Raw genomic sequence first — 57671 nt, 5'->3', positions numbered from 1 at the left:
TCTTTCTTTTTTACTTTCTTATCTTTTAGATGGAAGTATAGACCAACAGGAAGGATAATTGGTGCAAACAAGATAAGGATACCGTAAGAGATGATAGTTAAACCTCTTTCTGTATTCCCGATAGCAAAGAAAGTACCAATGGTAAATAAGAATACAAAGGCAATAAGTGCAAAGAAAAAACTAACCATTGCTATGAGTAATAGGACAGATAAAGCGGTAAGGGCAGTTAATTCGCTAACTAAACCAATCCTGTGCGCCATATCGACTAATCCCAGTTTTTGAAATACTGGATAAAACCACTCATCCCATTTCCAAACAATGAAAAAGAGACTTAAAAACCCCATTAATCCAGCCATACCTGCTGAGCGTTGCATATTGTATTGTTGTTTAGCACTTGCTAACCAAAGTAAATCCTGTAGCATAAATTCCACCTCAAATTCTATTTATTATAATGTAATATATTGATATTTTATATATGTTAATTATACAATATAAAGACACTGTAGTCAAAGGCTTTTCAGAGAATATTTTTAAATAATTAAGCACAAACAAATTTTAAAGATACAGTATCTTAGCCGATTATATTTATATGGAGGATTGGTTTAAGTTGAGACGTAAATATTTATTTATAGGTAGTCTGTCATTGGTTTTGATTTTGTGTTTTGGGTGGGTAGTATTTTTTTATGAAGAATACAGTAATTATAGTTATGGAAAACACGTTTATGAAAATTATCATCAGTATGGGGTAGAGTTTGGGCGAGATCTAGCGGAAGCATATGAATCTTTTGAAGAAGCAAATGGGTTTTGGGATTCAGAGGTTTACTTGGAGAAAATTGAAGAAGAAATGTATGCTTTTTTAAAAGAATTTAGAGAACAAGGAAAGTATCCTTATGATCAGTTTCCTTCTTACACTAGAATACTCATTAAAACTGAGCGGTTTGGTGATGAATCGTCCCTTTGGGTGTTGGAGCATGAAGCTATTGTAAAGGAAAATAACGAACAATTCGAAAATAATATCAAGCTAAAACCTCCATATGTAGGTATGGATGCGAGGTACATTTCGAAAACTTCTTGGGGTCCTCCTACTAGCACTGATTCAGATATTGTTACATATCAGACGCGAGGTTTAATTGCTTATCATTGGATTGAAGGTCAAACACATAGGGTAGCTTATGTTTCAGAGGGAGAAGTATTTAAAGTTAGTTACTGAAGTTTTATATAGTGAAATTTTTTATAGTGTTAGAATGTGACAGTGTCACCTTTAACAATGTACTTTTTGAATAAAGTAAAAAGAGCCCTTTCTCAGAAGGACTCTTTAATAACTAGCGATTCATCTGTTGATGAGTCGCTTTTTAATTTCATTATTCTTTCTGTTGTTTGGATTTATCCATTCGTTGTAATATCTCTCGTTGGTCACTTTGGGATAGGTTGGTATATAAAGCGGTTGTTTCGATTGTATTATGTCCTAATTGATCTCGCAATCCAATCATACTACCATCGTTCGCCATCCAACTATTCGCAAAGGAATGACGCAATTTATGGGGGCTAAGTTTCTTTCCTTCTAAATATGATTTGGAATATTTGCCGATAATCGTTTGTATCGTTTCTACAGCGATTGGGTTTGCTTTTCCGCCATACTTCGTTAGAAACACAAACTTGTTACTATCTTCGGGTTTATATTGTTCTTCTCTAACGTCTAAATAAGCTCGTAGGTCGTTGGAAGCGGTGGGGGTGATACTAACTGTATCTAACTTGTTACCCTTCCTTAAAACGCTTATATCATCATTTTTCAAGTCAATATCCGTTAATAGTAATCCTGCTAATTCATTTACTCGAATACCGCTCCCTATGAATAAACTGATTATCGCAATATCACGTAACTGGTCGCGTATAAATCGCTTTTGATGGCCAGGGGAAAGGGTGTGTATATAACTATGTTTAACGTAATCTACCAATCCATCCATTTGTTCTTGTGTAAGTATTGCGGAATTTATTCGTTTTGCCCGTCTTGCTGCAGACTCGGATTTTTTAGGAGTCTTTATCTTCGACATAACATTGCGATAGAAGTAACATTCGCCATCCTCATCTTCACTTTCCTCTGTTAAATAATTAAAAAGGGACTTTAATGATTGGATAAAGCGGGTTACACTAGCCTCTGTACGAGGGAGAAACACACCTTTTTGTTTTTCTATTTTTTCTTCGGTTAGCATTTCAATAAAAAACTCCATATTTTTCTTAGGTAACTTTTCTAACACTTCAATTTTAACATCTTTATTTGTAGTGGCATCGGAGAGATTTTCAGAACGCAACCAATCAAAGAATCGTTTATAGTCATGCAAATAACCACTGATAGTAGTGGGGGAGTTGCGATTACGTTTCTTGGCTCGAACAAAATCTGTTACATATTCAGGTAGGTCTACTAAAGCACGTTCAATATGTTGTTCTGCTAAAATTACTTTTCTTGTTGGAGCAGGCATGATTACACATCCTTTGAATAATTATAAATAAGTTTAAGCTTAATCTAATTTTAGTGTAATTATAGCAGATTAATAAAATGGTAGAAAGGGGAGGTTTATGTATTCAGAACCCCTTTCTACAAAGATTCATTCATTCATTCATTAATTTAAAATTCATGGTTTTAAAAATTGGTTCTTTATAATGAAAATCCACATGTTCAATATCAGAAAATAATATATTTTGTTCCCAGAAGATTAATTGCTTAATAATTTGTTCCTTTGAGTGTTCTGAATTTCCTGAAGCGTAATGAGATAAAAGATCGTCGAAATGATCTCTGGAAGCATAGTTACTATCAAATCCTACTTCTATTTTAATTTTTTCAACTATGTTGGTAGGCGTATCACGAGATAAATTATTCATTTCCAAAAACAAATCATATTCATCCTTGTAAAGATTACATTCTTCCATTATATATTCGGTAATTTTATCTTGAACTGACCAAAGATGTTCGGGATCTTCTTCTGTTTGCTCAAAGTAAACATTCCCCTGTAAATTAATCTGTTGTATTAAATCAAAAAGGTATAAAAAATGCTTATTAATTACTAAACTCTGATAAAGTTCATCCCTTGCGAAATCCTCTGTATTACTCAAATATGCACCTCTATTTCTAGTTTAAATTTCAGTCAATAAAATCTGATTCGGCAAATAGCACTTATATTGTTAATTCGATAGTTCACACGTATATATTTTTAAAACCCTCTGAATGACCAACCGACTAGACTTGTAAATTTAGGTGATAAACTATAATGCTCGTCATAACAAATATGATAACCATAGTGTTTGCATTGCCATTCGCATACTTCATAATTTTGATATTCGTTCACTTCTAGCCACTCTAACTTTACAAGCTCATTTAGTCCGTTCTCTGTGCCTTTATACAAATCATTAACATAACTACTTATACATCCCTGTGTTTTGTTATAGTCTGTACTACTGTTAAAAGAATGATAGGCAATGAACATCATAATAGCTTTTCCGGTAAAGGACACCTTTTTAGACATCAATAAAAATTGAATGGTCTTAGACAAAAACACGCTTTTTCTATACAGCCAATCTTCAATAATGTCGTCCCAACAATTGCAGCAGTCGTCAAAATCTTCAAGTGGTTCCCACTCATATACTTTAAGTTTATCTATCCAGCGAGAAACTTTGTCTGGCCGATCTTTCGAACATTTTCTTAGGTCGTTATCTTCCCCTAACACTTCCAGATGAATAAGCATCGATTTTTCGTACCAAGTATATGTGTCATCATGGAGAAGGTGATAGATTTTTTCTAATGTTCCTAACTCCATTTCCATTACCTCGTGCGAACCAATTTCATCTACAACAAAGCGCACATGGCTTTCCAGTTTAAAGATAACCATAAAAATGTTTTCATCAGCAGTTGTGAATATAAACTCTATCCCATTATAAATACTATTATATCTTATAGAGATCCAAGTGAAATTCTGTAGATTTATTTGAGTACATATATCGTATGAATATGCGTCATTGTCAAAGGGGACTAGATATAATATTTCCTTCTCTTCATCTAAATTCCATCGTAGATAATCTTTAGGATTACCTTTATAAAAACCTTTTATTTTAATTTTCTCCGTAATAGATTTAATCGGTAGTGTCTTAACTTTATCGAGGGCAGCATAAACTTCTTCATAAGTTTTGAAAAATGTATATTCCTCAACATCTGATGGTTGGAGCAATAAAAAATATTCATAAAACTGTAGAACCTGTATTGTTTTATTTGGCAAGTTCACCGAGGTCACATCTCCCTTAAAGAATATTTTTCTAATCCTAGTGTAATTTTAATACTGCTAAACAACAAGGATAAGAATGTCAGGAAATAATGAATTTAATATAGAGTAAGAAAAAATCCAATCCATCATAATTCCGGATTGAATCTTTTTTAGCTTTCTTTTCAATTACAAAATCCAAGAAGAGGAATGTTTCTTCATTTCTATCTCTTTCTCTTTTAAAAAATCTTTATATGCTTTATGAAATTGAGGTTTGCTTTCAATAAAATAAGCTATTGGTTTTTCATCGTTTTCATAATAACCTTCACAGGTAACGATACAAATTTCCCCATCTGGTTGATTAAGCATATGAAGAATACCTCTAATACTTTGGGTTGAAGGAGAAACCATGAGTTTCCATGCAGGAACGTAAGCTCGTACATACCAAGGAACTGAATCTCCATCTTGTAACACATCAAATCCGTATTGTCTTATTTCTTGAATAAGGTTCCATAAAGTTCCTACTATCAAGTTCTTTTCTCTTGAGTATTCCTTTAATCTCATAACTTCCCAACTTGGTCTCCGTTGTTCAGATTCTGATGGAAGGACAGTATTAATCTCAAATTTATGAATATCAAAGAATCCTCTCACAAAACATTCATCTAAAAAAAACATTTCGTACATAAAAGCTTTTTCTCTATTAGAATTATATAATTCTGCGATATTAAAATTATTGGGCAATGCTACTTCATTACAAAATAATTGTTTCCGTTTTTGATTAATATTAACGTTCATTAAATCATCCTCCATTACTACTTATTTATAACAAGTATTGGTATTTGCCAATGATTTTAAACTGTGTAATTAATTAATAGTTTTCCATTTGGGGATAATATAAAGTTTCTCATTAAAAGTTATATATAATGAAAAAAGACCATTCAAATTTATAGAAGGGTCTTTTTGTTTCAATTATTTCTTTTGCATCTTTATAACCTTGTTCAGATTGTTCGTCGTATCCAAATTACTATTCTTTACGAAATCCCTCACTATATCTACAATTGGAATCCCGCAGAATATAAAATCATTTCATCTAAAGATTTAAAAGTATTTCTGGTCCAAGGCTTTCCAGCACCGGTTAAAAAATCATTTGTATCTTGTGTTATGACTTTAACATCTTTACCATATTTAGCTCCTATAAGAATTATTTTCTTCACATTCTCTCTTCCTAAACGTTCAAAGTCTTCTCGTGATAATTCAATTCTTTGTTCAGTCTGATTGTTCAACCATTTTCTAACAGGTAGTACTCTCATATAAATTTCTCCTTTAGTCCTAATAAATCTTGGGGACTTTATTTTTTTTCAATTTCTTTATTTCTTGATTTTGTTTATTACTATCTAGTATTAATATATATAAAAATACAAGATTTTAAGGAATTTAATCACTAGGTATATTAATGTTTTTCAGAAATGCTTCTAATAGGCCTGTCTGTAAAGTAATGAATAACAAAATAAAAAATATAATTGTTACAGATAGCAGCTGCACCATCTTTTTGGCGTTACCAAAAGGGGAGTTAACAGCAAGCATAAACAATGAGCCGGTTTTATCTTTCTCGCTCCATACACTTTGATACCCATGCTTTCTTAATACATCTATTACAATAGGAACCTCATTTTCATCGAATAAATGACCATACACTTTTCCACTAATCTTTTGCCAACCAAGTTCGAGCGAATAAATTCGTCCTCGTGGATCTACAATACGAAACATTTTATTGTTTTTAGAAGAGTGTATAGCATTTTCGGCTAGTCTTTTGGTTATTTCTTCTTTGATTTCTTCCATATTAAAATCACTCCTTTCATTAGCGATATTCGGTATACAGATATACTCTACTTTTTATCTTTCGAAATTCTATCTAAAATTACAAAAGATAAGAGTATACCTACACCAATTAAGGTTGATTTATTAGAGATCTCGCTATTTTGCTTTATAACTTTCTTAACATCCTCTTTTATAATCTTCAAGTCATTGTTAGCTAGAGGAGTATCATTATTTTTTGGAACTATTTCATTGTTACTTCTTATAATAGTTTCATTCTTAATTTTGTTTTCGTGTTTGTCGGCAATATCCTTGTCTAAATTAGTAAGCAATTGTACAAAAAAACCTATAAAGAATGAAGCCAGAATTGATCCAATCGTTAGTACGAACGTAGATGTATTCTTACCATTATCTAATTCCCAAGCATACCAACATACAGCTAAACCGCTTAAAAATCCTGCAAGTGCTAGAGCTGTAGTAAACTGAGTAGATTTAGTCGAGTTCTTTGTATAAGTTTTATCTGCGAGTATAATTACGACTCTAATTACAAGGTAACAAAAAGAAACCAAAGTTATAAATACTAAAACCATTACTAAATTGGGATTAAGTTCATTAACATAGTCAAGAATTTTGTTTTTCAAGTTTATTACTCCTAAACATTTTATTATTTTTTGATGGGGCTATAGCATTTTCGTCTAGTCTTTTTGTTATTACCTCATGGATATCTTTCATATAAATGCTCCTTTAATATTCTCTCATAGTGAGGTAATTGACAGGTAATAAAATAGGGTAGTACATATCCCCAAAGTGAACCATATCATTAAACTATTTACGATGATTTTCTTCTTTTTTTCTTTAGGCATTGGTACGTTAGAAAATACTATATATAAAGCTGTTACAACCAATATAAAGAGTAAAATGAATCCTGTAATAATTGATAACATATTATTTGTTCGTCTCCTTATTAATTTTTTGGAGAATGGTTAAATTAACCTTCTCCGTATAAATTGGCAAACTGTACAGTTATTTCCTGTAGCATAGAAACTTCGTTATATATCTCAAAATCAACCCATTCTAATTCCTCTAATGTCAGTTGAGACAGAGAGAGGTCTTTTGTATTATCTAGTAATCTAATAATAGATAAATTATACCATTTAGTAAATCCTTCCTCCGGAAATTCACCGCCACGAATGGTTGAATAAATAAGGTTTCCTTGTTTTCTAAAGATGATAGTATCATTTGTAAAAGAATAGTCGGCAAGGATCTCATAAGACGTCCCATCTACCATATCTTTCACTCGTAACTGATTAGATGCTAACGGTTTTTCAATAACCTTTTCACATTGTCCAAAAAACAGCTTCTCAGCGTCTTGTTTTACGGAAGATGGGTATTATACTTGCTAAATGTCTATAATAGATTCCTAACGGCTTTCTGTTGTCTGTAGTGATAGTATCATTCATCTTTACATGGTAAGTTTTCATAAGTTTATTCCTCCAATTAAATAATAATAGTAAGCAAAAAAGGGAGTAGGTATGCTTGTCATAATACGCATACCTACAACCAATTTAATTCTCTCGGAATTTACATCAAACTAGCTGACCAATCGCATAATCTAACGGAAAATGGTTCTTCTCCAAATTCTAATAAATGCACTTTCCATTCTCCGTTTTCATATTGCTGTACGCTCTCGATTTCAGACGGTCCCCAAACGGTTTGTACCGTTTCACCGACCATTCCTAATATTTCTTTGATTAATTTTTGTTCTTGAACATTTTCCATTTCATTTCACTCCATTTTTTTCGTTTTTATTGGACTTCGGATAGTTCATCTTTAATGTAATGAGATAACTTTTCTACGGGTATAGTGAAATATACATCGGAATTTACAACGTGAACTTTTGCTTTCCCACCTGTAAGTTTACCGATAACAACTTTATGGATTTCTCCTTTATTTTTAAAATATCCACTGTTACCCTTTGTCCAAAATTCTGCTTTTATACTAGAATCACTACGTTTACTTCTCGCTTGTTCGAAGGGGATATCGCATGATTTAAAAATTGATGCAGAACCTTGTACAGAACGATTATTAGCAAAAGTAACATCAATTTTCACTTTATATTTAGCTGTTATGATTCCTACGTCTCCATCTTCAGACTCTACAGTCATTCCAGGCAATACTTTGTCAATGGTTAAACTATTTGATTCGTTGATTCTATAATTAATAAAAGGGAATTTCCCTATAGCTAACTGTTCTGCCATTGCTTTTTTTGCATTTTCTAATAGTTCCTCATTTGTATTTCCTTCAACTACAAAACTTGCACTTGCTAAAGTTAATGTTACTAATTTTGAATTTGTCATTAAAAAATTCCTCATTTCTTAAAGTTAGGTTTATATGAATATATATTTACACTAAATTAGTATTAAGCGTAAACTTAATTATTAAAGTTTTTTTTAAGTTCATAGAGTAGTAATTTCATCCCCTCTTGACTTACAAAGAATTCTGGTAGGAGTTCAATTAAATTTTCGGTTTTTTTTCCTGTTACTTCACAACTTGGTTTATAAGGTTGGATTACAATCATATCAGAGGATAGAAATATCTCAACCTGTGGGTTTTTTGTATCAATAGTATAATATCTTTTTAATATTTTCTTTGGAATACGTAATTTTCCGTCCTTACTTAATCTTAGAATCTTTCCAGTAAATTTCATGAAAATCTCCATTTCTTGTTCGTAGATTAAATAGCAACCCATCCTTCTTTAATCGCTAGTATGACAGCTTGTGTTCTGTCATTAACTTTCAACTTTACGAAGATATTAGACAAATGATTTTGAACTGTTTTTTCCGATATCGTTAAACTCTCTGCAATCTTTTTATTGTTACTTCCTAATACTAAGTTCTCTAATATCTCGCATTCCCTTTTGGTTAATATATTACGAGGTTCTCTTACTTTCCTCTTGGATGTTGTGAAATCGTCTAGGGTACGTAATTTAAAAAATTCTTGAATTACAATATTTGTTACAAATGGGTCGAAAAAATTGAAACCGTTATCTACTGTTCGTATTGCATGCAATAATGAATCAAAACCGGATGATTTTAACACTAATCCTTTGATACCTACACGTATTATTTCTTTTACATGGTAATCTTCTATTTCATTTGCAGTTACAATGATCTTTGCGAATGGATACTCATACATTAAGTACTCAATACTTTCTATGCTTTGTTGAAAGTTATTACCTATCCCTAATACGAACAAGTTAGGAAAATATTTTCTGTATAAACAACTTATCTCAGTTACAGGTATGTCCTCTGAAACAACAACTATCCCTTGCTCCGTTAAATTGGTACTTAGAAGATTTCTGTAAACAGTGTCTTGCTCTACAATAACTGTATTCAAACTACCACAACCCCTTCTTTAATTGTTTGCGATTAAGTCTTTTAAAATAGAAGTGTCAACCGCCAGATAACAAAAATAACGCTTAATAAACCAAGCACTCTAAAAACAATTGTCTTGAGAACGGAAAATACTTTCCAGGCTAGATATATACCAATGATATAGAAAACAATTGTTACCAAATCATTCAACACTTAATACCTCCCTAATATTTATTAACTAATATAATATAATGATATGTTATAAACGTTAATATGTCAAACAGTTAGTCCAAAACTATTTATTCTCTTATTTTTATGGTTAATTTGAAATTCGCTGTAGGATTCATCTAACCAATTTAACAGGACATCAGCTAGTGACTCTTTGGTTTTTGGAATACTATTTGTCAAACTGTTGTTAGGAATAACAACTTGGATAGCCGTATTTAGCTTTAATAGATTACTTTTACTGTCTGTATTTTGGTAAGTACCAATATACGGCTTAGCATGTCTCCAGAAATTTTCTTCAAATGCTATATGCAATGGAAATAGCAGCAATTTATCAGTCAAATAATTTAAAAATAGTGATTCACCTATGGAAATATAAACACTGACAACGTTGCATTGTTTAAGGTCTTCCTGTAGCTCTACATAATACATATCAAGATACCACGCTAACCTTTTTATAATTTACGACTGTACGGTCGTTATCTAGCGAGAGAAATAATTGGTCATATAAGGAGACCTCCACAACTACTGATTTTTCCAATACTGATATCACTAAGCCTTCAATTAATTTCCCTTTCCTCTCAAACGCCACTATGTTTCCAATAGCTGCTACTACCTGTATTTGTTTTTTCATCCCGTATCGACTCCCTTTTAAAAAATAAAAAAGCACCCAAATAGGGGTGGTACCAGCGAAGCTGTCACAACCCGCAATAAGGAAATATCAAGATTTTTAATACTACTAACACGTATACCCCCATCCTGTTTTGGATGGGGGTTAAATGATGTAGAAATTTTTATAAAGGGTACTTTACCTTTAGCTTATTTACTAACGCTCCCGTAAAACGTAGGGGGAATCTCCCTTTGTTTTTTCTTTACCTCCGTTCCTTATTAAAATTAACTTGCTATAAAAGCCTTCAAAGAATTCACATATCCGTTTAACAGTTCTTCTTTATTCTTTGCTGGGAGCTTATAATAAGGTACTTCCGAAGGGAAAGTTAGACTGCTGAGGAGAATGCCCCCTATTTGATTGGCAAGGAGACCTATGTCCGGTTTATCTTCAAGTCTAGCGAAGTGTATATCCAATCCTTTTTTAAGCCCGTTATAAATAATAATCGGAAAATTAATATCTTCAGCTAAATGGCCCATAAAACTTTCGGCTAGAAGTGTTTTGGCAAGCTTTCGATTTTTTGACAGAGCCGTAAGCCGATCATCAAGTATGCGCCTTAAAAAATCCTCTGTCTCCGGTTCTTCTGCAAACTTCATGACTTTTGTATGGAATTCATTCTCGAGTGCTTTTTTCACCACGGTCTCAAACAGGTTCTGCTTAGTGGAAAATTTGCGGTAAAGCGTCACCTCAGCCACATCTGCCTCCTTGGCGATTTCCTGTGTTGTGGTCTGGAGAAATCCTTTTTTGATGAATACTTTGATTGCCGCATTCAAAATCTGGTCTGTTTTATCTCTCATATCTATTTCACCCCATTACAGTTTCCGATCCGCTTTCCTTGTCGCCCTTTGTTTGCACAAATCTGTCAAGGAACATCAAGATTGCTGGCAGGACGATAATCGTGCTAATAAGAGCGAAGGAAATGTTCACTAATGTCATCATACCAAAATTGCTCAAGATCACGAAGTCGGAAACAAGCAAAGCACTGAAACCTCCGATTGTTGTAAAGGCTGAAGCAAAAATAGCCTTGCCGATCTTTTGGTTGGCTGTTATGATCGCTTCCCGTCTCTCTGACCCTTTTCGACGCTCCTCATAAAATCGTTCCATAATCAAGATAGTGAATTCCGTGCCTATACCGATAATAAGAGCACCAAGGGTTGCCGTGAGCGGTGTATAGTTGATGTCAAACAAGTACATCATTCCACCTGACCACCCGACGATGAACAAAATCGGTAGTAAAGGAATGAATGCCTTAACCGGGTGCCGGTAAATCAAAAGCAACGCTATAAATACAAGGCCCATCCCCAGCAACGTCATTTTGTATCGGCCTGTTGTCAGTGCGGTAACCATTTCCACATCTAGAACCGACTTACCGGTTACTATCGCATTGATGCCTTCCGGCTGGCTTTCTGAAACGTATGCTTCCATTCTTGCTATGAAATTTTGCAATTCTTCTGCCTCAAGATGCTTGATGCCGACATTCACGACAGCGCTGTCTCTATTTTCATTCACAAAAAGCTTCAACTGTTCTTCCGGCATATCCGCTAGAATGTCGGCTGTTTCTTCCTGATCCGGCATCTCTCCATCATTTGCTTGCTTTAATAGTGCAGGCAATGAATTTGTATCGACGACAACTGACGGGAACTCACGTTGAAGAGAAGCAGTCAGTTCCTCAGTCCATTCCAACGTTTCTTTATCAAGTACGTTGTCTGTACTGTACATGATAGAGACCTGGTCGGTGGTACCCAGGATGTCACGCAATCTGTGAATATCCTCCAGTTCCTGGGTATCCTGGGGCATAAAGGTTTCTACATCTGTTTCCACCCCAGTATTCATATCCCCCCAAATGCCGGCTGTGGCTGTGACAATGGCGATTAAAAGGATCAGCCATCTGAGTTTAATAATTAAGTTGGTGAGCATGCCAAAAGCCTTCTCCATTTTTGAATGCTCAGGCTTTGCTTTCTGATTCTCTGTCCTTGATCTTGTGAAAAAATGATCCCGGGTAAATAGGATCGGAATCAGGATAAACAATCCGACTATAAAGCTGACCACCATGCCAATTGTCAGCATTTTTCCGAAGTCTTGTATCATTGGGACCGGTGACGTATACAAGGATAAAAACCCTACGGCTGTAGCTAAAAGAGCTGTAAGGACAGCGGGTGTCATCTTGATTACGGTCTTTTTGGCACTTTCGGTGCTTTTGTTTTTCATCTTTATTGTTCCTCCCCTTTCATTTCTTCTGTATATCTGCTTTGGAATTGAATTGCATAGTCAATACCGAGACCAATTAAAATCGGGAATACCGCCATCGAAACCATCGTGATTGGCACACTGATCCACCCCATCAATCCAACTGTACCAATTACAGCAATCAAGATTATCACAAGCGGCAATATGCGCCATTTCACACGGAACACAATACCGAGAACCAGAATCATGAACAAGATGGAAAGACCCATCATTTTTTGCATGCTATTTTTCATCTCTGTTCGGATCGAATTATCCAGAACCGGTTTTCCCGACACCATAGTGTCTATCCCTTCAATCGGGTTCTTTTCCATATAATCCTTTACAAAAGCAACTGCTTTACTTTTATTGGTGTCTGTAGCATCACCCGTAAACTTAATCATGAATATCATGTATTTTCCGTCGATAATCATGTCATTAAATATGGTGCGCAATGATCCGTCATCTTCATAAATCATTTGGTCAAGTGTCTCCTGTTTTTCTGGGATAACAGGCGACATGCTGTCAGAATAGGTAATCATTTCACTGAGATTATCACTTACAGAAATGAGATTTTCCCCCATTTTCGTAAGTCCCTCTGCAAGCTTTTCCAAATCTTTTTGCTGCTGGGCCTGTTTTTCGCCCATTTCATCGAGTTGGCTTTGCTGCCCTTTCAGTCCTTTTTCCATTCCCTGCAAGCCATTGATGGTATTTCTGGATACATTAGGGAGTTGTGCGCTTTTCTCGGAGGCGCTAACCATCTGATCAGCCATTCCGCCAAGTTTCAGACCAACCTGTTTTAACTCTGCTGCCTGTTTCTGCTGTGCCGGTCTTCCTGCAGCGGTCTTTTCCATTTGTGCGGCGGATTGCTGGAGTTTCAGTGCAACGTCCTTGAGTTGACTACCCATACTGGAATAGCCGTTTACTAATCCCCCTGTACCCTGCTCCAGTTTTTTCTGTCCTTCGACCATCTTACCGATGCCCTTTTCCATTTCAGATATTTTCGATCCAAAATCCGGTAAGCCTGACTGGCTTGAAGTATTTTCTTCCATGTTTGTACTGATTTCTTTAAGTTTTTCTCCCATTTCCTCCAGACCGTCAGCCATTTCCGTCAGGCCTTCTTCATATTTCTCGGCTTTTTTTTCGGATATTTTTAGAACAGCTGTATGGGGGCCGACGATTGAATAGATGCCCTCTTGTACCCGCAACTGACTTTCGAGGTCTTTCATTTGCTTCAAAGTGTCAGGTTTCAGCAATTTGGATTCATTATCAGCTTCGTAAATCACGATTACCGATTCACCGCCAAATTCCTGTTCCAAGGTAAGGTTATTCTGATAGACCTTTGTGTCTTCCTCAATAAGTGTGTTGTTCCCTGTTGCCATTTCCACCTGCTGCGCCCCGATGGCAAACAGTAATATAGCAACTATAGTAATCGTTATTACTTTTATTGGATTCTTTACGATCCTGTTTGCAATTGTTTTCAGTACCCTCATTTGTTCCCCTCCATGTTTGTTAGTAATAACTTACATTATATTTATAAATGTTAGTAGTCACTTACAAACAATATATCCTTTTATATTTTTTTTGTCAAACTTAATTCTCTTGAAAAGGAAAGACCTCCAAAAAATGAGAATAGCATCTCTTTTCTAAATGGAATAGGAAAATTGCCAGGCAAACAAATTCCAAAAAAGGGAGATGCCATAAGGTTTATATAGTTCAAATACCGTTGAGAAATCCTACATCACGTCAAATAATAAATGAATTAGCACATAAAAAAGTCTAAAATTTGAAAAAACTTCTCAAACTTTTGATTTTAAGTACTGCTTCCGAAAAATCCATCAAGGTTGAAAACCGCCTAAAATATTTGAAGGAACATCCCTGTTAATCAAAGAAAAGGCCTACATATTACTCCTTGTTTTTAAAAATGCGATACAATATTTACCCTACTGCTAGTTGGTACTAAAAGTAAAATGAGAATTAAGGTACAAGGTATACCGAAACCTCCAAAGTTATGTTGTTTGGAGGTCTTTGGGAACTCTTTCATATCCATGGTGCTTAATGGTGAATGAAGCAATAATGCCAAAAGCGATAAATGCCATTGTACTTGATATTACAGTCCCTACTCCTGCCTCCCAAGGCAATGTAACCTTCCCTTGTGCAGCATTAAGAGGGATTACGATAGCCCACACAATCAGTCCCCAGATTGCACCAGTAACAAAAGTATTCAAACGTTGTATAGAAGTCACTTTCCTTATTATGAATAGCAGAATATATCCTCCGACTTGACCTGCAAGTATATGAGTGATTAGCTGCATAAAAGTTAACTTTGCCCCCATCTGAGATATTCCAATATTCTCTGCCAACATAACGATCCCTGCTTGAATTAAAGAACCAATCAAAAATCCTAATGAATACTTAATATACATTAGAGTACGCCTCCTTTTTTAGTTAATATTATCTATAGGTGCAGATTTATACCTTTTCTATATAAGAAGAGGTTAATTCTACAGTGTGCATACCTTTCAAATATAATGACGAAGAAAATCCAGATAGAAAACGAATTGCAGAATTTTTTACCGGAGTAGGTAGGTTGTAAGGTAAACGAACAATCTCTTGGAAATTGTATAAGAGACCTATTCTCACCCATCAGGAGATATGAAAAAATGGTCGGTTTTCCCTTCATAATGTTATATAGGTCCTTACTTTAATTTTTGGAAATGGAAGTTAAAGAAGGAGAACTCTCACAAATAATCCTTAATTAGAGTTTTTTTTACAATCTCACCCGTTTTCGGAATAAGAGTAACTAGAGATCTAATTTTATTTTTTTAAAGTAGTATTTTTGATGCTATAACCGTAACAAAAACGACCATTTCTGTTACATGATGTGAAAAATATATTTTGTCTGCCAATCTAGCATAAACAACGTAACAAAAATATGTAACAAAATATTTTGTAACAATATTAATTATTTAAGAGTTTTGGTACAATCATGCTGAAAGGTGAGGATATGAATGAAATTTGGTTACATGCGTGTTTCGACTATTGATCAAAATTTGGATCGCCAAAAAAGACAGCTTGAAAAATTTGGATGTGAACGCATCTTTTTTGAGAAAGTAACTGGAACGAAACGGGAACGTCCGGAACTAAACCGTATGCTGGAGTTTCTTCGTCCAGAAGACACCGTTGTTGTATCGGATTTAACTCGCTTATCCCGTTCCACGAAAGATCTGATTGAGATTACGGAACTCATCGCCCAAAAAGGAGCGCATTTAAAAAGTTTAAAGGAGTCTTGGCTGGATACAACAACGGCACATGGGAAAATGTTGTTTACTATTTTTGCAGGCATTGCTCAATTTGAGCGAGATCTCACCTCTGAACGGACAAAGGAAGGCATTTTAGCTGCAAAAAAACGGGGAAAATATCCTGGAAGACCAAAAGCTGATGAAGAAAAGATCAACTATGCCCTATATCTTATAGACCAAGGGTTGAGCCGGACAGATGCTGCCGAAAAGGCCGGTATTTCCCGTATGACTCTATATCGTAAGCTACAAAGGGGTGAAAAACATTGAAAAGGAATTGGGAATTAGATGAGCTAATTGATCACTTTATCCTTATGCCTGATGAACAAGAGCAGATTCAACTAAAAAGGGGAAATACGAAACTTGGGTTTGCTGTCATGTTTAAGTTTTTTCAATACGAAGCTAGGTTCCCTCATACCAAGAGTGAGATACCAAAGACAGTTATAGAGTACATCGCTAAGCAACTAGAGATGAATCCCGATGTTTTTTCTGAATATGATTGGACCGGACGGACCGTTACTTATCATCGTTCGGAAATCCGCACCTATTTTGGATTTCGCGAAGTTACTCTGCAGGATGTAGACTTATTGACAGACTGGCTGTGTAAGCACGTATTATTTCATAGCCATGAATTCAACTATGTTGAAGATAAGTTATACCAACAATATAGAGAATTAAAAATTGTGCCTCCCACCCCTGATCGAGTAGAGCGCCTTATTCGCTCTGCTACCTACTCCTATGAAGATAAATTTTTCGCTTCTATTTATCAAAGACTTTCTAGCCAGACATGTGAAGGACTAGATAAATTAATTAATCTTTTAGAAAAAGTTGAAGACACCTCAGAAGCAAAAGAATCATTAACATTTCATGAATTAAAATCCGATCCTGGACGCATTGGATTAGAAACAGTCTTCAAAGAACTACAGAAACTTCAAACCATAAAAGAGCTGCAATTACCCTATGATTTATTTAACGATATTTCACCAAAAATTTTAAAGAAATATAGAAAGCGTACAGCAACAGAGGATATCCGTGAATTGCGCCGGCATCCACCCCAGATTCGCTACACACTTTTATCTTCCTTCTTTTGGCTTCGAAGAGCAGAAATTACAGACGGTCTGATTGAACTACTTATACAAATTATTCATCGTATTAATGTTAGGGCCGAACGTAAAGTGGATAAAGAATTAATACATAATTTAAGGAAGGTAAATGGGAAAAACAATCTATTGTTCCAAATGGCTGAACAAGCGTTAGATAATCCAGATGGAATTATTCGGGATGTCCTTTATCCTGTTATCAGCGAGGAAACACTTAAAGATTTAGTAAAGGAATTTAAACATACAGGGCCTGCCTACAAACAGAAGGTATATACGATTATTCGTTCATCGTACAGTTCCCATTACCGCAGGATGGTTCCCCGTATTTTGGATATGTTAGAGTTTTGTTCAAATAATGAGGCTCATCATCCAGTAATCGAAGCGTTAGAACTTATAAAAAAATATATAAATTCAAATGCTCACTTTTTCCCGGATTCTGACCAGGTTCCATTAGATGGTGTGATCCGTCCCAGCTGGAGATACCTAGTCGTGGAACAGGAGACTTCAGGCGAAGAGAGAATCAATCGTATTAATTATGAGATTAGCACCTTGCAAGTCTTACGTGATAAGCTGCGATGCAAAGAAATATGGGTACCTGGTTCGGAACGATATCGTAATCCAGATGAAGATCTGCCACAGGACTTTGAACTGCACCGTGAAGAAAACTATAAAGCATTGAAAAAACCTATTAATCCAGATGATTTTATCGCAAATTTAAAGGAAGAAATGACAAAGGCATTAAATAAATTAGATCAAGGAATCCCTAAAAATAATAAGGTTCGCATTTTAGCAAAAGGAAAGGGAAATGGCCGAATATCTATTTCTCCTTTTGATCCGGTGCCGGAGCCAGTTAACCTATCACGCCTAAAAGCTGAAATTATGAAACGATGGCCAATGACGAGTTTACTAGATATCCTCAAGGAAGCCGATTTGCGTGTAAACTTTACGGACCTCTTTAAAACAGCTGCATCAAGAGAGGTCGTTAGTAAATATTTACTACAGAAGAGGCTTATCTTATGTTTATACGGTTTGGGGACAAATGCAGGGCTAAAGCGAGTTTCAAATGGGGAACATGGCGAAAAATACAAAGACCTATTATACATACGGCGAAAATATATAGATAAAGATAATCTACGGGGTGCAATTGCTGAGATTGTTAATGCCATTTTGCGAAATAAAATGACAGATATATGGGGAGAAGGAACAACTTCCTGTGCTTCCGATTCCAAGAAATTTGGTGCGTGGGACCAAAATCTAATGACTGAATGGCATATTCGGTATAGAGGCAGAGGTGTAATGATTTACTGGCATGTGGCTAAACATTCAACCTGTATCTACTCTCAATTAAAATCATGCTCTTCTTCTGAGGTAGCGTCTATGATTGAAGGAGTTTTGAAGCATTGTACAAGCATGGAGGTTGAAAAGAATTATGTAGACAGTCACGGTCAAAGCGAAGTAGCTTTTGCCTTTTGTCATCTCTTGGGTTTTCAGCTTATGCCAAGATTAAAAGCTATCAATTCACAAAAACTTTATAGGCCAGATAGTGGCATGAGTGATGCTTTCCCTAATTTACAACCTATTCTTACAAGACCTATCAACTGGGAATTGATTCGTCAGCAATATGATCAGATGATTAAATATGCTACAGCCCTGCGTCTTGGAACAGCCGAAACAGAGGCTATCTTAAAACGATTTACAAGAAGTAATTTAAAACACTCGACTTATCAGGCCCTGTCTGAGCTGGGAAAAGTTATTAAAACCATTTTCTTGTGTGATTATTTGGATTCTGAAGATATTCGGAGAGAAATTAATGAAGGCCTTAATGTTGTAGAGAATTGGAATTCCGCCAATGGCTTTATTTTCTATGGAAAAGGTGGAGAAATTTCTACAAATAGATTGGAAGACCAAGAGGTTGCCGTTCTTTCCCTGCATTTATTACAAAATTGCCTCGTGTATATTAATACACTCATGATTCAATCTGTATTATCAGAAAAGCAGTGGCAGGATATGATGACACCTGAAGACTTGAGAGCGTTAAGTCCACTTATATATAGCCATGTAAATCCTTATGGTATCTTTAAATTGGATATGATGGAGAGAATTCCAATCGAAGAAAGGCAATCAGAAATAGAAAACACTTTGCATATTTAACTTTATTCCTTATTGCGGGTAGTGACAGCTTCGCTGGTACTACCCCAAATAAATTAGCATTAGCTAGTTTATCAGGGTACTCCTGGTTAAATATATTTAGTTCACAAATGAATTTATGATACTATTCTATCACTTAATCTATCATCTTTCCATTTTCATGTGGCAATTAATAATCCTTCTTCAATAAATCGAGAAGGCTCTACCTCTTTATCACGATGTCGTTTCGGAGCCGAGATATACAAAGATTCTTTTGCTCTCGTAACACATACATAAGCTAACCGACGTTCCTCTTCTAATGCTTCAAGCGGTTCTAAAGGTGAATCTTCTCTCTTTTTCGTATCAAGTGATGAAGCATGTGGTAGGATTCCTTCAGACCAACCAATAGCATACACGACTTGAAATTCTAATCCTTTAGACGCGTGAATAGTCATAAGACGAACTGCCTCTATATCAGGAATTTTTCTTAACTCTTCCATCTCTCTATTCTTATCTTCTACTCGTTGAATAAAGGAAAGAAATGATTGCGTATTAGCAAACCCTCTAGAAGCCTGTTCAAATTCATCCAAGATTTCTGCAATAACCTCTTTGTGAATGCTAATCGTCTTTCTTCCATCGACTTCTAATTGACTATCGTAGCCGATAACTCCTTTACGGATCTCTCTTATAGCTTGTGGAGCTGTCATTTCTTTTAAATCGTGTAAGGCATCCACTTTTTCAAGTAACTTCCGTTGTTGAAAACCACTCTTTTTATCAGCTAATCTTTTTAGTGCTTGATTAACGAAGTCATTTGGCAAGTTCCCCATATAAGGGCCAGCCACCTCATCAATCGTCTTTTGCATATCCGCTTTACTAATATAAAAGACGGGTGCTGCTTCAATCATAGCATCAACATCCAGCGGATTATTAACCACTCGTAATAATGCTAAAATGGGACGGATAAATGTATTCTGATAGAAGGATTCGTTTGATTTTCCATAAGTAACGAATGGAATATCTGCTAATATCAATCTATCGAATATAGCCCTCCCTGTAGCATGCGTTCGATAAATAATCGCAATGTTTTTTAAGGAAGTACCATCTAACTGCTTATCTTTAATTTGCGATATTATTTGATTTGCCTCTTCCTCACTATTTTCAGGAGTCGAATAGTATATAGGTATAGGTTGCGATTTTACCACTTGCAAGGTTTTCTTAATCTGCTTGGTATTCGCATGGATAATGTTATTTCCAAACCCCACAATAGAAGGGACGGATCGATAGTTAATATCCATAATAACGCGAATACTGTTGGGATAGAATTTGTCGAAATCCACCATATAGCGATAACTAGCACTTCTAAAACTATAAATGGTTTGTGAATCATCTCCTACTACGCACAAATTGTTATATGGCTCTGCTAGTAGTCGAATAATTTCATATTGAACGTAGGACGTATCTTGAAACTCATCACACAGAATATATTTAAACTTCTCCTGGTATATTTCCAATACACTCGGTTCATACGTAAATAGATAATAGGTTTCTAGCAACATATCATCAAAGTCATATAAATTCTGTTCGTCTTTCATTTTCTCATATGCTGCATATACATCTTTCAACTCTTTCATAATCGGAGTGGAAATATCGACTTGTGCCGGACGAATCATTTGATTCTTCCAGTTAGAAATAATACTAGCTAATGTTTCAGCTGAGTATTCATCTTGAAGTCCCATTCTCTTTAAAATAGTTTTTAGCATAATATGTTTTCTTCGTTCAGACGATAACACGCTAAAATCATATCCTTGTTCTCGCAAAATACGTAAGCATACAGAATGATAAGTACCAGAGGCAACTTCTCTACTTGCTTGTCGGGTGATACCTGGTATACGAGCTAATCTTTCCACCATCTCCACACTTGCTTTCTTAGTGAAGGTAACAAGTAATATGGAAGAGGGATCTACTTTAGCGGTATGAATCATGTAACCGATTCTACAAGTAAGTGCAGTGGTTTTACCTGCTCCTGCACCTGCTATTAGTAGCACGGGACCGTTCACTGTAGAAACAGCTTCTTTTTGAGAAGGATTAAGGGATATTCCGTAATCTGAAAGTAATTGAAAATAGTATTCAGAGTCTCTATTCGTTTCATTTGGTATATATATATCTGCTAATGGAGCAGTTTTTTCAAAAGATTTTTCTAAAGTTGTATACATATATTTTTCTCCTTTTAAAAACAAGACCAATAGAAACTATATTGATCTTGTTTTTTGTATTATATTAATCTCTATTCCTCATTAGGGAATAGATCATTGAATGTTGCCTCTAGTATAGCTAATCTTCTATTTCGTTCCATTTCCGTTTCATTTTTAGGATGTTGTGGAAAGGATACAATAGACGTTTTCTCTGTTTGTGATTCAATAACATTAATGTTCTTTTCTAGCCATAAATTAATTATTTTTAACTCATTTTCTTTATCTGCATCTAATTCAATGCTTTTTGAGTGAGTAATTACCGTCTGGATAATAGTTGTATAATTTCCGCCTGATCTCTTGAAAGAATTGTACCATTCTAACATGAGTTTATTGAATTCATTATAAGTTAAGTCCCCTACTTCTATTTCACTGTTTAGATATTTTTCAAATAAACTAGGAAATTTCGACTCTACGCTACCCGCTGATAGTTCTATTCTGTTTTTCATAAGCTACTTCCTCCAAATACAGTATTGTAAATATACATCTCTCTTTAGATGACTAGGAATTAATAATTTCCGTCATTTGTGATTAATTTTCCCTCCGCATTGTATAAATACAATTGGTTTGCATTTCGTAAGGCACGATACGCTTCTCTGAAAGATACCGGCATATGAAAGTACTCCTCCAAGCCCGATAAAAAATCATAAGTTGCAGCTATACGTGATTTATTAGAGAGTTCTTTAAATGCTGATAAGTCAATTCCAAAAAAATCGAGTGAAGTAACATCTAAAATTTCCTCGTCATCTTCATCAAATTCATTAGTTGGTAGACAAACATAGAAGTAATTTCCCTCTGAATTTCCACCCCAAATTGTAAATTCTTCTTGTTCACCGCTTATACGATTAAGTAAAGTAAGATTGCCAACTTCACAACAATCTTCCCATTCCTCGTAAATGGAAGTATTCACCACGGTATAAACATGTTTGTCGGTAATGGTATAAACATTCTCCAATTCTAATTGATTCTCCTGTGTTGTTGTCATTGTAAAAACACCCTTTCTCAAAGTTTTTATTAAGCTTCCTTTACTTGTTGGAATAAAGTATATTCTGCTGAATAGACTGCTCCATGTAGTAAGGCAAGTTCCTCTTGTTCCCTAGCGGATACATAGCAATGTTTATCTTCACAATGCACCAAACTAGCTGTTAATACGGGACTAAGTGTGTTCAATCGGAAAAATGAATCTGTTAAATATGGATTGTAACTAACCCCCATATCAAGTTCAGATGGTTTTTCCCCATTAACTCCCAAAATAGTTCCACGGACTACTGCATGTACTTGTTTTTGATTTTTTCTAATAGTTAATTGACGGCCACTTTCCGAAATGATGAATACACAATTCGCTAAAGTAACCTTCGAACAATGCGCCAGAACCTTTTTGGTAATTGCTGATCGAATGCTGTAACCATTATTAATATTCAAATTCCGGTACACTTCTACTTCTTCTCCAAAACGGATGGTTCTCCCTTTGTACGATTTGAAAATCATCTCACTCACTCCATTCACTTTTTTATTCTTTTATCCGATAACTAAAAAAACCTTTTAGGAATGCGGAAAAAACAAAAAAAGCCATTGGGGGTTTTGTTTTCTCATAGCAAATAAATGCTAAGATCACAAAATGCCCAAAGGCTTTTAAATGTTCATCACCGCAGAACCTAAAAGGTTTGCCTAAAAATTAAAATAAAAGAATATACCCCTATTTTACATTAATTTAAAGGGTTCATCAATAATAGAAAGAAATTAAAAGTAGACAAGGAATATAGCATTTTTATAACGAGATTATGCTATTATCCGAGCATGGCTACTATTTGATTTCTTCGTTCTTTTACTTCTTGGATCTGTCCTTCGTACAAACTACTGCCATCAAGCACAGAATCAGCTAAATCATATTCCTCTAGTGCTAAATCATATCTACCCATTGCACAATATATATCACCTTTTCGAGCATATGTTTCGGAATGCCAGGAAATATCCCTTTTACTGCGTTCTTTAGCGAGTCTTGTATATAATTGTAAAGCTGCGTGGTATTCTGATTCTTCATATAATAAATGAGCATAGATTTCTTGAAGTGTTTCTTTAATATCGTCTAAGGAATGTTGAACTTCTTTTAAATAATCAAAACAGTTTTCAATTACTTGTCTCTCTAATTGAGGTTTTGGTTTCTTATTTTCAGTTAAGTCGAACATCGATTTTGTTCTTAATTCGAGCATAACGTCTATTTCTTTATCTAAGAAAGATCTAAAAAATTCATATATCTGCTCCCAATCTTTTTCATTATAATATCCTTTATAACCTTTTCCGAAGTAAACGTGTAACTGTTTAAAGATTTCCCGTCTACTGCTTGAAGATTGCCAAAGGTCTTCATTCTCAGGATTTTTTTCGTCGAGATAGTGGCATACTGCATCTATACTAAGAGCACTAACTCTTTTCTTGTAATTTGTTAAGACCTTTTGAAGCTGATTTTTCTCTTTTTTATCTAGACATATATTTATTTTCTGCTTTACTTCATTTATGCTTCCTTCTATTTTGTTTATTTCGTTTATTTCGTTTGCGTATTTAGTGACAAACTTTATATCGTTCAATTTAAACAAGCCCCTTTATTAATTGAATTTTATCATTATGTCTTTTTTAAAAATTACATGAAACCAATGTGTTCATCAATAAAAGTTGCGAATTTTAGAGGGATAATTCTTTTGAGAGACATATCACCTAGATGATTGTATAGTCACTAAATAGTTATTTTCAAAGTATAAATATCCTTGATCATAAACCCATTGTTCGTTCACTCCGTATGCGGTTTGCGTTTTATTAATTGATTTTGGCTTACCCCATGAAGTTTCTAATATCTGATCATCAGTCATTCCAATACTAGGGCTACTAGAACTTTTAGCGATACTATTACTTTCAGAGTAAACTGTTCTCCAAGCCTCCTCAGTTAAACTCGGAATAAGTTCCTCTTGAATTTCTTCACTCATTCTACCGGTATACGATGGACTAATTATACTCGCTAATTTTTCTTTTTGTTCGATAGTATCCTTATTATAACTAATTAAATAGAGTGCAAAGTTATATAATGCAATTGCATCATTTGATTTATGAATAAATTCATTTTCTTCAAAAATTTTAATTGCTTTGCCACGTTCATTATCTCTAATATTTCTTTCCATTTCATCTTGGAAAAAATCTCTTTGTTCATTTCTAAAGTTATACATTAGTTTTTCAGTGCTATCGCTGATTAATTTAGTACTAGATATGTCATTAAGATTAGAGTTAATATAATCATTATTTTTTTCCGTAATTAATTTATCTACAAATTCATTTCCAAGTACATTAAACTTACCAATCTCTGATTCATCCAAATTAGAATCGTCAATACTATTTATTCTTACTAAAAATTTATCGTATTCATTTGCTATTAATAAATCTTCTAACTCTTTAAGTTCATTTTCTATATTTATTTCTGTATCTTTTTCAAATTCTTCTATCGTATCTATACCACTCTCAACATTTTCACTGTTACAAGCTGATAAGATTAATAAGATAGACAATCCTATTCCGCTAAAATTAACCTTCTTCATTTCTACCTACTCCTTATTCTATATATGATTCTATAGTACCATTACCTTTTACCTTTTGATAGGGTTATTCAATATCGTTGTGCTGGAGTGAACCACCCATGTAGTATTTCATTAAATGACTAAATTGGTTTAAATCTAGTTATCCGTAAAATGTATGGAAGTTCTTGTTCTTATACATATAATGAAGGAAAGGAGAGGATGATTATGCCTGATATAACCAAAGAAGCATATGAACATTTCGAAAGAGTAATTTACAACCCTTTGCTGATAATTGTATTGGAAAAAGATATAGATTCAATGCAGCACTTACCTTTTAAGTTTGGGAATATATATGTAAACCTTTTGAAACGTGCACTCAAACAGATGAAACGAGATTTAAAAGAATCCTCAATTTATTTAGTTCGACACAATATGCGTTTAGTACGAGATAAACCAGGTCTGGAATCTACGAAATACACGCTTATAAGTATGGGATATGAAGAACATCTTACGTATGCTAACAGCGAGATAAAGAAGAAATCTGAAGACATCATGAGCAGCTATTTAATAGCAAACAACATGGGCGAAAATTAGCTGGGAGCAGAAAATCTCATAAAAAAAACTGAACGATTTCTATAGTAATCGTCAGTTTTTTTTACCCTACTCTATACATTTACAATAGGAATTTACGTAGTGATTTACTACTCAATATATCTCAGAGTTAGCCTTATTATCGGATGATTCTTTAATTGTTATTGGACTTACCATCTCTTTATATAATTCGAAACAAGTGTCACAATATATGGAATTTTCCCATTCTGTATATACCTCATCCTTAATTCTATGATGGCAAGTATGACAAATGATTAATTGATGTATAGTTGTTGCCATAAAAATATCCCCTTTATTGCTTGTATTGTTACCCTGTACTTTGATACTAGAAAAGTATTTCAGCGAATACCTTCCAATACAAAACTATCCCTCTTTTTTAAAGTAACTTCTTCCCGTTAAATTTCTTATCTCAATTTACGTCCATACGCTCTAAATGATTCTTGATCTACTTTATCAATCTCAAACCTAGTAACCCACTGTCTAGCTTCGAAGATTGTTAAGAACCTCTTATTCATTGCATTCACTTTAATCTTTGGTCTTTTTTGTTCGAATAAACTCAGAAAATCATTCATATTTAATATCGTAAGACACTCTCTTGCTTGAGATTCTTTCAAATCTGGCAAGGATAGTAGAAGCAATTCTTTTTTAGTATCCATATCAAGTTCACTTGAACTCAAAAGTTCTGATAGGAGTTTAAAATCTACTGAGTACTGATTTTCTAATATATCTCTAACATTATTAATAGTTATTTCAAATATTAAATTTTGGATATCCACACTTTCAGTTGAATAACTGGAGATTAAAAATTCTATATCAGATTCAGTGAAATTGTATGTTAAAATATGCTGTTTTACTAAATTTGAATATCCTTTGTGACTAATTGGTAATTTTTCTTCAGTATTTTCAAGTAGTTTTATTTTATATTCATCACCTATATTTTCATTTAATAAAGAAAGCATTTCTTCTAAATCAAAATTTTCTAGGTTATGGTTAATTATTTCTAAATACTCAGAGAGGTTAGTTGTAATATAGTACATCACTGTCTCTGGATAATTCTCTCTTAACGATATAAGTATAGATTCTGTCATACTAATAATCTTTAGTTTGATAAGAATTAGAACCTTTTCACTTTCAATATCAAGTTCATCAAATGGATATGAATTAAAACATTTATTAAAAGATTCCAATATAGATTCATATCTTTCGTTAGATAGCTCTTTACATTTCACAATAGCTTTAAAAAATTCAATTACAGTATCATCATCAAAATCTGCCATCATTGAGTCGTTAAATATTAAAGTTTGACTAGAGCTATTTATAAAATCAATTAAATACGTATCTATTTCTTCATTTGAAACAAAATAGTCGATTATATTTCTTTCTGTGTAGGAAACTACTTCTCCCTGTAAAAGATTTTTCCATAGTTCTTCGTAAGTTACTTTATCCATTCTACTCAACTTTGTTTGAAGATAGCTAATATACTCTCGCTTGTCATCTGTATTGATATTAAAATTGTTCAGTATTGCTAATATTGCGGATTCTTCATCTGATATATATTCATCTGATTTATCAAGAATAGTTTCAATATAGGAATCAATATTTCTATTTACATAATTCAGTAAAGGTTCATCCTCATTTGAACGAATCAAAGTGTAATTTTTATGGAGGAAATCACTATTTTTCTCCAAACCATAAATTTCGACAAGGATTAATTCTATGTGTTCAAATGACAATTCATATAAATCTTCTTTATATACCTCTGCAAAGAGTTCCTTGTTTGATACATCATAATCAATATTGGTAAATTTAACACCTAGTTCAGTTAACATTTCTTTCATTAAATTTATATTTGGATTAAGAGTCTCCAAGAAATTAGGGCACTCAGAAACAAAAGTATTTAAAGACTGATTTTCATCAACAGCTAGAATATCATCTAAATCAGAATTATATAATGTATAGGTAGCATATTGTTTTTTCTGTTCATTACTATAATCGCTATCATTAATTATTTCATCAAAAATTCTTGGCCAAGTTTTGTTTAACGCTTCTATAAACCAGCTAGTTTCCCTTTTTGTTTCCAAAAACTCATCAATAAATTGAAAGTTTTTGGTCCTCCTTAACTGCTGGAGGAAATTCACAAGGAATATTCTATTGATTTCTTGTGTATTTAACAAATAACACAACAAGTCAAAATTTAAGATTTCTATTTGTTCAAAGTCTAGAGGTCGTAATCTAGATAGAACTAATTTAGGGTTTTTAAGGGGGTATGAGTAACCTTTTGGTAATTTATCTGTAATGCTGAGAAGGAAATTCTTATCACCAATACTTAAGCTATTTTCGTAAAAGTATGTCATATAATCTGAATATGTTTCATCAATATATCCATTTCGCAACAGGTATTTTATTAAAGGAAAATATGGACTCCCTTTAATTTCTTCAAATTTATTTTCTTGGCCAATTTCATTTAAAAAAGAGGTGCTGAATATATTACCTATATTTTCTTTTGTAATTATCTTTTGCAACCTGGAATTTTCGATTTCTGATTTTTGTCTCTTTAATGTTTGGATTTGAACTTTTAAATTTTCAATTTCATTTCCATTTTTTCTTTCTATTGCATTTTTGCGCTTAATATATTCTGGTATCAAGTTAAGATTCTCGAAATCATTTTTTATATTTATTGTTGAGTTCGCATACCCAGTATAGATTTGAATATCATTATTATATTCCTTGATTGCTTTAACTAATTCTCCACCTGTCTTGTTCTTGTAGTGAGAAATAGGTCTTCCCCCAGCAGTAGTAATTGTGAAATTAGGCAATATGTAAACAGCATCAAGTTCGTGAATAGATTCAAGTATCTCAACTTCGGTTGTTCTAATTTTTTCTTCAATATCATTAATATCATTATCGATGTCGATTAATTCCTGCTCAATAAATGCTAATTTACTTTCAAATATTGTTTGAACATATCCCCTACCAAGTTGTAAATCACTAAAATCTCTGGGGAATATGTTTTTATAAGCAATTATTGCTAAGAGCTTATTGGTGTTCAGTTCAATTGATTGGATCAGATTATTGTAAATAACAAATTCATTATAAATGTTTTTTAGTATTCTCATGTCATCAATATATAATGACAAACCTTTTAGAAATACTTCGTCAAATAGATTATATATTCCTCCCAGTTTAAAATGCTCGATAAACTGATCATATGAGTTAGAGCCATCTATAACTGGAACAACAGGTATTATAAATTCAAAAAACTTCGTACGATCTTTTGAAATGAAAATATCATCCCTTAGTAAATATATGAAACGAATGGGTGTTTTGTTTTCTTTCATTTTTTTATTATTAATAAGAGTATTTATTTCCCTAAGTTTCTCAAAGATTTGATTCACATTATACCTATCAATATCCTCGAAGATTATTGCATCTGCCTCTGAGTTTTCAAAAAGATACAATACTTCATTAAGATATTTATCAAAGAAGGATTCATTTTCGTCTTGAAATATCTCAATCTCATTTCCTTGTAAATTTAGTCTTTTAAATATATTCTTGTTCTTTTGAGTTGTAATAATATAATAAGTGATAATACCGAATGAAATTATGGATAAAATACCACTTGCCAACAGCAGCTCAGGTGTTGTTGTCCACATCAAGCTATCCCTTAACCAACCAACCTTCAATAATGGTACAAAGCTGCTCCAACTGTTAAAAAACATCATATAAAATAGCAAAATTACAATAACAGATAAAAACATTGTACTTTTTATGGTTCCTTTAACCGATATCTTTTGCTTCACTTTAAAGTTGGTTTTCGGAATTTTATCCGCATCTACTTGATGAATGAGTTGGTTTAGAATCTTCCCTTCTAGAACGGCTTCATTATATTCGGGAGGGTTTGAATTTAATTCTGATGATTCAAAATGAGCAAGAGAGATATGTAAGAATTGCTTTTTCGGATACTTAATCTTATAGGTTTCTATTAAACTACTTTTACCAGCACTATATGGACCGGAAACAGCTATATTTTTAAGTTCATCATTTTCAAAAACAAAATTTAATGCATTTTCATATATTTTCATTTTGTAATTTTTATTTGGTGTTAACTTTTGAAAACGGTAGTCTATTTCTACATCTACTTCATCTTGAGCCATCTCTTAACCTCTCTCTTAACCTATTTTATTAGTGTTCTATTCATCGGTAATTTTTTCTATTATTAATTCATCAAGAATCTTCCGGTTCCATTAACTTGGGATATACTGACCAACACCAACTAGTTGTAAATAAAGTCTCTATACCTCAATAATTGTATCTGCGTTGAATAAATTCTTGTAGCGCTTGTTCCACTAATTCATTTGTTGTTGTCTGTTCTTGTTTAGCGAGCTTATGAAGTGTATCTAACATAGATACAGGCAAATCTACAGAGGTTTTCCGATATCCGCTAACAAATATCCATTCATCTTCTTCAAAAAGGACATCACCTGCTCCACCTTCTAAAAAAGATTGTATGGCGGTTACGGTTAGTGCTGCAGGAACAGAATCCTTTACTTGAAGGGGACCAGACTTTATGGATAATGCTATATGTTCTTCATGTTCACGTAACCGAATGTTTTCAATTCCACGTTTTCTGTACATAAAGTCTAAGAATACATAAGATAGTTCATTGTCTTTCGGCAAGATGAAATCAGTATATCCCGATGCTTTTAAAGATGGTCGGTGAATAGCGTAAACAGGTGTAAACTTAAATTGTTTTATCGCTAAAGTATAAGGAATCCAGGTATGAGAGGAAGAATAAAAACCCCATTCCCTATCTGCATTCCGAACAACACGAGTTTCACCACGTTGAGTTGAAGTGAAAAGCTGATATAAAGTAATATCTAAAGCAGAATCATAAAACTCTGAGCGAACACCACGAGTTGGAGCAGTTCTTTCAATCTCTTCTTTTATCCAAAGAAGTGTTTCCTCGGGGATCACATACCGAATGCGTTCATCACCGTAGGGCACTTTATGAACCATTAATTCATTATCTTCTATTAACTGATAAATCTTCTGTTGTGAAATGCCAAGCTCTTTACTAACTTCCGAAGTAGAATAACCTTCCACTTTTTCTGCTTTTCTTTGTTCGACCAGGGCATCTACTTCTTCTTTATAGTACCTCGCCTCACGCATAGCATGGTGAGGATCTGGTACCTTTCTGATTTTGTTTTGTTTTGCATAATGATATACAGTTACCTTTGCAATCCCTAACAAATCGGCTACTTGTTTCCGTGTGTAATAATCTGTTTGGTTCATGTTAGTTCACACCGTACTTTCTTATATAGATTGCTGACATCGCTATTTGATAATTATCTTCGTTAAGTTCAATTAAGTCGAGAACTGTTACTTGATAGTTGTTGTTGAACAAATGGCCAGTTAGTTTAGCTAAGATTAATTCTTCCTGAGTAAATTCCTCATGCGCAAACATCTCTTCAGCATGAAATCCATCGTTTATATCGAAGTAAGGGGAAACCTTTTTAAAAATCTTTTCCGAACTTGTCATGATATAGAGAGTTGATAGATAGTACACATCATTTTGCTGAGATTGATTTAATTGATAAAGTTGATTATGGAACCTATTAGAATGTTCATCATCTCTATAAATCATATTTGGGATACCTCGCTAATTTATTTTCTAAACTATTTTGATGAAATTTCCTTGAAGTGCTGCTAAAAAACATCTAAATTTCAAAGGCTTTATGGAGTAAAACCTTTTTCAGAAGTTGCATAATCTTCTATTGACCAGATACCTATACCTTTTTCTTTTGCTCTTCCTTCAGCTGCCTTTATTTCATCTAAATGTCTTGTATTAGGCGCGTTGATGTATCTTACCATAACAAGACCTTCTTCAGCTAAGGTGGTCTGCAATAGCTTACCATCTATTGAAATGTACAAAAGGGCCCTATCGTAGTGATCAAACCTAGATCCAATATCGAAGGAAGCCTTTATCGTTTTAGCGTTATTTAAGAGCTCTTTCGCTCTGTCTCGTGCTTCTTTTGAATATGGTTGAGGTTTACCGGAATTTCTATCTTTTAACTCGGAGGAATCTACCAATAATAGCCGTGTATTCAGGGTCTTTCCTACATTGTCACTGTCACCCTCTAAAAACCTTACCTTCAATGTGTCGCCATCATAGTTGGAAATATACTCCACTTCGTATTCTTCTACTGAGCCATTTGAGTGTGTTATATCCCTAGTTTCGTTGGTTTCCGATGAAGTGTCAGTTGTTCCACTTAACCACTCACTCAGTTTATTGGAACCATCTTCTATAAGTCCTTCAGCAGTTTCCTTCCCTTCTTGCTTTACCTTATCGACGGTTTCATTTACAGCTTTATTTATTTCCGATTCTACTTTATCAGTAACCGCTTTAGTAATTTCTTCTTCGGTCACCTGTTCGGAGCAGCCGACTAATAGACTGACTAAAACTAATATCCCACATATTTTCTTCATCTATTTCACCATATCCTATCGTTTATTTCTGCTAGAGATTGTTATTTAGATCCACCCAACCATTCTTTATTGCTTTAATAACTGCTTGAGTTCTATCTTTAACTTCCATCTTGAGAAGAATACTAGATACATGATTTTTAACGGTTTTATCGGAAATTTTCATTGTCTCGGCTATCAAATTATTACTTTTCCCTTCCGCCAGCAATTGTATTACGATACATTCTTTTGGAGTTAGTAAATGAAAAGGCTTGCGAATTTCTAACTGAATAAACGTATTAGTCCCATGTATATTTAAACTTTCTTTGTAATCGGGCAATATCAGTTCGGAAATATATAAAGGAACATAAGCTTGTCCTTTGCCAACTGAAGATATAGCTTGAATTAGTTCCTCTGGGGAAATCTGTTGCTGTGTAAATCCAATTACACCAACTCTAATCAATTTTTTTAATGTGGAGATAGTAAAGCTATCAGATATAACTAAGAAATGAGTACTTGGATAGTTTTCTCTCATACTACGAATCATTTCTATTTCGTATATATTAAGACGCTCACACTGCAATAAAACAGTATCAATCCGATATGTACTGACAAGCTGTTCGAGTTCATGTATTTTACCCGTAGCAATTAGTTCTATGTTGTTTTGAGAATTTAATACGCTTTTAATCCCTTCCATTAGGACCATATGTAAGTTAATAGTAATTAGTTTAGTCATGTGATGTATTCCTCAATTCTTTATATTGTTAAATCCTTATGATACATACAGGCTATTGTATCTCCATATGCAACTTCATATTGTAATGATGGTTTATGAGTAATTTTTGTGACGATGCCTTTCTTTTTTAAAAAATCGAGTAGATAGTTATAATTCAATACATCATTTTCATCTAAACTGTCCGGATCTACACGAACGGAATCCCCGATTTCGTATGGCACAATCTCATGTTCAATGTAAGGAGTTTCATCTAAAGCTAATTCATTTTCTTCGTATTTAACATTTATATTTTCTTCGGGTACTATCATATATGAGACTTCGTCAGTTACTAATGCTATGTTTTGCGGTGCTTCAAATAGAGATAGTTGTTCCAATTCCTCCATGACGGTACCACCTTTCCTTTGTGTTAAATGAATTTTATAGATTAGAAGATTTTAGAAATAATAGATTTAAATAGTACGTGCATAGATATTAATAATGTCATTAGTGACTTTTGTAACCCTATGACTTCTGGTTTTTCTGTTCCTATCACCATATTTAAAACTTGGTTTTCCATTAAAAATATTTCTGATAGTTTCTCAGGACAATGTCCGAAATATTCTATTCCTTTTTGTGTTCTTAAAAGAGCATCCTCAACCGTCATTAACACCCAGTCATACTGGTCTCTAACTTCTTTGAAATAAAATTCTCTTCCCTCATGCAAAACACTGTATTCAGAAGTTGAAAAAATAGTCTCCCCTTTATAATTAATGTTTCTGACCCACACTTTTTCATCTCTTGGGAGGAGAGCAATCTTCTTTTTACTACCAGCTCTAAATGACATAGGACCATCAAATAATTTAGGGTCAAACGTCTCCAAAAATGCAAAGCAACCAGACCAAACTGTATCATCTATTTTTGGTTTCGTTATTTCTGTTTTTCTAGGTAGTGTTAAATTGGAGCTATCTATATCGGTAACTTCAATATTCAGGAAGGGTAAACTGTGACAAAAGTGTTTTGTTGGGTAAGCTAATGTACTGCAATTATAAGGCTTTGTATAGAATCCATCGTTATCAAATCGAATTACGTTTACATAATCTAGAGACTGATTCATTATTTTAAAAATCCCCCTTTCAACATTATTTAACTAACCAAAGCTTTATACTTTTTTAAAACTGGTTATAGGATAGATAGCGTATAGTATTTATTTATTCTTTTTTAATAAACTTTGAGCATGGTAATACAGCAACAGCAATAATTAATTTATTGAGCGGATGTTCATATTGTGTTTGAATGTATACGCTAATAATTCTCCGAAAGTCATATTATGGATTTTTTGTTTGACTACCCCGGTAAAAGATTCTAGTTTCTCATCTTCCGTACCCCATAATTCCATGAGTGATTCATTAGAGATATTCAATAAATCTTTTGCATTTTCTACGTCACAATAATCATATACGTATTCATCAATAAACTCGTCACGTTCATACGGTATTGCATTAACTATATGCTCTGCTAACTTTTCACTAATCGATTTCGGGTATTTTGCAATTAATTCTTCTTCTGTGTCGTACACTTCATCATTAACCAATGTCTCTTCCATAGAATCAAAGAAGTCTATATTAATTAGGAGGTGTTTTCCTTCTTCATTGACTACACGTACATTTTTTACGCTATAGGATACATCCACATATGGTACAAATTCTGGGACTTCAACTTCGCCTGACTGCATTGGTACTAAAATTGGCAATAATTCATCATTTAAAAAACGCTTATTATCACACTGATCTATGAATTGCCCTACTGTCTGAACTTCAATTATATCTAAGTATTTCGTAATCTTCACTTGACCATCAAAACGATGATTCATAATGAACGCTGAAATTTGTTCTACTGAGTTTTCAATACATACTCGTTCTTCTCCTGGGACATATCCATATAGGCAATCCCCTATTAATTGTGTTTTTGACATTTTCATTTCTCCTGACTAATAATATTTAACTTTCAAATACTTAAAAGTTAGATTATCACCCTTTAAACTTTCAATAGCTAATTATAATATTCTAATTAATATAATTATACATTAATAGTTTTATATAGTCTATTATAATATATATTAAATTATATTATTAATTTGTTATTATTATAATAAACATAAACAAATGGAGTATTTTTTTATGTAGAGTGGAATCTTGTAATATTTTCAGATATATTAATGGTATAATAGAATGTAAGTTCGATAGATTATTATTATTGTATATTTTTAAATGTGTATAACCGAAGGTTAAAGGAGGGTAATAAATATGGCTAAAATAATGGGAATTGAAAAGCATAATTTACAAGTAGATGTATTCCGGAATTTAATTCAAAACAAAGAGTTAGTGTCCGATTTGCAAAAACAATTAGATGGAGCAGAAAAACGAAAAGAAAATGGTTTCTTGGATTTTTCGGATGTGGAGATATTAAATTGGTATTTGCATAAACGAAAACATTTAGATGAAAAGAAGGATCGGTCTGCTCGAACAATTATGGAGTATGGAAAAGAGTTATCTTTGTTTGTGAAGCATCTGCTCCAGTACGGAAATGAGATAGATTTAGATATTGCCTATATAATAGAAGGAAGTCTATTTAAAAGTTTGGAAAAGAGGCATTTACGAAGGTATCAAGAGTGGTTAGAAAGAGAGAGTCCTTATGTGAAAAAGAAGGGCAAGTATTCCCCTGCTACCTTAGACAGAAAGACCACTATTATTAAATCGTTTTTTGCTTATCTGCATAAAGTCGGCTATATTCAAGAGCCAATACATGAAGGATTCTACATAGCGGGTGTTAGAAAAGATGATAGACCGAATCGTGATTTAGGAGCTGACCAGGTTTTATACATGATGGACTCCTTTAAGGAGCAGCAGCACCCTATCATGTTTGCGATTATTCATATATTGACGACTACCGGCATTCGTAATGAAGAATTTTGCACGTTACAAGTACAAAGTTTGAAGGAAGATAAGATATTAGGGGGCTATACTTTAGAGGTTATAGGGAAAGGAAATAAAGCTCGGTCCATTCCATTAAAAGCTAAAGTTGTGAATAGCATTCATATGTTCCGTTACGCTCGTGGACTACCTTCAGTGGAGGAATCGAAACCTACTGATCCTTTATTTACGACCAATCGAGGAAATGCATATAAACCTTCCTATCTCTCACAATATGTCACAAAAGAGATTGCAGCATTGTATATGGAGCAGAAAGGCGAAGAAGTACGGTTAACACCCCATTACTTCCGTCATGCATTTGCTATTATCTCTCGCCTAAATAAAGTTGATGTATATAATATTATGAGAAGCCTAGGGCATGAACGATTAGAGACAACCGAGATTTACCTCGCGAAAACATTTGAGAAAGAAAACCATGCTATACATAAATGGAAGCCTGAATTATTTGGAGAGTATATATAATAGAAAGAATTCTTACAGATGAAGTAAATCTGCTCCATAGTACAGGGTTAACAACCTCCTTGGTTTCAGGATGTTACATCCATTCATCGTACACTTCCTACTGATCGTACAATTGGGCATACTGCTGAGTTGTTTGAGGGGTATCATGGCCCATTAGCTCCTTGGATGGCTTCCAGAGGCATACCTTTTTTCGCCAAATGTGCAGCGAAAGTATACCGTAACATATGAGGAGTTAGTCTGAATTCTAATCGATTGGAATAGTTTCTAAATTGCTCGTACGTATCTTGGTGGCGCAAGCGGTTAGTCGCCGCAGCATTCACAAATACAAAAGACAACTGATCTGTTCGACTATCTAAGTACGCTTTTAAATGTGTAGCACACATCGCAGTGAATAACACGATTCGACCTTTCTTGAATTTTCCCCGAGGGATATGAATACTTCTTTCCGACCAGTTGATATCAGATTGCTCCATAGCAGAAAGCTCGCCGAGTCTAACCCCAGTCGCATTGATTACCGCCATTGAAACTTACCATGCGTGACATCTTTTTTACCGCTAAATGCCAAGCGATGTACCACCGAATGCCAAAGAGTTTACCAATCTATTACCTCTGTATAATTAATGAGCACACCTACAGGTGTGACATTACTTATATGGAGGTATTTTTGTATGATTCACTATCGAAAGATACTGGAATTACAAGATGAGGGGATCAGCCTTAGAGGAATTTCCGCGAGTACAGGAAACTCTCGTCAAAAAGTAACAGAGATTTTAACAATTGCAAAAAAGAAAGGACTGGAATGTCCCTTGGAAGAAGAAATGACAGATCAATGGATAGAGGAATTTCTCTATCCTGAGAAAACATTGGAAGGTTCAGGACGGCAACCCTTAAACTTCGATCATATTCACAAAGAGTTAGCTAAGCCGAATGTTACACTTTCCCTCCTGCATTATGAATACGAATCTGAATGTAGATCAAATCATAGGATTCCATACTCCTATCGCAGTTTTGTGCGCCATTATAGTAAATATGCCAACAAACACAAAGCTACATTACGAATAAGAAGAAAGCCGGGAGAGATTATGGAAGTCGATTGGGCAGGATCTACATCGTCCATCATTGATAGAGATACAGGAGAATCGATAAAGGCATATATATTTGTAGCTACCTTGCCTTGTAGTCAAATATCGTATGCGGAAGCCACCCTGTCGATGGATCTAAGTTCTTGGATTACCGCTCACAATCGCGCCTATGAGTACTTTGGTGGCTCTACGCAAATCGTCGTGCCAGATAATCTGAAAGCCAGCGTAACAAAACATACTACGAGTGAATTGGTCTTGAATCCTACGTATAGGGAAATGGCTGACTACTACAGTACCGTAGTCATGCCTGCACGTGTCCGAGCGCCGAAGGACAAACCGAGTGTAGAAGGCGCTGTTGGTATCATTTCCACGTGGATTATCGGGGCCCTGCGCAACGAACGCTGCTTTAGTCTGGATGAATTGAATAAAGAAGTGTGGAAGAAACTAGAGGAATTCAACTACCGACCTTTCACACGTAAAGAAGGTTGCCGCATGTCAGCATTTGAAGAAGAGGAGAAATTTGCGCTTTCTCCTCTTCCATCTATGCCGTATAAAATGTCTCAATGGAAGACGGCAAAAGTGCGTCCTGATTACCATATCTCAACTGAAAGCATGTTTTACTCGGTTCCCTATGAATACATTAATCAACAGGTAGAATTGAAAGTTTCTGACGACCTCGTAGAAATCTTTTTCAACCACATGCGGGTCGCCTCTCATAAACGATTATATGGGAAGTTTGGTCAGTTATCTACTGTGCGAGATCATATGCCAGATAATCATAGATTGTATATGGATCAGACACCGGACGCAGCTATTGAATGGGCTGAAGGCATAGGTCCAGCAACTTTGAAGGTCGTTCAATATATTATGGATACTACATCTGTGGAAAAACAGGCAATACAATCCATATTCTCCTTAAAAAAATCGGAGCGCCGTTACACAAAATATGAAATAGAGCGTGCTTGTAAAATGATTACATCCATGACTAAAAGACCTACGGTCAAGAGTGTACAAGCTCTCCTTAAGAGTAATAAAAAGAGCGATGCGGAGCAAGAACTGAAACGCAACATAGAAATTAGCGAAACTAATTACGGCTTCACACGTGGAGCTTCTTACTATGGAGGGAAAGATAAATGATGAATGATCAGACGTTATCCAAATTACATGAAATGAAATTGAACGGTATGGCAGATGCCTATCAAGAACAGGCAAACAACAAGGAATTTCAGAAGATGAGTTTTGAAAATCGTTTCTCACTACTCGTAGACTTAGAACATTCCCGCCGGAAAAGTAATAGACTTCAACGCTTAATTAACTCAGCGAACTTTTTAAACTCGAATGCATGTATTGAGGACATAGAATACTACGAAGATAGAAGACTAGATAAGAATTTAATCTTGAAACTCGCAAGTGGTACTTATATTCTTGATGGACACAATATCATATTAAAAGGACCGACAGGTTCAGGGAAAACATTCTTAGCCAGCGCTTTTGGCGTATCGGCCTGTCGCCAATTTCATACTGTGAAATACATTCGGTTACCAGAGTTACTGGATGAGTTATCACTGGCAAAATTAGCGGCAGATGGAAGCTATCGAAGATGTATTAAAAAATATACAAAAGTTGATTTACTAATACTTGATGAATGGCTATTGACAGATTTAACAACAGATGAAGCCGCCATCTTACTAGAAATAGCCGAATCCCGTCACAAAGTTGCGTCAATTATTTTCTGTTCACAAATCGACCCGAGTGGATGGCATCTAAAATTAGGGAATGAAACAATTGCGGAAGCTATCTTAGATCGTATTGTCCATGACTCCTATCAAATTCTAATAGACGGTGACGTTTCTATGCGTGAGCGCCATGGATTGGGGTTATCTACATGATTCCGACAGAAGTTGAAAGTCGTATAGCCAAGTACTTTTTTCATAAGTATTTACCTGAGAAAGTGATGACGGAAATAGTTGATAAGCTATTACCTCAATGCGTAGAGATGGAGGAAGAGCTTTTAGACATTGATGAACTCGTTCGTTGGGCCATTGACATTATTGACGAGCAAATAGAAAATAAAAAATTCAAATAAAACAAGCAGCCATTGGAACCTATAACACTCCAATGGCTGCAATACTCAATTCTCCTGTTCATTGGTAATCAATCTGTCAGAGTGTGGTAAACTTCATGGCAAGTGGTGGTAAAAAAGATGTCACAGGTGGTACATTCTAGTGGCCGTAATCACGCATAAAGTAGCTCGATTAGGGCACGCTCCTTAACCATTTGTTCCAGTGTTAAATATCGGGGCATGGATTCCTCTACTTTCGGAAAAGAAATCCCTAAAGACGGATTTAGTGGGATTAAATCTTCATAAAAGGTTCTCAGTCCTATCAGCTTATCTCGAATGGAAGCGGGTTTGTAACCGTTTTCCATCAAAACGGCAAGCCAGTTCCGGATATCACGCTTTGTAATAACGTCGAATGCTTTTTCCGTGTAATCTACCAATTGTTTCACATGAGTACTGTATTGCTTCAGTGTTCTAAGTTCTATGCGGAATTGATAGTCCATCCGAATTTTTTAAGAATTTCTTCTATTTTCATATTTCCCCTCCTACCTATCCCATATACTTTCGGTACAAAGAGATTAGCTCGCGATTTGGTATATTGGCGTAAATTTTCTTTTTAAGATCCTCATGTCCTAATTCATCAATTCATCTGCAATAAACGAAAGCTCTGGCACCTTTAGCCAATAATTCTGTTGCAAAGGTATGGCGCAGACGGTGAGGATGAAGAGAACTAGAAAGGCCAGTCCTTATTCCCTTGATTTTACAACAAGAAATTTTTGGTCAATTAAAAAAAGCAACCTCTCACTTAAGAGTAGACAGCTTGCAACTAACTAATTAATATAGGCATGTAAAAACTTTAATAAACAAAACTAACAGTGCTGCGACTTGTCCTAAATTGCCTAATTGTACGCTTAAGTTCAAACGTAATACAAAAAACAATATATTCTAAAAAAACAGCAGATCAAAAACATTTTGGATCTGCTGTTTTTATATTATTAGTTTTAGCACTTACTTTATCTTTTGTAGTAAATCTTTAATATAATGATAATCCTCTTTTGTTTCTTTAATTTTTATTAACATTAATAATAAAAATAGCCCTACCTAATAAGTGATACAGAAACTTAACGGGATTTCCGCCCTCAATTTATTAACGTGTGATTCGAACCCATACTTTTTTATATAGTACATTTGTTGTCTGAAATCTCGCCTATTTAAAGCAGGGATTCTTCTTCATGTTCTATTCTAAAGTTTTTAATTAAAGCACCACACTACATTGAAGCCATATTTTCTGACTACCTTGCTTACCATCTACAAAGTTGGGATTATAATCTATGACATTTCAACCAGTGCTTTAGGTACTTTCACAAAAAAATAGGATACTGCAGCTATAAATCCAGCAAAAGCGAAAATAAGGAAGTTCATTGGACCTGTTATCCCCCACGATAATAAAAACCCTCCTAATATTGGACCAGACATGCCACCGATTCGGCCAATACCATTACACAATCCAAGACCAGTTGAGCGAATTGCAGCTGAATAATACTGCGATACAAATGCATTGGCAATGTTCTGAGTCCCCATTGTACAAGCCCCTGAAAGCCCCACTAGAATATAGACGGTAACAATGTTACTCTCAAAGCCTAATAAAGCTAAGCTGACCGAACCTAATAAGAAGAGAACTACCAACAGCTTTTTAGAATCCCAACTATCTGCAATTCGCCCAAATAAAAATGTTCCAATAATTGCTGTCGCATTCAAAACAATTAAAAATGACAAGCTGGAATTTAATCCATAACCAGATTTCATCATTAGGTTTGGCAACCATGTATTTAATCCATAAATCATTAGAAGGCACATGAAGTACGCGACCCAAAAGAGAATTGTATTACCCCTTTGGTTCTCTTTAAAAATAATTAAAGGTGAATTCATAATGGCTTCTCCAACATTACTAGCAGTAAACTCATTTTGAATGATATATCTACTATCGATTTTACGAATCGTTTTAGTTAATTGTTCAGTATCTCCCTTTAGCACTAAGAAGTTTGTGGACTCTGGTAAAAAAATAAAAAGAATTGGCACTGCAAGTAACGGTAATGCACCAATCCATAGAACAAATTGCCAACCATAAGTTGGTGATAAATTCATACTAATAAGTGGTGCGACTACACCGCCAATCTGCATTCCAGTTAGAACAATCGCAATTAATGTTGTCTTTAGAGCTTTCGGTGCATAATCTGTCATAAGCCCCACTGCATTAGGCAAGGCCCCACCTATTCCAATACCTGCGAAGAAACGGCACCATGAAAAGAAAGTAGCATTATCAGCAAAGCCGGATAGACCTGTAAAAAAGCTGAAAATAATTACACTGACAATTATAATATTTTTACGACCAAATTTATCAGCTAAAATGCCTAAAAGAATAGACCCTAGCATCATCCCAATTAAGCCATAACTAGCGATTGCACCCGCCTCTACTGTTGTAAGTGACCATTCATCTAATAGATAAGGTACAATTGAACCATATATAACTAAATCATATCCTTCTGATATTACAATGAATGTACACAAAAATAATATAATTAGATGAAACTTTTTAAATTTCGAGTTATCAATAATACTTCTGTAATTTCTTTCGTCCATTTAACCACATCCCTTTTAGACTTGTTTTCATTTACTTAGACAAACAAACTCTATCAAAAATAGTCAATAGATAGGTTAATATAAATTTAATTCGATCAGTATTTCGGTGCAATCATAACACATGACAAGTTACCTAAACTCCCCAAAAAGTTAATCAACATTTGATGTTTAGTATTTTTCATTACTTAATAAAATAGAAAGTGTAAGCATATTTCAATTTTTAACTCTAATAAATTCAGTGAATTTTTCAATACTTAGTTTCTCGAAATTCATACTTAATGAAGGAACATTCACAACATTTTCTAATATATTACATATATTTGATGAATTTTTTCCAACGTTTATTGGTAACCAAGGAGATAACGCGCTTGGTTCATTTTGTACTATATATTTTTGTAGATTATCCTTTACCTCAAATTTGTTTAATTTTTTAACATGAGGTTCGTTGCACTCAAAAATTATTGTGTTTATTCTTGTTTTTTTACATAAAACAAGATTGAAGATATTTGCAAAATCTTTTGGACTAATTTTGTAAGGATCATCAGTTCTATAAGAATAATTATTAGTAACTCTATTGTTTGTATTTTCAACTGTTAATAGTTCAGGTGTACCTTCCGCAAAAACATCTTGATTCTCTAAATGAATTATAGCTTTACTTAAGGTCACAAATACTGGGCTGTTTAACTTAATGAATTCAAATACACTAGAATAAAAATTTGCGCTTTTTCCTAAGAATAAAATACCATTATTACTATGGTTTATTATAAGAGAACTATTCAAAGTTAGTTTTAGTGGATCGTTATAAAGAATTTCCTCTCTAATAATTTTACCTAACACTTTGCCTATTAATAACTTGGAACTTATTATCAAAAGATTGTTAATATTTTTTTTGTCTTGCACTACAATACTACGGAAATAACTATTATAAGAGATAATGTAATTATCTTCTGACTTTGTACACCATTTTAGTTTTTTATTAGGGTAACCTAAAAACTGAAATGTCTCTACTCCACCTTCTAGAGAATCAAATAAATTAATTAGCTGCAGTTCGTCTAGAGTAAAAGCCTTTATCTTAAAATTCTTTTCTTCTAACAAAGAATTGAATTCGACAGAATAATAAGGCTCGAAATATCGTTTAAAATCTTGATAAAGTTCTTTGTAATTTGTTTCGATTATTATAGAATTATTAATTATAAAACATCTTAATATCGATGAAATATGAAATTTAAGATATCCTTCAATTATATTTATCACTTAAAAATTCCTTTCAGCAAAAATCGTTATACTGGACAAACTTCAAGAATAGATATATCCGCATTTGTTGAGATTACTCTTTGTAGCTTGAATCCTGTTGAAGTAAGCAATTTATCATATTCCATATTTGTTCTTTCCTTACCACCATAAAAAATTAACATTTCCAAATCCATAATACTATATTCTGTATGGTTTTTATTCTTTGGTAATATCTCAATTATTAGCAATTTCCCATTTTTAGGAATTACTCTTCTAATATTATTTAAAATTATAGAGGCGTTTGCATCATCCCAGTCATGCAAGATAGTTTTTAATATATACAAGTCACAAACTTCAGGAATATCTTTAAAAAAATCGCCGCTAATAAAATCGCATCTATCAAGCAGTTCACTGAACAATTTACTGCTTTCGGCTTTTTTAGAGGCAGACTTTTGATCATAATGAATGCCTCTGAGATTTATATTACTTTTTAAAATTTCTGCAAGTAAAGAACCCATTCCTCCTCCAATGTCCATGACCTTAAGATAATAGGAAAAGTCATAATTTTGTATAATAAAAGAGTCATGATAACTTGAAATTTCCCTTAATGATTCATGGTATTGATGTGAAAGATTCTCCCTCTCCATGTAATCAAATATTCCCATTCCATGTGCTAATTCGAAGGCTGATTCTTTATGATAAAGTGAATCTTTTAAACCAGAAAGTCCTATTCGCCCCCACTTTTGTCCTTTTAGGATAGCGTAATTGCGTAAGCTATGAGGGACGTTCGATTTTAGCAGCTGACCCATTTCAGTTAACGAGTACTCTTCTGAACTATTTGTCTCAAATAAATTAAGAGCTACCCCTATGTTCATTAACCTTATAAGTTTTTCACTTTTCATATCATCATCAATAAAACAATTGATTTTTTGGGGTTTTTCACTTAACGAATCGACGATACCTAATTCTGAAATAACCTTTATATATTCTGAAATAGATCCACCGAGAATCATTAATCTTAATTGCCATTCTGGGTTTTTGGAGTATTCTAACAATTTAATCATCCTTTGGCTTTGAAAGTAAAATTAACCTATATTTTCAATTTAATATTGATTCAGAAGGTAAAGACAAGATTTTTTTCTATCTTAAATCGTTTTTCCATTAAAAAAATATTTATTTTTTAACGACGGGTAAAATTTAATGTCTTTATATTTGTAACTGTATTAACCCACCAATAAGCCCACTCAGGAGAAATTTTCTCATTGTTGCTATTCCATTGATGTGATAACTGCATTTGGTTAAATAGCTAAAGGAGTATTAGGGTAGTTACAATGGGTAAACTCAAGTCATATGAACCCCCTAATTTTTTTACCATCAATATATCCTCTGTATTTTCTAATGCATTAATTCTACTTTTTTAAAATTTTCTAAAGAAATGGTTTACTTGTTTCATGTAATAGTTTCCATTAATTTTCGGGAACTTCTCTCATCAATTTTGTTGTTTTTCCGGTTTTACCCACTTGAAAGAAGTTTCACACTTATATTTTAATTTGTTTTTAACTTTTTAATCAATTTATTATAATAATCTTCGGATTCTGGATATTCCATCAATAATTTAACATTAAATAATTTTTTAATTATTATTTCATTAGTATTAGTGTCTACAAACTCAATAAACTGTTTATTCAGTTTATTTAATAAAAAGCCATTCCACAACTCCCAACTATTTTCTTTTAACTTGAATAAATGAAGGTAAATCCAGTCAAACCATGCTCTTGCAGAATGATCAATTGAACCTTGAATATGCGGATGGTGATGAATCATTTCACCAATAAAGGAATTACTAAACCTATAGTATTCTTTTGTGTACATAAGCATTTCATGCCAAATATCATCAACTTTTTCAGAAAACATTGTAACTTCTGGAACTAGAGCTTTTATTAAAAAAAACCGTTTCATTTCTATCCATCTAGACTCAAACATTTGATCACTAAGATTAGGATTTTTCTCTAAAACACGATATTTTATATATTCATAATATTCCTTTCCAATAGACTCTTCTAATTTTAATTCTATTTTTTTAATTAATGAGTTTTCATAGATATCCATGTCCGTAGAAAAACCTAGATTAACTTCATTTGATTTCATTTAATTACCCCTTTTTGACTTTCTCTAGAATATTATAATAGAGTAAATTTTTTTTCAATTTGTAATACCCAGAAATTTCTTCTTCTGTAACAACTTTATTTTTAATCAGTGCATTTATAAAAAGATTTTCTTTCTCTGTTAAATCAAGAACTTTATAAGACATTCCATTTGTTGAAATAAAAATATAACTCTTTCTTTCGGTCATTTTTATCCGTGTTGTTGTGTGAAAAATAAAATTATAACAATCAACTAGATTAGAGTTTAATGTTAGAATAATTGGTATATATCTTAAGCGGTACTCGTAGTTTTCTTTCTCTTTTATAAAGTTAATTCTAGTCAAATCACTTTGAAATTTATCACAATCTAAAGTATTGCTAATGAAAATACATTCTACTTTTCCACTTTCATAAAGAATTGCTTCTCTTGCAAAAAAATCTAATTTTTTCATTTTACTTTTCAGGAAAACAGAAAATTCTTTTGCGATATGGATGGGGTCATAACTGTTATAACTATAATTTCTAATCCAATCATTTATCCCCTCTTCTTGATTCAATTGCTTTAAGTATGTAAGGGATAAAGGAAAAAAACAAAAGATTATATAGATTTTTTCCGTAAAGGAGGTTAGATTATTTTGTTTTTCTTCATAATTGGACATTTCTAGAATAGATAAACGTTCAATATTTTTTATATACTCATCCCAGGAAGTAATTCCTAAGTTTTCCTCTCCAACTATTGAAATTTTTTCTTTTATATTCATAATTTTTTTTTGATTTACCATTATTATGTTGGCTAACTTAGCTATATCTTTTGGGTCTTCAAGGACTAAGCAGTTTTCATCCTTTTTAAAACCTTTTATTCTAATTTTATTGAACATTTCTTCTGAAAATATTGGACAAGCCCCACACATCGCTATTTCGAGAGGTGTTATAGGAGCATGAGTACTAATTGGAAAACCGCTTTCCAATAAACAAACTGCATCACAAGATCGTATAAATGTTGGAATTTTCCAAGGAGGAATTCCAGATTTTAAGATTAATAATTCTTTTTCAACTAATTCTTTAATTAACTTGTGAATTTCATTAGATTCGTCTATTTCGTCTGCAAGTATTAATAGGAGTTTTACTTTTTGCCCTTTTTGACTAATTAATAATATCGCTTTTAAAAGTTCCTCAAAGCCTTTATAATGATTATATTTTCCGTATGCACCTATTACTAATTCACTTAGGTCTCTCTTCTGGTATAAATAATCACCTTTTGAGTTAAATAATTCTTCAGGCAGCAAGGTAGGTGCAGGTATTGGGATTATTCTATGAATGGGAACTCCCATCGAAAGTACACGGGCAACTTTATCCCATGTTGTACTTATTAGAGTAGAAGTACTAAAAACATCTTTGAAACGGAATCCAATTTCAAATATATTAGATAGTCTCTCTAAGTCACTTCCAGCAAAATGTTGATACATAGGTATATTGTAATTTTTACTTAGTTCTGCAGCAACAGCACCATACGGTTCTAAATAACCACTAATGATAACAGACGATTTATATTTCTTTATAACACTCAATGATAATCCATATAATTTTGATTGCGACATTTTATCAATGGGAGTATGTTGATGTTTTCCTATAAACTTACCATCCTCCATAGAAGGTTCAATAAAATAAGTTCTTAAAAGGCCTCCCGTCTCATCAACATTAAAATTTAACCAACTTAAGTCATCATAACCCCAATTATTGTTAGTTAAATTATTTTCTGCTTCATTTGCATTTGTGATTACTCTTACCTTATACCCGCTCAAAGCCAATCTTCTTGCTCTCCAATACTCTTGTGTCGCTACTCCTCCAATAGTTGGAGGGAATTTAGTAATAAACAGTATTTCCTTGTTCCAATTCCTTGTAAAGTTGACGTCTAAAGAGGTTGGATTAGATAATTTATATTGCACCATAAAATTTTTCAAAAATTCTTCGTAGTTTATTTGGATTGATTCCTTATTCGTTTTAGGATATGACTTCATTTTTATCTCCTATTATTTAAAATAATATTTAAATTCGGTCTTTTATTTTAATACACTTTCCATTAATTCCCTCTTGTTAATTTTTCCATTTGAAAGTCTTGGGAAATCTTCTAAAGTAATTACTCTAAAGCCTATAGGGCTTATGGTTTCATATAAAAGGTTATTTATTTTTGTGTTTGTATTGTTTTCACCTTGAGGTAATATTACAAAAGTATATAGTATGGATGTTTCCTCTCTGTATACTAAAGAACAGTCTTTAATTGATAGTTCTTGCTTAATTATATCTTCTAAATGAAATAATGAAATTTTTCTACCACTTGCTTTAATTACAGAATTTAGCCTTCCCTGATGATGGATGATGCCATTTTCATCTATAGAAGCCATATCATTTGTCTTAAAGTATCTATCGTTAGTTAAAGGGGATGGTCCATTATCCCTCCAATATCCTCTCATACACGATGCACCTTTTATTAATAATTCATTTGTCTCAGGATCAACTTTTACTGAATAACCAGGCAGTGGTGTACCTAAAGTATTCATATTATTAAGTGCATAAGCTTCAGGTAGAGTTATTACAATTCCGTTTGTTTCCGTACTTCCCCATGCTACAGTTAATTTCTTGTTAGTAAGCTCGAAGAATTTTTTCCTTAAGTTAATATGTACATTCTCTCCTCCTGTTAAAACGAATTTGACATTCTCCCAGTCATCTGGATTGTCACATAGTTGCAACAGGGAGTTTATCGCATTAGGGGTTGCAAGTATTTGGGTAACATTATTTTTAGATATTTGCTTTTTAAAGTTTCTTAAATCTTTTGTTGTCAATAATAAAGATTTGGCACCAGCAATGAGTGGACGGACAAACAATTCATGTGGATGCATATCCGATGCAAAAAGGCAACAATAACAATCTTCTTCCATCAGAGGAAAACGGATATTTAATTGTGTAGCATTATAGATAATTTGATAATTACATGTTTTAGTTGCTTTAACCTCTCCCGTTGTACCTGATGTTAAATTAAAATAATTATAATCATCAATATCTATAGGTAAAGAATTAGTTATTTCCTTTATTCTACTAATAGATGTCTTATATTCGAACTTAGATTCAGAATCGTCCAAAATAGTTATCAAAAACTTATCATTGTACACATTTATTATATAGTTTGCGTCAGTGAACCGAATTATTTGATCTGTTTTTTTGATAAAACTTTTGTCAAATGGGACTGGTACTACGTTTAGGCCTAACCCCAAAGATGAAAGGTAAATAACAACTAGATTTATACACTTCTCCCCAGAAATTGCCACTGTATCCCCTTTTTTCAGACCTTTGCTCTGTAAAAACTTTTGAATATCAATTAATTCTAATTTCAATTCTCCATAGCTAATTGATCTACTTGAGTCTATTAGTGCTATACTACTTTCTCTAGAATTCGCCCAATAATTCACATATGAAATTAAAGTTTTATACATTAATAAGCCCCACTTCCACGTCCAAATCACGTTTCAAAACAACTTCTTTAGCATTAGGGAATAAATACATATTCATTTTTTTGTATTCTCTGCGCCAACTAGTTATTTTTCCTAGGTTAGTAAATTTCAAGAATTTTTGATCTAGATGAGTAATCACATAATCAAAACATTTTTCGTCAAATGGCCAAAAAAGTGGCTGAATCATATCCTCTTCGTTAATTTCTGATAAATCAGCCAATCTACTTCCCGGAAGTACACGCATTCCAAACGAGAAGAAAAATTCTCCTCTTCTAAAATATTTATTTATTAAGCGGCATGTTTCCTTAATTGAATCTTCATTTTCACCGGGCCCTCCAAATAGAAATAATCCCATTAATGAAACGTTCCATTCTTTACAATTTTCAATAAAGTCAATGGCTTGTTTTTGATTAAATCCTTTGCGCAATTCACTTAGCATTTTAGGATCAAATGTATCAAATGAAATCATCAACATATTACATCCTGACTTAGATGCTAATTTTATGAATTCTAAATTAGTTGTTGGTTTAGCATATGCTGACCACTTAAAATCAACTAAATTAAGTTCGATAAGCATTTTACATATGTCTTTTGCATGTGAGAGTGAAATATTAAATAAGGAGTCAGTAAAAAAAATCTCTCTTACACCCATATTGTACAATTGCAATATATCATTTCTTAGAATGGTAATTGGTCTCGTGATATTTGTCTTGTTATCTATTTTACCGTAAGAACAATAAACACATTTCATTGGGCACCTACCACCACATCTAGTCGGTAAACCGATTTGTTTTGCACCCAAACTTAAATATATTTTGACTAATTTTTCATCAAATTGAATCTCAAACGGCAAAAAGTTTTCAATCAATCTGAAATTCTCATCCAATTTTTGGGTGTGGTTTTTAATGGCCTCAAATAAATCTTCTTCCACATTACCTGTAATACCTACATCAAATGGTAAGGTATTTTTTAATCCCTTATGGTAAACAGAGTAACCGCCGCCACCTAGTAAAATGAGTGCGGACGGGTTAATTTTTTTAGCGTTATTGACTATTCTAGTCATAATTTCGTTATAATACGGAAAGTAATATTTACTGTCCAATTCCATTGAGTCTACATTCCGTAGCGAAAAAGCAATACTATCGAACTCTTCTTCATATAGAAAATTTAAACTATTAAAATTATCTGGAGATAAATGAAAGTCCACAAACTTTACTTCAACTCCAATTTGATTTAAATAAGACTGTACATATACTGCACCAATCGGAAATACAGGTTCAAATTCTAGATTCGGAACTGAATTTAAGTTAATTAAAATTACTTTGAATTTACGCAAAAAGTTCACTCCTTTAATGTTAAACCTTTCTTACTAAACATGTATTCTCGTAACCCTTTTGATAAGTTTTAGGATGGCATGACATTAATCTCATAAGCGTAATTTTTCGATTTTGCTCCAAATTTATTTTTAATAATTCAATATCATTATTTTTAATAACTTCTGAAACTAAAAATTGAAGACCATCCATTATATCTAACCCAATAAGGCTTGAGAGAGTAAAGAAAATTTCAAGCACATTTCCATGAACAGACCAATTTATTGCTGCTATTATTGCATTTTTTTCTTGTAATACCACCCAATTATCCCCTTCACCTTCAGGTTTTATGGGTAGAGAATCAATAAATGAGCTTTTGGTATTTAGTAAACTTTTTATATTCCGGTAGTCTTCGGAATTACCTAATCTCCATTTAATTTGATTTGCTTTAGGTATTATTCTCAAACTATTGATTCCATTAATATCAAAAATAAAACGATATACAAGAAATGGATATTGGCTAAATCCAAGTCTTATAAGGATAGGAGTCTTATTAGATAAAGGGTGAGTATCCCAAGCAATTACTCCGATACACCCACGGTGTGATAAATCAGATATTGCATATTTAACAAGTTTATTAAGCAACCATGGATCGGAATTTTTTTCTGAAATAAATACTCCAGCTAAGAAACCCCAACCTTCAATAATAATACTCCTATGAAATCCAGTAATTACTCCCTCCTCTTCACAAATTATCCAACGAAATTTTTTGTAATTCAGTTCATTTAATTCAATATCAATGGTACTTTTATAATTAAAGGGAATGTTTAATTTTTTTAATTTCATCGTATTTAACTTATCTCCTACAAATATCCCAATTAAATCAACTCATTCTCTTTTATATTCTTTCGATAGTTCCTTTTTTTCCGTTCATCCTTACTTTATCCCCATTTTTTAGTATGCTCATTACATTATTTACAGCAACAATAGCAGGAATTTGAATCTCTCTAGCAAATATTGCTCCGTGTGATAAAAAACCTCCTATTTCAGTAATTATTCCTGCAGCCGTTATTAAGTTGTAGGATAAATTAGGCGTTAATACAGGGGCGACTACAATTGAATTGGCAGGTATATTTGAGTATTCATTTCTATCCAAGGAATTTTTCACAATATAAACAACACCTTCTATTTCACCTGCTGAAACACCCACCCCTTTTATTATTCTGTTATTTAGAATTCTATTTTCTTCTTTTTCGGCTTTTGCATTTAATATTGGAAATGGAAGATGTTTTTGTGACTCTTTAAAATTTAAAATTCTCTCTTTGACATCTTTCTTAGTTGTATCATCGTTAACTAACATGTCCTCCAGTTCATTAACTTGAAGGAAAAAAACATCATTAACCGTATCAATTAACTTTTTACGTAGCAGAACTTTCCCTATTGCAAGCAAAATTTTTCTGGTGCTAGCTGCTCCCTTTTGTAAAAGGTAGTCGTCGTCTTCAGTCCGTTTTAAACAATATCTATAGACTTCAAGAATTTCATAGAACTCTTCTTTTTTACTTTCTGGTAATTTATTTCTAATTTCTTCCGCGTATTCTAACCATCTTACTTTAGTTTTAATTGATGAAGTAAAATTAGAATTAATCATTTTTTTGACTCGATCTAGTAATATATCTGGTTTTTCACTCAACGTATGCAAATGAATAGATACTGGATATGGTACTTCATAACCAAATTCCTTAAGAAAATTTATAAAATTAATAGAATTATTCAAGAAATATTCTAGGTCTTGGTTAATGTTTCTCTTTACATCAATTAATACTTTATTTAGCGCTTCAATCTTTAAAGACGTTAATGTACCAAGTTCAGTTGATAAACTAGATAAATGGTAATCTATATTAGTATTCTCACCATTTGCTAATTTAATAAAATCAATAATTTTACCTGAAGCTTTTCTTCTTTCCATCATCCAATTTCTATCCATATATACATTTGTAAATTCCCGAAAAACCTTTCTTACTTGAAGTAACTCTACCCATAACTCCTTTTGAGTATGAGTTAAGATTTCTTTTTCTAATAAATTATCAAAGAAAGGTTCAAAAGTGGATTTTATAGTTTCCCAATCTTTTTTGACATCAGTAAAACTATTGCTTGTTGTATCAGAAATATTATTTAACATCTGTATATATGGATAGTTGTCGAAAAAAATAGTATCCCATTGTCTAGACTTAAATAATCCAGCAGGATCCAACTCTTGAATTAATGGGGCAACTGGCTCTGTACATTGATCTAGGAGAAACCATTTACCACTCAATTTCTGCCTAATTTTTTCAATATCCTCATATTTGTATTTTTTAAAACTTGTTGTTACTGGTCTAACTTGTAACCAATATATATCATTATCCTTTATACAAAACTCCATATCAATTTCATTAACAAATTCACTCTTCACACGCTTAACTGTACTAACAATTTCCTCTACAACCTCTACCTTTAACTTTTGTGGAGTATTATTCCACTTATTTTCTTTAAAAATATATGGATTAACTAAGCCCCCCACTATATTTTCGCCGCGACCTTCTCCCAACTCTATTACTATATCTTCTTGATTAGAAATAGGATTACAAGAAAATACAACACCTGAATAATCAGCTTCAACAAATGCTTGAATAATTACTGCCATTTCCTCTTGAATAGAATCATTAGATCCAATTACTTCATAAACAGCAGATGGTAGGTTATTCGGATGATTAATAATGATTGTTTTATATTTACCTGCCTTAGAAACATTATTCGTATCTTCTGCTATTGATGAAGACCGGATAGCCCATCCGTTTTCTGAAGGTATAGTGGTTTGCAAGTCATTTGCTAATAAAACTAATTCGGAGTAAGTAATCTCTTTTAAGTATGAAGTTGTTAAAGTTATAAATTTGGGAATCCTTAAGTCCATAGTTTCCAATTTTTTAAGATTAAATGATTTATTTCCAATTTTGTTTTTATTCTTTTCCTCTGCATTAACCATGTAATCCACATTTACCTCCAAATAAACATAAGGAGTGGCATTAGATGTCACTCCTTAGTTAAAATTTTATGTTCCTGTAGGTGTTGTGCAGCATGAACTAGCCGCTACATTGATTTTTGAGACGTCTACCTTTTCAGAGATTTTCTTAATGACAAGGTCATAGAATTGTTTGTCCTCACTTAGTAATGAAGTGAATTCAGCTAAGTTCATTCCGATTTCCGAATCTTCTAATGCAACATGAGGATTCTCTGCAAACTTAGTAATGAATTCTTCATCATTCAATTTATTAATTAATTGCGATATTGAGGGACTCTCATTTATCAAATTTAATTTTGTTTCTGCCATATTATCACCTCCTTTTGATTAATATAATTATATAATACTTTCTACACTCTGAAATTACAAACATTTCATTATATTTGATATAATCTGATAATTAATATATTCTTAAATTATTAAAAACTAGGAGGCATTATATTGGATCAAAATTTAAAAATGTTTTATGAAGAAAATGGTTACTTAATACTCAATAACTACTTTTCAAAATTTACAGTTAAGGAATTAAAAATAGAAGTAAAAAATATTTTTTTTACTGGTAGAGAAATGAAAAGTCGAGTTTCTCTTGATGTTGATAAACTTAAGAAACAGGGTGTTTTTATAGGGCTTTCAAGAATTAGTTCATTGTACAAAGAAACAGTAAATGATTCTAAATTGATTGGTCTATTAAATGAAATTTTAGGTGAAGAAATAAAGTTTGTAGATGATAAAGTTGTTTTTAAGGATGCAAAAACAGATTTTGGTTCACCTTGGCATCAAGATTGGCATTATTGGAAAGGACAACATAAATTTTCCCTTTGGATTGCATTGGATAATGTCACTTTGGAAAATGGTTGCCTAAAAGTGGTCCCTGGTTCCCATAAGAACAAAATTGAACACGAAGATATTGGTGGGGATGGTTTTTCGAAATGGATTCTTCCCGAAAATATAAATGAGCAAGACGTCGTATCGCTACCAGTTGAAGCGGGGTCTATCATCCTATTACATGATTTGTTATTTCATGCTTCTTTACCTAATAAAACCGGAGAAGACCGATGGGCTTTTATACCAACATATCAATATTCCTGGAGTTTTAGGGATATATTTGAAGGGAAAATTAAATCACAGAGTTGATTTTTTCTGGAGAGTTGTTGTGTATTTTTGTTTCAATGTATACAATCTGATATCAAAAGGAGAAATGAATGAAATGTATTTAAATAAAAAACTATTTCTTATTTTCTTAGTTACTATTCTTTTAATTGCAGTTAGCTCAGTGGATAAGAATACAGCATACGGTAATAAAGATATGCCCTTATCCAAAGGCCATCCCAAAAACGTAATATTAATGATTGCAGATGGTTATTCTACCGCCTATGCAACTAATTATAGGTTGTATAAAGATCAAGAATCACTATTAGACCCCTATCTTTCAGGGATGGTTAAAACATATTCCGCTAGTTCAGAGATAACAGACTCCGCGGCGGCTGCCACTGCGCTTGCAACCGGATATAAAACTTATAACGGTAGAATTAGTACATCTATCGATGGAAAACCGTTAAAAACTATCATGGAAGCAATAGAAGATGAAGGAAGAAAATCAACTGGTCTAGTAGCAACAACTTCCGTAACAGATGCAACTCCAGCTGCTTTCGCGTCTCATACGGGTGTGAGGGCAGATCAGTATGAAATTGCTCCTCAGTTAATCGCCAACGATGTTGATGTACTTCTAAGTGGAGGAAAGAAATTTTTCCCTGATTCACTAATAGAAAGCGCAATAGAAAAAGATTATGTATTTATCTCAGATCGAGACCAATTGTTAAATTCTAATTCAAATGAAAAGTTACTTGGTTTGTTTTCTGAAGAAAATATGGCTCCTGAATTAGATCGAGAGGAAACCAATCAACCAAGTCTCGCTGAAATGACATTAACAGCGATAAATGTTCTAAATAAGAATAAGAATGGATTTTTTTTAATGGTTGAAGGTAGCCAAATTGATTTAGCAGGTCACTATCACGATGCAGCTTGGGCTATGCAAGATATTGAGTCGTTCGAGAAAGCGTTTAGTGAAGTTATGGATTTTGCCAAAAAGGATAAAAATACTTTGGTAGTTGTCCTAGGAGATCATGATACAGGTGGTATGTCAGTGGGAGGTTATAACAAATTCGGTTCTAATATTGAAATTTTAAGAAATGTTACTGCTTCTGGTGATTTTATGGTAAATAAATTTTCCTCCACTAAAAACAATATTAAAGAGGTAATAAAAGAGTACACCAATATTACTTTAACTGATCAACAGGTAGATAGGATTAGTACTTCTACTAACCCTTCTGCTGAAGTTAATAATATCGTATCTGAATATGCTTTAGTAGGCTGGATAACAGGTGGGCATACAGGTGTAGATGTTCCACTTTATACTTATGGTCCTAAATCGGAAAATTTCAAAGCTGTTCTTGATAATACAGACATTCCTAAATTAATATCAAAAGCAATAAAATTAGAATTTTAACTATTTATTAATTTATAACGAATGGGTGTTTTTCAATTTTCAGTTTAGTACATCCATTCGTTAGTTAAATAATGATTCATCGGGAGGAAGTATGACAGAAGAAGACTTAATTACTTTATTAAAGAACGAATTCAACGTACATAATAAATTTCATAAAGATGATAGATTGAGTGCATTGGGCCTTGATAGCCTTGAAATAATTTTACTTATAGTTAAGCTTGAATCACTACTTAAAAAGAGTATAACTGACAAAGAAATGGAAAACTTATCAACAGTTGATGATGTATTACAACTAGCAAATGAAAAGTTACTAGAAGAATAAAAGCTGAACTTAGAGTGCTACCCCAAAAAAGTATTCTTCGAACGTTAACTAATTTCCCTTATAACGTATAACCCTGGCGATGAAGGATAAGACATTTCTTAAGAGTTACCATTATTACACCTCACTTTTTATAATCTTTTTCACGGGTAACTCTCCTATTATTAGAAGTAGATTGATGTAAACTACTCTAAATAAAATAGTGATTTCCGCGGAGGCTTTCGGCCTAGATAATCTTAAGCTGGTGTAAAAAGAGCAAAAAGGTGAGGTTAAATGAAAACAAACAATCCTGTATATTCTGAGGAACAAAGTACTTTTAAAGTATATCTTTGGTGCTTATCATTTTTAATGCCCATAAAATTTTCCGTTTATTTTTTAATTGTACTTAGCTTAATAATATCTTTCTCAGAACTGCTCATCCCTAAACTAATCCAACAACTAGTTGATAAAGTTTTTCCTTCACAGGAGTTTAGCCTTCTATTCACTACTCTATTGATATTTACTTTTTTATTTATAATAAAATTTTCTGCAGAAACAGTAAGTCAAATACTAAAAATAAGAATACAAGAAAAAGCTGTTAGCCATATACAAGAGAACATGATCCACAAAATGCTTAGTTTAGGTTTGCCATTTATAGAAAATAATCCAACAGGACAACTATTACCCTTATTCAATACAGAGGTAGTGGCTATTCAAAAATTATATCGTTATTATTTTCCGGAGTTAATAAAAAGTATACTTTTTGGAATTATTGCAGTGATTTTAATGATAAACATGAGCTGGTTACTAACTCTAGTCATTGTCCCTTGTTTTTTATTGTACTATACAATCGGTCCCTATTTAGATAAACAATCTTCTTACTCTGCAAAAGAGTACTCTAACAGCGAAGTGACACTTGGGCAAAAAATCTATGAGAGTATATCGGCAATAAGAGATATTAAGGTATCCGATACTGAGGATTGGAATCACAGTCAGCTTCGTTCTCGAATAAAAGAAAATATTAAATGGAGTAATAAAAGTTTCTTTTTTTCCTTTTTAAGAGGCTCGATTCGACGTTTTAATTACCATCTTGGAGCAATAGCTCTTTTTATCATCGGCTCATACCTAATCAAACATAATCAAATTACCATTGGAGAGTTTGTCGCTTTTATTCTAATATATTTTAATACGATGTGGAGACTTACCAGAATTATCACGATATTAACAGAACAAAGTATACTTATGCATCGTGCAGAAAAATTGTATACATTTTTAAAGATGTCTATATATTCAAAAGAAATGGAGAGTCAAGACAATATTCCCGTATTAAATGGGAATATTTCTTTCCAAAATGTTTCTTTTTCATATGATGAAAAAGTAGTCTTCAAAAATATAAGTTTTGAAATAAAAAAAGGTGATAAAGTAGCTATTGTTGGAAAAAGTGGCTGTGGGAAGTCAACTTTATTAAAATTAATAACTCGCTTTTATGATCCTATAATTGGGGACATCATGTTTGATGGAAAGTCTTTCCGTTCTCTAGTAGTAAAAGATATCCGCTCGCATATTGGCTTTGTTTTTCAAGAACCATTCTTATTTGGAACCACTATTTTTGAAAATATACTTTTTGGAAAGCTGAATTCTACACCAGAAATGGTTATTAATGCAGCAAAGCTTGCTTATATACATGATTTTATCTTATCATTACCCG

At 33.2% G+C, this 57671-nt stretch carries 58 protein-coding genes (2 of these 58 cut by a window edge); 12 read left to right on the top strand and 46 right to left on the bottom strand.

Translation table 11 applies throughout. From position 1 onward, the window contains the following. Positions 1-422 carry the start of a hypothetical protein gene (locus MHI40_RS22710; RefSeq protein WP_340765863.1) on the bottom strand. The gene continues 892 nt to the left of window position 1, outside the view, so the window shows 422 of its 1314 coding nt (coding positions 1-422); its start codon is at positions 420-422; its stop codon lies off the left edge, out of view. Positions 423-607: 185 nt separating this feature from the next. On the opposite strand from MHI40_RS22710, the gene MHI40_RS22705 reads away from it, so the two are divergent. After that, positions 608-1210, top strand: coding sequence for a hypothetical protein (locus tag MHI40_RS22705; RefSeq protein ID WP_340765861.1), 603 nt, complete (start codon positions 608-610; stop codon positions 1208-1210). 151 nt (positions 1211-1361) lie between these two features. On the opposite strand, the gene xerS is transcribed toward MHI40_RS22705, so the two are convergent. The 18 genes from xerS to MHI40_RS22615 form a co-directional block, all read right to left on the bottom strand. Further along, positions 1362-2477 carry a tyrosine recombinase XerS gene (gene xerS / locus MHI40_RS22700; RefSeq protein ID WP_340765860.1) on the bottom strand — a complete coding sequence of 372 codons (1116 nt, stop codon included), beginning with the start codon at positions 2475-2477 and terminating at the stop codon, positions 1362-1364. 130 nt (positions 2478-2607) lie between these two features. Beyond that, positions 2608-3108, bottom strand: a complete 501-nt coding sequence (locus tag MHI40_RS22695) for a hypothetical protein (RefSeq protein WP_340765858.1) — start codon at positions 3106-3108, stop codon at positions 2608-2610. Positions 3109-3206: 98 nt separating this feature from the next. Next, positions 3207-4271 carry a hypothetical protein gene (locus MHI40_RS22690; RefSeq protein WP_340765856.1) on the bottom strand — a complete coding sequence of 355 codons (1065 nt, stop codon included), beginning with the start codon at positions 4269-4271 and terminating at the stop codon, positions 3207-3209. A gap of 165 nt (positions 4272-4436) precedes the next feature. Continuing rightward, a complete protein-coding gene (locus MHI40_RS22685; protein ID WP_340765854.1) occupies positions 4437-5042 on the bottom strand; it encodes a hypothetical protein in 606 nt (201 codons plus the stop codon). 257 nt (positions 5043-5299) lie between these two features. Then, complete coding sequence (locus tag MHI40_RS22680) at positions 5300-5557, bottom strand: hypothetical protein (protein WP_340765852.1); 258 nt, start codon at positions 5555-5557, stop codon at positions 5300-5302. A 124-nt stretch (positions 5558-5681) separates the two neighbouring features. Then, the gene (locus MHI40_RS22675) at positions 5682-6086 is read right to left on the bottom strand and encodes a hypothetical protein (RefSeq protein WP_340765851.1); all 405 of its coding nucleotides are present in this window, start codon (positions 6084-6086) and stop codon (positions 5682-5684) included. Between the two features lie 47 nt (positions 6087-6133). Further along, positions 6134-6703 (bottom strand): hypothetical protein, encoded by a 570-nt coding sequence (locus tag MHI40_RS22670; RefSeq protein WP_340765850.1) that lies wholly within the window; start codon positions 6701-6703, stop codon positions 6134-6136. A gap of 347 nt (positions 6704-7050) precedes the next feature. Next, positions 7051-7359: a hypothetical protein gene (locus tag MHI40_RS22665; RefSeq protein WP_340765849.1), complete on the bottom strand. Its 309-nt coding sequence runs from the start codon at positions 7357-7359 to the stop codon at positions 7051-7053. A 284-nt stretch (positions 7360-7643) separates the two neighbouring features. Then, complete coding sequence (locus MHI40_RS22660) at positions 7644-7841, bottom strand: hypothetical protein (protein WP_340765847.1); 198 nt, start codon at positions 7839-7841, stop codon at positions 7644-7646. Positions 7842-7867: 26 nt separating this feature from the next. Continuing rightward, positions 7868-8419 (bottom strand): hypothetical protein, encoded by a 552-nt coding sequence (locus MHI40_RS22655; protein WP_340765845.1) that lies wholly within the window; start codon positions 8417-8419, stop codon positions 7868-7870. 74 nt (positions 8420-8493) lie between these two features. Continuing rightward, a complete protein-coding gene (locus MHI40_RS22650; protein ID WP_340765843.1) occupies positions 8494-8781 on the bottom strand; it encodes a hypothetical protein in 288 nt (95 codons plus the stop codon). A gap of 14 nt (positions 8782-8795) precedes the next feature. After that, the gene (locus MHI40_RS22645) at positions 8796-9458 is read right to left on the bottom strand and encodes a response regulator transcription factor (RefSeq protein ID WP_340765842.1); all 663 of its coding nucleotides are present in this window, start codon (positions 9456-9458) and stop codon (positions 8796-8798) included. A gap of 254 nt (positions 9459-9712) precedes the next feature. Then, positions 9713-10003, bottom strand: a complete 291-nt coding sequence (locus tag MHI40_RS22640) for a hypothetical protein (RefSeq protein WP_340765840.1) — start codon at positions 10001-10003, stop codon at positions 9713-9715. A gap of 91 nt (positions 10004-10094) precedes the next feature. Next, a complete protein-coding gene (locus MHI40_RS22635; protein WP_340765838.1) occupies positions 10095-10295 on the bottom strand; it encodes a DUF2187 family protein in 201 nt (66 codons plus the stop codon). A 260-nt stretch (positions 10296-10555) separates the two neighbouring features. Further along, positions 10556-11125, bottom strand: coding sequence for a TetR/AcrR family transcriptional regulator (locus MHI40_RS22630; RefSeq protein WP_010025395.1), 570 nt, complete (start codon positions 11123-11125; stop codon positions 10556-10558). A gap of 7 nt (positions 11126-11132) precedes the next feature. Continuing rightward, positions 11133-12536 carry an efflux RND transporter permease subunit gene (locus tag MHI40_RS22625; protein WP_029548206.1) on the bottom strand — a complete coding sequence of 468 codons (1404 nt, stop codon included), beginning with the start codon at positions 12534-12536 and terminating at the stop codon, positions 11133-11135. Positions 12537-12538: 2 nt separating this feature from the next. Beyond that, entirely contained in the window at positions 12539-14044 is a 1506-nt protein-coding gene (locus MHI40_RS22620; RefSeq protein ID WP_029548207.1) for an MMPL family transporter, read from the bottom strand. A gap of 516 nt (positions 14045-14560) precedes the next feature. After that, the gene (locus tag MHI40_RS22615) at positions 14561-14977 is read right to left on the bottom strand and encodes a hypothetical protein (RefSeq protein ID WP_340765829.1); all 417 of its coding nucleotides are present in this window, start codon (positions 14975-14977) and stop codon (positions 14561-14563) included. A gap of 585 nt (positions 14978-15562) precedes the next feature. Here MHI40_RS22615 and MHI40_RS22610 point away from each other — a divergent pair. Both MHI40_RS22610 and MHI40_RS22605 read left to right on the top strand, forming a co-directional pair. Continuing rightward, positions 15563-16120 carry a recombinase family protein gene (locus MHI40_RS22610; protein ID WP_010025399.1) on the top strand — a complete coding sequence of 186 codons (558 nt, stop codon included), beginning with the start codon at positions 15563-15565 and terminating at the stop codon, positions 16118-16120. Continuing rightward, complete coding sequence (locus MHI40_RS22605; protein ID WP_340765819.1) at positions 16117-19101, top strand: Tn3 family transposase; 2985 nt, start codon at positions 16117-16119, stop codon at positions 19099-19101. The genes MHI40_RS22610 and MHI40_RS22605 overlap by 4 nt, the downstream gene beginning before the upstream one ends. 155 nt (positions 19102-19256) lie before the next feature. On the opposite strand, the gene MHI40_RS22600 is transcribed toward MHI40_RS22605, so the two are convergent. The 6 genes from MHI40_RS22600 to MHI40_RS22575 form a co-directional block, all read right to left on the bottom strand. After that, positions 19257-21290: an ATP-dependent helicase gene (locus tag MHI40_RS22600; protein WP_340765816.1), complete on the bottom strand. Its 2034-nt coding sequence runs from the start codon at positions 21288-21290 to the stop codon at positions 19257-19259. A gap of 71 nt (positions 21291-21361) precedes the next feature. After that, the gene (locus tag MHI40_RS22595; RefSeq protein WP_340765814.1) at positions 21362-21775 is read right to left on the bottom strand and encodes a hypothetical protein; all 414 of its coding nucleotides are present in this window, start codon (positions 21773-21775) and stop codon (positions 21362-21364) included. A 59-nt stretch (positions 21776-21834) separates the two neighbouring features. Beyond that, complete coding sequence (locus MHI40_RS22590; protein ID WP_340765812.1) at positions 21835-22311, bottom strand: hypothetical protein; 477 nt, start codon at positions 22309-22311, stop codon at positions 21835-21837. A 29-nt stretch (positions 22312-22340) separates the two neighbouring features. Beyond that, positions 22341-22814, bottom strand: coding sequence for a hypothetical protein (locus tag MHI40_RS22585; protein ID WP_340765811.1), 474 nt, complete (start codon positions 22812-22814; stop codon positions 22341-22343). A gap of 299 nt (positions 22815-23113) precedes the next feature. Beyond that, complete coding sequence (locus tag MHI40_RS22580; protein ID WP_340765809.1) at positions 23114-23908, bottom strand: hypothetical protein; 795 nt, start codon at positions 23906-23908, stop codon at positions 23114-23116. 123 nt (positions 23909-24031) lie between these two features. Then, the gene (locus MHI40_RS22575) at positions 24032-24904 is read right to left on the bottom strand and encodes a hypothetical protein (protein ID WP_340765807.1); all 873 of its coding nucleotides are present in this window, start codon (positions 24902-24904) and stop codon (positions 24032-24034) included. Positions 24905-25108: 204 nt separating this feature from the next. On the opposite strand from MHI40_RS22575, the gene MHI40_RS22570 reads away from it, so the two are divergent. Next, the gene (locus MHI40_RS22570; RefSeq protein ID WP_340765804.1) at positions 25109-25477 is read left to right on the top strand and encodes a hypothetical protein; all 369 of its coding nucleotides are present in this window, start codon (positions 25109-25111) and stop codon (positions 25475-25477) included. Positions 25478-25899: 422 nt separating this feature from the next. Here the strand turns inward: MHI40_RS22570 and MHI40_RS22565 are convergent, their stop codons facing one another. The 8 genes from MHI40_RS22565 to MHI40_RS22530 form a co-directional block, all read right to left on the bottom strand. Then, positions 25900-29649, bottom strand: a complete 3750-nt coding sequence (locus MHI40_RS22565) for a YobI family P-loop NTPase (RefSeq protein WP_340765802.1) — start codon at positions 29647-29649, stop codon at positions 25900-25902. Positions 29650-29794: 145 nt separating this feature from the next. Continuing rightward, the gene (locus tag MHI40_RS22560; protein WP_340765800.1) at positions 29795-30787 is read right to left on the bottom strand and encodes a helix-turn-helix domain-containing protein; all 993 of its coding nucleotides are present in this window, start codon (positions 30785-30787) and stop codon (positions 29795-29797) included. A 1-nt stretch (position 30788) separates the two neighbouring features. Beyond that, on the bottom strand, positions 30789-31139 hold the full coding sequence (locus MHI40_RS22555; RefSeq protein WP_340765798.1) for a DUF6075 family protein: 351 nt from the start codon (positions 31137-31139) through the stop codon (positions 30789-30791). Positions 31140-31228: 89 nt separating this feature from the next. Continuing rightward, positions 31229-31981 carry a thermonuclease family protein gene (locus tag MHI40_RS22550; RefSeq protein ID WP_340765796.1) on the bottom strand — a complete coding sequence of 251 codons (753 nt, stop codon included), beginning with the start codon at positions 31979-31981 and terminating at the stop codon, positions 31229-31231. A gap of 31 nt (positions 31982-32012) precedes the next feature. Beyond that, positions 32013-32693 carry a response regulator transcription factor gene (locus tag MHI40_RS22545; RefSeq protein ID WP_340765794.1) on the bottom strand — a complete coding sequence of 227 codons (681 nt, stop codon included), beginning with the start codon at positions 32691-32693 and terminating at the stop codon, positions 32013-32015. Between the two features lie 20 nt (positions 32694-32713). After that, entirely contained in the window at positions 32714-33076 is a 363-nt protein-coding gene (locus tag MHI40_RS22540; RefSeq protein WP_340765792.1) for a hypothetical protein, read from the bottom strand. A 41-nt stretch (positions 33077-33117) separates the two neighbouring features. Further along, on the bottom strand, positions 33118-33786 hold the full coding sequence (locus MHI40_RS22535) for a hypothetical protein (RefSeq protein WP_340765790.1): 669 nt from the start codon (positions 33784-33786) through the stop codon (positions 33118-33120). Between the two features lie 144 nt (positions 33787-33930). Further along, positions 33931-34644 (bottom strand): hypothetical protein, encoded by a 714-nt coding sequence (locus MHI40_RS22530; RefSeq protein WP_340765788.1) that lies wholly within the window; start codon positions 34642-34644, stop codon positions 33931-33933. A gap of 331 nt (positions 34645-34975) precedes the next feature. Between MHI40_RS22530 and MHI40_RS22525 the strand changes: the two genes are divergently transcribed. Beyond that, positions 34976-36124, top strand: a complete 1149-nt coding sequence (locus tag MHI40_RS22525) for a tyrosine-type recombinase/integrase (RefSeq protein WP_340765786.1) — start codon at positions 34976-34978, stop codon at positions 36122-36124. A 143-nt stretch (positions 36125-36267) separates the two neighbouring features. On the opposite strand, the gene MHI40_RS22520 is transcribed toward MHI40_RS22525, so the two are convergent. After that, positions 36268-36645 carry a tyrosine-type recombinase/integrase gene (locus tag MHI40_RS22520; RefSeq protein WP_340765783.1) on the bottom strand — a complete coding sequence of 126 codons (378 nt, stop codon included), beginning with the start codon at positions 36643-36645 and terminating at the stop codon, positions 36268-36270. A gap of 147 nt (positions 36646-36792) precedes the next feature. On the opposite strand from MHI40_RS22520, the gene istA reads away from it, so the two are divergent. The 3 genes from istA to MHI40_RS22505 are packed head-to-tail and all read left to right on the top strand — an operon-like array spanning position 36793 to position 39292. Next, positions 36793-38343, top strand: a complete 1551-nt coding sequence (gene istA / locus MHI40_RS22515; protein ID WP_340765782.1) for an IS21 family transposase — start codon at positions 36793-36795, stop codon at positions 38341-38343. Beyond that, positions 38340-39095 (top strand): IS21-like element helper ATPase IstB, encoded by a 756-nt coding sequence (gene istB / locus MHI40_RS22510; protein ID WP_340765780.1) that lies wholly within the window; start codon positions 38340-38342, stop codon positions 39093-39095. The genes istA and istB overlap by 4 nt, the downstream gene beginning before the upstream one ends. Further along, positions 39092-39292 (top strand): hypothetical protein, encoded by a 201-nt coding sequence (locus tag MHI40_RS22505; RefSeq protein ID WP_340765778.1) that lies wholly within the window; start codon positions 39092-39094, stop codon positions 39290-39292. Before istB ends, MHI40_RS22505 begins: the two co-directional genes overlap by 4 nt. A gap of 149 nt (positions 39293-39441) precedes the next feature. Here MHI40_RS22505 and MHI40_RS22500 read toward each other — a convergent pair whose 3' ends face one another. The 12 genes from MHI40_RS22500 to MHI40_RS22450 form a co-directional block, all read right to left on the bottom strand. Then, entirely contained in the window at positions 39442-39768 is a 327-nt protein-coding gene (locus tag MHI40_RS22500) for a phage integrase N-terminal SAM-like domain-containing protein (protein WP_340765776.1), read from the bottom strand. A gap of 142 nt (positions 39769-39910) precedes the next feature. After that, positions 39911-40015, bottom strand: coding sequence for a hypothetical protein (locus MHI40_RS23475; protein ID WP_445678350.1), 105 nt, complete (start codon positions 40013-40015; stop codon positions 39911-39913). Between the two features lie 579 nt (positions 40016-40594). Continuing rightward, positions 40595-41905 (bottom strand): MFS transporter, encoded by a 1311-nt coding sequence (locus MHI40_RS22495; RefSeq protein ID WP_340765774.1) that lies wholly within the window; start codon positions 41903-41905, stop codon positions 40595-40597. Between the two features lie 213 nt (positions 41906-42118). Beyond that, positions 42119-43000 carry a hypothetical protein gene (locus tag MHI40_RS22490; protein ID WP_340765773.1) on the bottom strand — a complete coding sequence of 294 codons (882 nt, stop codon included), beginning with the start codon at positions 42998-43000 and terminating at the stop codon, positions 42119-42121. A 185-nt stretch (positions 43001-43185) separates the two neighbouring features. Continuing rightward, positions 43186-44202: a methyltransferase gene (locus MHI40_RS22485; RefSeq protein ID WP_340765771.1), complete on the bottom strand. Its 1017-nt coding sequence runs from the start codon at positions 44200-44202 to the stop codon at positions 43186-43188. Positions 44203-44683: 481 nt separating this feature from the next. After that, the gene (locus MHI40_RS22480; RefSeq protein ID WP_340765769.1) at positions 44684-45286 is read right to left on the bottom strand and encodes a hypothetical protein; all 603 of its coding nucleotides are present in this window, start codon (positions 45284-45286) and stop codon (positions 44684-44686) included. Between the two features lie 4 nt (positions 45287-45290). After that, the gene (locus MHI40_RS22475) at positions 45291-47300 is read right to left on the bottom strand and encodes a glycosyltransferase (protein WP_340765767.1); all 2010 of its coding nucleotides are present in this window, start codon (positions 47298-47300) and stop codon (positions 45291-45293) included. A 42-nt stretch (positions 47301-47342) separates the two neighbouring features. Next, positions 47343-48770 (bottom strand): class I adenylate-forming enzyme family protein, encoded by a 1428-nt coding sequence (locus MHI40_RS22470; protein WP_340765765.1) that lies wholly within the window; start codon positions 48768-48770, stop codon positions 47343-47345. Continuing rightward, positions 48763-50124, bottom strand: a complete 1362-nt coding sequence (locus MHI40_RS22465; protein ID WP_340765762.1) for a B12-binding domain-containing radical SAM protein — start codon at positions 50122-50124, stop codon at positions 48763-48765. The genes MHI40_RS22470 and MHI40_RS22465 overlap by 8 nt, the downstream gene beginning before the upstream one ends. Before the next feature lie 19 nt (positions 50125-50143). Further along, positions 50144-50947 carry a hypothetical protein gene (locus MHI40_RS22460; RefSeq protein WP_340765760.1) on the bottom strand — a complete coding sequence of 268 codons (804 nt, stop codon included), beginning with the start codon at positions 50945-50947 and terminating at the stop codon, positions 50144-50146. Positions 50948-50999: 52 nt separating this feature from the next. Next, positions 51000-53123, bottom strand: coding sequence for a PEP/pyruvate-binding domain-containing protein (locus MHI40_RS22455; RefSeq protein WP_340766098.1), 2124 nt, complete (start codon positions 53121-53123; stop codon positions 51000-51002). Between the two features lie 66 nt (positions 53124-53189). After that, complete coding sequence (locus MHI40_RS22450; protein WP_340765757.1) at positions 53190-53468, bottom strand: hypothetical protein; 279 nt, start codon at positions 53466-53468, stop codon at positions 53190-53192. 132 nt (positions 53469-53600) lie between these two features. On the opposite strand from MHI40_RS22450, the gene MHI40_RS22445 reads away from it, so the two are divergent. The 4 genes from MHI40_RS22445 to MHI40_RS22430 all read left to right on the top strand — a co-directional run. Next, positions 53601-54293, top strand: coding sequence for a phytanoyl-CoA dioxygenase family protein (locus MHI40_RS22445; RefSeq protein ID WP_340765755.1), 693 nt, complete (start codon positions 53601-53603; stop codon positions 54291-54293). Positions 54294-54366: 73 nt separating this feature from the next. Beyond that, positions 54367-55665, top strand: a complete 1299-nt coding sequence (locus MHI40_RS22440; RefSeq protein WP_340765753.1) for an alkaline phosphatase — start codon at positions 54367-54369, stop codon at positions 55663-55665. 91 nt (positions 55666-55756) lie between these two features. After that, positions 55757-55987 carry an acyl carrier protein gene (locus MHI40_RS22435; RefSeq protein ID WP_340765751.1) on the top strand — a complete coding sequence of 77 codons (231 nt, stop codon included), beginning with the start codon at positions 55757-55759 and terminating at the stop codon, positions 55985-55987. 270 nt (positions 55988-56257) lie between these two features. Beyond that, positions 56258-57671, top strand: partial view of an ABC transporter ATP-binding protein gene (locus MHI40_RS22430; protein WP_340765749.1) — the 5' portion only. Its footprint extends 362 nt past the window's final position; 1414 of the gene's 1776 nt are visible here — the first part of the coding sequence; the start codon lies at positions 56258-56260; the stop codon falls past the right edge of the window.

The organism is Psychrobacillus sp. FSL H8-0510, assembly GCF_038008345.1.
Classification (GTDB): domain Bacteria; phylum Bacillota; class Bacilli; order Bacillales_A; family Planococcaceae; genus Psychrobacillus; species Psychrobacillus psychrotolerans.
This window is presented reverse-complemented; position numbering and strand designations above follow the sequence as displayed.

Bases quoted from the DNA above. Each gene is read 5' to 3' on its own strand.
- MHI40_RS22625 (WP_029548206.1), bottom strand. From the start codon at position 12,536: ATGAAAAACAAAAGCACCGAAAGTGCCAAAAAGACCGTAATCAAGATG.
- MHI40_RS22585 (WP_340765811.1), bottom strand. From the start codon at position 22,814: ATGATTTTCAAATCGTACAAAGGGAGAACCATCCGTTTTGGAGAAGAA.
- istB (WP_340765780.1), top strand. From the start codon at position 38,340: ATGATGAATGATCAGACGTTATCCAAATTACATGAAATGAAATTGAAC.
- MHI40_RS22615 (WP_340765829.1), bottom strand. From the start codon at position 14,977: ATGTATATTAAGTATTCATTAGGATTTTTGATTGGTTCTTTAATTCAA.
- MHI40_RS22540 (WP_340765792.1), bottom strand. From the start codon at position 33,076: ATGGAGGAATTGGAACAACTATCTCTATTTGAAGCACCGCAAAACATA.
- MHI40_RS22460 (WP_340765760.1), bottom strand. From the start codon at position 50,947: ATGAAATTAAAAAAATTAAACATTCCCTTTAATTATAAAAGTACCATT.
- MHI40_RS22545 (WP_340765794.1), bottom strand. From the start codon at position 32,693: ATGACTAAACTAATTACTATTAACTTACATATGGTCCTAATGGAAGGG.
- MHI40_RS22635 (WP_340765838.1), bottom strand. From the start codon at position 10,295: ATGAAAAAACAAATACAGGTAGTAGCAGCTATTGGAAACATAGTGGCG.
- MHI40_RS22675 (WP_340765851.1), bottom strand. From the start codon at position 6,086: ATGGAAGAAATCAAAGAAGAAATAACCAAAAGACTAGCCGAAAATGCT.
- MHI40_RS22650 (WP_340765843.1), bottom strand. From the start codon at position 8,781: ATGGAGATTTTCATGAAATTTACTGGAAAGATTCTAAGATTAAGTAAG.
- MHI40_RS22535 (WP_340765790.1), bottom strand. From the start codon at position 33,786: ATGAATCAGTCTCTAGATTATGTAAACGTAATTCGATTTGATAACGAT.
- MHI40_RS22595 (WP_340765814.1), bottom strand. From the start codon at position 21,775: ATGAAAAACAGAATAGAACTATCAGCGGGTAGCGTAGAGTCGAAATTT.
- MHI40_RS22550 (WP_340765796.1), bottom strand. From the start codon at position 31,981: ATGAAGAAAATATGTGGGATATTAGTTTTAGTCAGTCTATTAGTCGGC.
- MHI40_RS22520 (WP_340765783.1), bottom strand. From the start codon at position 36,645: ATGGCGGTAATCAATGCGACTGGGGTTAGACTCGGCGAGCTTTCTGCT.
- MHI40_RS22450 (WP_340765757.1), bottom strand. From the start codon at position 53,468: ATGGCAGAAACAAAATTAAATTTGATAAATGAGAGTCCCTCAATATCG.
- MHI40_RS22485 (WP_340765771.1), bottom strand. From the start codon at position 44,202: ATGATTAAATTGTTAGAATACTCCAAAAACCCAGAATGGCAATTAAGA.
- MHI40_RS22555 (WP_340765798.1), bottom strand. From the start codon at position 31,139: ATGATTTATAGAGATGATGAACATTCTAATAGGTTCCATAATCAACTT.
- istA (WP_340765782.1), top strand. From the start codon at position 36,793: ATGATTCACTATCGAAAGATACTGGAATTACAAGATGAGGGGATCAGC.
- MHI40_RS22525 (WP_340765786.1), top strand. From the start codon at position 34,976: ATGGCTAAAATAATGGGAATTGAAAAGCATAATTTACAAGTAGATGTA.
- MHI40_RS22660 (WP_340765847.1), bottom strand. From the start codon at position 7,841: ATGGAAAATGTTCAAGAACAAAAATTAATCAAAGAAATATTAGGAATG.
- MHI40_RS22440 (WP_340765753.1), top strand. From the start codon at position 54,367: ATGTATTTAAATAAAAAACTATTTCTTATTTTCTTAGTTACTATTCTT.
- MHI40_RS22565 (WP_340765802.1), bottom strand. From the start codon at position 29,649: ATGGCTCAAGATGAAGTAGATGTAGAAATAGACTACCGTTTTCAAAAG.
- MHI40_RS22620 (WP_029548207.1), bottom strand. From the start codon at position 14,044: ATGAGGGTACTGAAAACAATTGCAAACAGGATCGTAAAGAATCCAATA.
- MHI40_RS22470 (WP_340765765.1), bottom strand. From the start codon at position 48,770: ATGTATAAAACTTTAATTTCATATGTGAATTATTGGGCGAATTCTAGA.
- MHI40_RS22570 (WP_340765804.1), top strand. From the start codon at position 25,109: ATGCCTGATATAACCAAAGAAGCATATGAACATTTCGAAAGAGTAATT.
- MHI40_RS22505 (WP_340765778.1), top strand. From the start codon at position 39,092: ATGATTCCGACAGAAGTTGAAAGTCGTATAGCCAAGTACTTTTTTCAT.
- MHI40_RS22575 (WP_340765807.1), bottom strand. From the start codon at position 24,904: ATGAAGAAGGTTAATTTTAGCGGAATAGGATTGTCTATCTTATTAATC.
- MHI40_RS22685 (WP_340765854.1), bottom strand. From the start codon at position 5,042: ATGAACGTTAATATTAATCAAAAACGGAAACAATTATTTTGTAATGAA.
- MHI40_RS22530 (WP_340765788.1), bottom strand. From the start codon at position 34,644: ATGTCAAAAACACAATTAATAGGGGATTGCCTATATGGATATGTCCCA.
- MHI40_RS22680 (WP_340765852.1), bottom strand. From the start codon at position 5,557: ATGAGAGTACTACCTGTTAGAAAATGGTTGAACAATCAGACTGAACAA.
- MHI40_RS22500 (WP_340765776.1), bottom strand. From the start codon at position 39,768: ATGGACTATCAATTCCGCATAGAACTTAGAACACTGAAGCAATACAGT.
- MHI40_RS22590 (WP_340765812.1), bottom strand. From the start codon at position 22,311: ATGACAACAACACAGGAGAATCAATTAGAATTGGAGAATGTTTATACC.
- MHI40_RS22435 (WP_340765751.1), top strand. From the start codon at position 55,757: ATGACAGAAGAAGACTTAATTACTTTATTAAAGAACGAATTCAACGTA.
- MHI40_RS22600 (WP_340765816.1), bottom strand. From the start codon at position 21,290: ATGTATACAACTTTAGAAAAATCTTTTGAAAAAACTGCTCCATTAGCA.
- MHI40_RS22455 (WP_340766098.1), bottom strand. From the start codon at position 53,123: ATGGTTAATGCAGAGGAAAAGAATAAAAACAAAATTGGAAATAAATCA.
- MHI40_RS22480 (WP_340765769.1), bottom strand. From the start codon at position 45,286: ATGAAATCAAATGAAGTTAATCTAGGTTTTTCTACGGACATGGATATC.
- MHI40_RS22495 (WP_340765774.1), bottom strand. From the start codon at position 41,905: ATGGACGAAAGAAATTACAGAAGTATTATTGATAACTCGAAATTTAAA.
- MHI40_RS22610 (WP_010025399.1), top strand. From the start codon at position 15,563: ATGAAATTTGGTTACATGCGTGTTTCGACTATTGATCAAAATTTGGAT.
- xerS (WP_340765860.1), bottom strand. From the start codon at position 2,477: ATGCCTGCTCCAACAAGAAAAGTAATTTTAGCAGAACAACATATTGAA.
- MHI40_RS22475 (WP_340765767.1), bottom strand. From the start codon at position 47,300: ATGAAGTCATATCCTAAAACGAATAAGGAATCAATCCAAATAAACTAC.
- MHI40_RS22630 (WP_010025395.1), bottom strand. From the start codon at position 11,125: ATGAGAGATAAAACAGACCAGATTTTGAATGCGGCAATCAAAGTATTC.
- MHI40_RS22655 (WP_340765845.1), bottom strand. From the start codon at position 8,419: ATGACAAATTCAAAATTAGTAACATTAACTTTAGCAAGTGCAAGTTTT.
- MHI40_RS22560 (WP_340765800.1), bottom strand. From the start codon at position 30,787: ATGAACCAAACAGATTATTACACACGGAAACAAGTAGCCGATTTGTTA.